Here is a 54995-nt window from a genome sequence, read left to right on the forward strand (position 1 = left end):
TGCGTTACCCCGATTTCACAACCTTGGAGGCGCAGGACATGGGCATCAACAGCGAAAACGAAATGGCCGCCGATCTGCAGATCGGACCAACGACGCTTGGCATGGTGCGCCTTTATGTCGTGGGGGACGGGATCGACCTGCCGATGGATTTCGAGCCGGAAGAGGCCGAAGAGATCGCAGATGAGTTGCGCGCGGCGGCGGCAGCAGCCCGCAAGGCGGGCAAGAAGCGCTAGAGGACAAACAGGGTCCGACGCCCCGAAAGGAAGACGCCGGACCCGATGCCTTGCACAGCGCAAGTTACTTGTTACTCACAACACGCTACACGACACTCGTTAATCAAAAGCGAAACCGGAGGCCGACGTTGACTGAAAGGTCGTCGAAATCGCCAGACACCGTGCCCGTGCTGACGCCGGCGGCGTTGAAACGCTGTGATTCCACGTCAAACAGGCGGCGGTAGCGGACATCCCCGGTCAGAGCGAGTGAGTCGCTCAGGTCATAGGACGCGCCGGCAATCAATTGGGCGGCAAAAACGGTGTCATCTTCGTTCACTTCAACGCCAGGGCCGTAGACGAGGTCCTGTTCGACAAAGGCAACGCCAAGGCCCGCGCCGAGATAGGGCGTGACCGGGCCGCCGGTGTCGAAATCGTAAAGGCCATTGGCAAACAGCGTCGTGGCGCGAATGCCGCCATCGACATTGATTTCAGCCGCATCGCCATTGCCGGAGAAAAAGATCTCATCGGCGTCGGACTCGGTATAGGACAGCTCGACCTCGGCGCGGATCGAGGGGGCGATGGTTGCGCCGATGCCGATGCCGAAGTTGAAGCCGCTGTCATAATCGGTATCGACCGATTGCAGGCCACCGGGCGGGGTGATGGTGCCTTCGTAGTCGGATTGACCTTCGAAGGTGATGCCGCCGAAGACAAAGCCGTAGGGATCTTGCAGGGATTGGGCGGAGGCCGCGCCACCGAGCAGGGTCAGGGCGGCGATCAGAGCGAGGGAGCGTTTCATTGGATTTTCCTGGGTTAGGGGCTGCAGCGCTGTCTTAGGCGATGCAACCGATCACCTGGAAATCACCATCCCGTGTTAAATTTATTGTTTAAATTCATACATTTAAAACGTGCACAGGCGCAGGCACATTGCGCATATCTGCAGAGCGACTAAAGCACCGGCCTGGGGTGTTTATGTCTGTCTAGAGGCCCTGTTGCGGGTCGCGCAGATATTGCAGGCGCAGCGCCGCGTGGCGAGCGAACTTCTGCGTCACCGCCTTGCGCCGCGCCCCGGCAAGCTTGGTTTCCAAGCCGAACCGCAGGATCTCGGCATCATAGGCATCGGCGATGATCAGGCCGGTGTCATCGGGCAGAAGCTCGGTCGGGAAAGCCTCATCCACCGCCCAGAAATATCGATCCCCCCATTCAAGGTAGCCTTCCCATTTCGCATCCGACGTGAAATCGGCGCGCGACGACTTGCATTCGATCACCCAAAGCTCCCCCTTCGGGCCAAGCGCCATCACATCAAGCCGCTTGCCGCGTTCGGGGGTGAATTCTTCGAGTGTAACGAAATCATGCGCGCGCAGATGGCGACACACGCCCCGGGCCAGCAATTGGCCGGGTTTGGCATCGGGAAGCGGGGCAAGTACGGGGTCCATGGGAACAGATTGGAACATTTACGGAACATTTTCAAGCGCGGCGCGCCCTTGCCGTGCGGTCCCATCCCACCTAAGTCCCTAAGCGACGGGTCTGCCCTTCTCGTACCTGTGGCAATATTCCGGTGGCCTTAAGCAAATCCGAGGGAGCTGGCTCTGACCGGGCCGTGGTCCGGCTACCTGGCGCCCACCTGTACATACAGGTCCTCGGGAATGAACGCCTCTACGGTTGTGGTGGTCCCCGTCACCTTATCCCGGCTTACGCGTTGCGGTGATCCGCGCGATCAGGGTGCACGCGCACCGGGATCGTGTCGGGTTCAAACACGGCCTGCGGGGACCGGGTCCCGCCACCCCCATCATCTTCCTCCTTCTCGGCCAGCATCATGATGCGGATGCCCATCTGCACCGATCCGAATGTGATCGTGCACAGCACCCAGAAGATGCCCACCGCAAAGAAGCCCTGCGGCGTATGCGTGACCAGATGCCAGAGGTTGCCGATATTGGCCCACAGCACGAGCCCGACGAAGGCGGCGGCGATCACGGCACCGAAAGCCGCGTGACGTAACAGAAACCGGATGTGGGACGGCATGGTACTCTCCTGTCTTGGATAGCGGGGATATAGCCCGTCACACGCCGCCTGTCGAACCGCACGGCAAACAGACGCCGACATCGGGCGGCCCTTGGGTCACGCGGGCCCGGACCTATATGGGGAGGAGCCTTGCACGAGAGTGACCCATTATGCCCGACCAAGCCCCGCGCAGCCGCGATCCCCATGGCCTGTCCCACGCCCGCGAATTGCAGGGGCACCTGAGTTGGCTCGACAGTTTTTCGGGGGCGGCGCTGGCGGTGCTGGCGACCGCGTCGGGGATCTACACCTATCTCGGGGTCTCCTCGCTTCTCGATGATACGGGCGCGTTGTCGTTCTTCGCGGCGTCGGCCTATTCCATCGCGGTCTCGGTCGGTATCTTCGTCTTCTGGTCCTACCTGATGCGGCTTTTGCCCGCGATGCGCACGGCGGGCGCCAAGCTCAAGCTGATGGGCGCGATGGCGCTGGGGTCCGTGGCGATCATCGCCATGTCTTCATGGCTCAACGCCGCCGCTCTGGCCGGTGCGGCGGCGGTCGAACAACACCTGGCGCGCACCGTTCAGGATTATCAACAGGCCCTCGAACAGGCCCATGACACCGCCGTCAGCGCGCAGGCGCTGCAACGCGACGTGGCCCGCGTGCGCCAAAGCTTCGAGGACCTTTCCGAGCAGGAAGCCGCGGGCGATCTGTCAGGTCTCGCCGGACGCGGCGCGGTGTTTCGCGTGCTGCGCCAGAAAGCCGAGGAACTGGCCGCACTGGAGACGCAAATCGCCACGCAATCCGACCTGATCGAAAGCGCCTTCGATGAGGGCAACGTGATCCTGTCGCGGATGCGGGCCCTGATCGTAGAGCCCGGCGCGGTCGAGGCGCGTTCCGTCGCGTTCTCCGAGGATGCCGTGCGGCTGGCGGGGCTGGTCACCACGCTGCGGCAGCTTTCGGTCGCGCCGCTGGTGGACCGCGCCGCCGAGGATCTGTCGGCCTCGGTGGTGCTGCCGGAACTCGACGCCACCGGCGCGGCCGGACAGGATGCGCAGGCCTCCACCATTTCCAGCGTGCTGCAAGTGCTCGCCCTGCGCGCGGAATCGCTCGAAGACGCCGCCGAGCAGGTGCTTGCCCGCCCGGCCCCGTCTGAGGTCATCTACACGCCAATCTCAAGCGCCGACGCGGTCATTCTCTATGCCCGCAATTTCGTGCCGTCCTGGGCCGGGGCGATCGCCATCGACCTTCTGCCCGGGGTTCTGGTTCTGATCCTGATGGTAACGCAGGGCGCGATCCGCGCAGGCCGCGGCGACCTGCCTGCCGAAGACACGCTGACGCTGGCCGAATTGCGCGCCGCCCTGCATGCCATGCGCGAGATGGAGGCGCTCGACCGCGCCGATCAGGTGCAGATCGAGGCCGCCGGACAACCGCCACGGCCTCGCAACACGGCCGAAAACATCAGCCCCCTGCCCGGTGCGCCCGCGCGGTCCAATGACTGAAACGACGCAGACCGACCCGGTCGCGCGCAAGGGCATGACTGTCCGGCGGGCCGTGCTTGCAATCCTCGGGCTGCAGATCGGCATGGCCGTGGTTCTGGCGGGCTCCGACCTGATCGGCGCGCTGCCGCAGCTTCTGACCGGGCCGCGCGCGCCCGCGCTCGATGCGCCGGTGGCACCGGGTGATCAGGTACGGCGCTTCCGGCCCGGCGATCTGCCCGGCCGCGAGCGTGTGTCGCCCGAGCGGCAGACCCCGGTCCCCGACCCCGGCGACATGCCCACGCGTCTGCGCTTCACCGTTGAGGGCGAGGTTGCGCTTCTGACCGGCGATATCGCCCCCGGCGACGCGGCCCGGTTTGCGGAATGGTTGCCCGACACCACCGATCTGCGCACGATCCGCCTGCATTCCCCCGGCGGCTCGGTCGATGATGCGCTGGCCATCGGGGCCGCAATCCGCGACGCGGCGTTGGACACAACGATGGAGGTTGGCGACATCTGCCTGTCCGCCTGCCCCTACATCCTTGCCGGCGGCGTCGCCCGCACGATCCCCGAGGGTGCGATGGTCGGCGTGCATCAGCATTACTTCGGCGAAAACACCGCCCTGCCGGCCTTCCTTGCGGTTGAGGATATCCAGCGCGGACAGGCCGACGTAATGGCCCATCTCGACACGATGGGTATCGATGTCCGCGTCATGCAACACGCACTCAGCACGCCGCCCGAAGCGATCTACGTGCTCTTGCCCGAAGAGCTGACCGAATACGATTTCATCACCTCGCCCAGCGCAGCCGACTAAGCTCCCGCGCCCGGTCTTCCATTGGTCACCAATACCTTCGGGGGGAATGACCGCTTTTCCCCTGGAAAAGAGGTCATTAGGGGGCAGACAGCCCCCCTGTCGTCAAACAATATCGCGCCGCGAAATCCAGGTCAGAACGCCTCGGGCTTGGCCTCGCGGGCCATATGGTCGAGCACGGCGTTGACGAATTTCGCCTCCTTGCCTTCCGGAAAAAACGCGCGCGCCACGTCGACATATTCGGTGATCACAACCTTGGGCGGCGCCTTGCCGTCGACCAATTCGGCGCCCGCCGCGCGGAACAGGCCGCGCAGGGTGGGGTCGATCCGGTTGATCGGCCATTTCTCCACCAACGCGCGGTCCGTCATCTGGTCAATCCTGGCCTGCAATTCCACCGCATCTTCCAGCGTCTTGCGGAACAGATCAACGTCGCCTTCGACCATCTCTTCGCCATCATATGTGGCGCCGAAGCGATGTGTCTCGAATTCCGCGCGCACGGCATCAAGGCCCTGATTGGAATGCTCCATCTGGAACAGCGCCTGAACGGCGTAAAGCCGCGCGGCGGAGCGCATTTGTTTCTGCGCCTCGCGGTTGGGTTTCGCGTCACTCATGCCTGGGCCGATCCGTCATCTGCAATCTCGATGGTGCCGCGCGGTTTGAAGCCGAGGTTGCCCTTGGGCTGGCCGTATTTACGGGTCAGCGCGATCAGGTGCAGCGCCGCCTCCGCCGCACCACCCGCGGTGTTGAGCCGCGTGCCATCGGCGCGTTCTTCGGCCTGTTCGCGGGTCTCCACGGTGATGATCCCGTTGCCGATGCACACCCCCTGCAAGCCAAGCATGGTCAGGGCACGCGCGGATTCGTTTACCACCACATCGTAATGCGACGTCGCCCCCCGGATCACGCAGCCAAGGGCGACAAAACCGTCAAAATTGCTCATCCGATGCGCAATGGAAATCGCCGTCGGCACTTCCAGAGATCCCGGCACTTCGATCACCTCGTGGCCCACCCCCGCATTGTCCAGCACCGCCGTGACCGCCGCGACCTGCGCCTGTGCAATCGCGGTGTAATAGGGCGCGATCACGATGCCGATTTTCACCGGGCGGTCGAACGTGGGCAGCCCCAGGTCATTGTCGGAATGTCCGGCCATTATCCAAGCTCCGAGATTTTGCGCGTGTCCACGATCTGCAGGCCATAGGCATCAAGGCCCACGACTTTGGGTTTGGGCGAGTTGGTCAGAAGGATCATATCGCTCAGGCCGAGCGAGCTGAGGATCTGCGCGCCCAGACCGTATTGGCGCAGCGTCTGGGGCGAGACCTCGTCATCGAGCACCAGTTTCATCGTCAAATCCCGCAACAACACCAAAACCCCGCGCCCTTCCTCGGCGATCAGGCGCATCGCGTCGTGGAATTCATCGGCCCGGCCCGAGGGGCCGACCCCGACCACATCCAAAAGCGGGTCCATCGCATGCATCCGCACCAGGACCGGGTCGTCACCGCTGATATCGCCCTTGATCAGAACGATATGCTCGGCGCCCTGCGTCTCGTCGGTATAGATCCGCATGGTCCACTCGCCGCCGAATTCCGAGGTGATGACCTCTTCCTGGCGGGCTTTCACAAGGTTGTCGTGGCGGCGGCGATAGGCGATCAGATCGCTGATCGTGCCGATCTTCAGCCCGTGATGCTGCGCAAAGGCAATCAGATCCGGCAGCCGCGCCATGGACCCGTCGTCGTTCATGATCTCGCAGATCACGCCCGCCGCCGTCAGCCCCGCCAGCCGCGCGATATCAACCGCCGCCTCGGTATGGCCCGCGCGCACCAGCACGCCACCATCCTTGGCGCGCAACGGAAAGATATGGCCGGGGGTCGCAATGTCCTGCGCCCCCTTGGAGGCGTCGATCGCAACCTGAATGGTCCGCGCGCGGTCGGCGGCGGAAATGCCGGTCGTCACCCCCTCGCGCGCCTCGATCGACGTGGTGAACGCGGTCTCGTGGCGCGAGGAATTGTTGGTGCTCATCAGGCCGAGGCCCAACTGGTCAATCCGGTCCGACGTCATCGACAAGCAGATCAAGCCGCGCCCATGGGTCGCCATGAAATTCACCACATCCGGCGTTGCCCATTGCGCGGGGATCACCAGATCGCCTTCGTTTTCGCGATCCTCGTGATCCACAAGGATGAACATTCGGCCATTGGCGGCATCTTCAAGGATCTCTTCGACGGACGAAATCGCATCCGACCAATCCTGTTCGACGGGGCCGGGATCTTCAAAGGTTTGGCTCATGGATACATCCTCTCGCGGGTCCTGCAGGGGCAGATAATCCAACACCCCCCGAATGGCCAGAGATCGGTTGCGTCACGCCGCGTCGGGACGGATCAGATCCGGGGCGATGGTGCCCCCAAGGCCCGCCGTCGCGGACCAGTCACGCTCCAACGCAGTGGCCGCAACAACAACAAGCCCATCAAGCGGAACCTCCGCCTCCCGTGCAAGCTCGCGCAGGGCCTCGCGTGCCGCGCGCCAGGGCACCGAAAGGCCCGGCGCGCGGCCCACGGCCTCGACCCCGCCCCGCGCCATCACGGCGGCTGGATCCTTTGGAAGATGCACCGCGATCAGGCGCGCAGCAGCCCCGTCCAGCGCGTTCAACCGAACCCGGGCCGGCGGCGGCACAATCGTCGAACGCCCCATGCCCAGCGCGTTGTCGGAAAACAGAAACCCCACGATATCGCGGCCCGAGACCGCCCGGATCGTGGCATAGGCCTTGTACGGCAGACCCAGCCGTTCGGCCCGCTTGACCCGCAGGCGCACCACCTCCAGCGGCAAACTCGGCAGCAACGCGGCGCGCGCCTTGCGCCAGGCGACACGCCGAAACCCTGTGCCCGCGTCCATCGAAGGGCCCTTGTTATGTCCCATCATTCTTATGTCCGATCATTGCGCGCGCTCCATCCAGTCCACCTTGGCCGTCGCATCGGCCACTGCGGCATCTTCCGATGCAAAGCCCTCCGCGCCAAGCCCCAGGTAACGCCATCCATGGCTGTCCTCGGGATCGCGACGACATTCCGCCCAGGAAAACAGCCCCTCCGCGTGGCGGCGCACATCCACGCAGCGCTGGCCGGACCAATCCTCGATCGACTGCACGACAACCGGTTTTCTCGCGCGCCCTTCTTCCACTGGTTTCAAATACCTGTCTTCTGACCGTGCCCCGATGCCGAACACCTGCCGATCAGGCGCCCCGCGGGACGGCGGGAGGGGCGATGTGCCGTGGCACGAGCGTCTCCCACCGGCCTCATTGCCACTCCTGCAGGCGCGCAACGTAGCGGGCCAGGGTGTCGATCTCCAGGTTCACGGGATCGCCCACCTTTGCCCGCCCCCAGGACGTCACGGCCTTGGTGTGCGGGATGATGTTCACCCCGAAGGTCGCACCGTCGACCTCGTTGACCGTCAACGACGTCCCGTCCAGCGCCACCGAGCCTTTCGGCGCAATGAACCGCGCCAGCGCATCGGGCGCGCGAAACGTGAATCGCGTGCTGTCGCCCTCGTCCTGCATCGCCACGATCTCGGCCACGCCATCGACATGGCCCGACACAAGATGCCCGCCCAATTCGTCGCCCACCTTCAACGCCCGCTCCAGGTTCAGGCGGCTGCCCTCGGCCCAGGTTCCGATGTTGGTTTTCGACACGCTTTCCGCCGATATATCCACATCGAACCAATCCGCGCCCATCGACACCACCGTCAGGCACACGCCATTGCACGCGATGGAAGCGCCCAGATCGACGCTTGCCATATCATACGCCGTGCCGATCCGCGCCCTCAGATCGCCGCGGTCCTCAAGGCTGCGGACGGTGCCAAGGTCGGTGATGATGCCGGTGAACATAGGCTTTCTCCTTCGTGTGGCCCCTCTATCGCGCGGACCGCCCCCATGGTCCAGAGCGCAGGCGTTCAGGGCTGCACGACACGCGCTCGGCTTTTTCGATCCAATCCTTTTGATTTTGTTAACCAAACCTCGCTAAATAGCGCCAATCAAAAGAGCGATCTTTCCATGGTCCACAGCCACAGCCACCGCACGTTTCTGTTTCTTCAAGGCCCGCACGGGCCGTTCTTTCACGGGTTGGCGCAGATGTTGCGGGCGGCGGGCGGCACGGTTTGGCGTGTCGGCTTCAACCGTGGCGATCAGGCGTTCTGGCCCGACCGCGCCAGCTATATCCCGTTTCGCGACCGGGCCGAGGCATGGGACGCGTGCATCGCGCGATTGCTCGACGAGAAAGCCATCACCGATCTGGTGCTCTACGGCGACACGCGCCCGGTCCATGCCCGGGCAATCGCACAAGCCAAGGCCCGCGGCCTCACCGTCCATGTGTTCGAGGAAGGCTACCTGCGCCCCTATTGGGTGAGCTATGAACGCGGCGGCGCCAACGGCCATTCGCGCCTGATGCAGACCTCCGTGGATCAGATGCGCGTGGCGCTGGCCGACCATGACCGCGACCTGCCCGATGCGCCCGCGCGCTGGGGCGACATGCGCCAGCACGTCTTCTACGGCGCGGTCTACCATGGCTTCGTGCTTCTGGCGAACCGGGCTTATGCACATTTCCGACCGCATCGCGCATTGAGCGTGCGCGACGAATTCCTCCTTTATCTGCGCCGCCTTGCCCTGATGCCGCTGTTCTGGCTCGACCGGGTGCTGGCGACATACCGGATCAAGACCGGCGGCTTTCCCTATCACCTGGCGCTGCTGCAACTGGCCCATGACGCGAGCTTTCGCGACCACGGCCCCTTTGACAGCATGGCGGAGTTCCTCGACGCCGTGATCGCGGGCTTTGCCGATGGCGCGCCGCCGCATCATCACCTCGTGTTCAAGGCGCATCCGTTGGAAGATGGCCGCACGCCGATGCGCGCCGACATCCGCCGCATTGCGCGCGCCCACGCGGTGGAGGAGCGCGTGCATTACCTGCGCGGTGGCAAACTGGCGCGCCTGCTTGATGACGCGCGCTCGGCGGTGACGGTAAACTCCACCGCAGCCCAACAGGCGCTGTGGCGCGGACTGCCGCTCAAGGCCGTCGGGCAGGCCGTCTACCTCAAGCCCGAGTTTGTCTCGGATCAGCCGATGGCCGCATTTTTCCAAGACCCGACCCGTCCCGACAGCCGCGCTTACCGTGATTACCGCCGTTACCTGTTGGAGACCTCGCAGATCGCCGGCAGCTTCTATTCGTTGAAAGGGCGGCGGCAATTGCTGCGCCAAGTGGTCGATATCATGCTTTCGGCGGACGATCCGTATGACGCGCTCGATGCGGGCAGACCGGCACCAAGGCAACACTTGTCCGTGGTAAGATGATCGGGGGCTTTTCCGGCGGATCGGTTTTCGTTAACGTCATGCGCAATGCACGGCAAAAAGCACGTGCAATAACAAGATACTGAGGCAGTTTCAGGCTAAAGGAGCCATCCCGTGACCATTTCGGCTTCCCGGATCGCGCGCATCGGCGCGCTTGTCACCTGTGTGGCATTGGTAGGGGCGTGTGACGTTCTGTCCCGCGTTCTTCCTTCCGCAGGTCCCACCCGCAATCAACTCTACGCTGGCTCCGTCCAACGCGATGGCGACGCTTTCGTTGTCGAAGTGAACCAGCGTGTGACCGTCGCGACCTCGGTCGTGCCCGCACTTGGCTTTCCCGCGGAACTGATCAACGCCGGGGTGTCCAACACGGATATCATTCAGACCGGCGATATGATCACGCTGACGGTGTATGAAAACGTCTCCGACGGTCTTCTGGCCGGGGAAGGGCGCAACGTCAGCCAGCTGACCACGCTTCAGGTCGACAATTCCGGCATGATCTTCATCCCCTATGCGGGCAGCATCCGCGCCGCCGGCAACACGCCCGAGCAATTGCGCGAGATCATCACCCGTAACCTCGACGAACAAACCCCCGATCCGCAGGTCATCGTGACCCGCGAAGAAGGCGACGGTTCGACCGTTGTGGTCACCGGTGATGTGGCCGCGACCGGCATCTTCCCCCTCGAACAGCCCACCCGCACCCTGTCGGGCATGCTGGCGGCGGCGGGTGGCACCACGGCGCCCACCGATATCTCCCGCGTCACCGTTGTACGCGGCGGGCACAGCGGCACCGTCTGGTATGACGACATCTTCCGCGATCCACGTGTCGACATTGCCCTGCGCGGGAATGATCGCATTCTGGTCGAGAACGACAGCCGTCGGTTCACCGCCCTTGGCGCGACGGGGGCCCAAACCATCGTGCCTTTCGATGAGCAGGTGATTTCGGCCATCGACGCCATCGCTTCGGTCGGCGGGCTCAACCCCGCACTCGCCGATCCCACCGGTGTCTTCGTTCTGCGCAACGAGCCCGAGGAACTCGCCCGGCTGGTGCTGGGTCGCGACGATCTGATCGGCGCGCAGCGCATGATCTATGTGCTCGACCTGACGGCGCCCACGGGCATGTTCGAAGCCCGCGATTTCATCATTCGTGATGGCGACACGGTCTATGTCACATCGGCCCCGATCACGCAGTTCAACAGCGCGATTTCGGCTCTGACCGGCACGCTCAGCTCGGCCGCGGCCATTGCGGACATCGCCGACGGCTCGACCGACTGACCCAATGGAAACGCCCGGGCGAGATAACCCGCGCCGGGCGTTTCACTTCAACACCGGCTTTCTGACCAACACCCGCGTGCGGCGCATCCTGTCGCTTGCGGGCTACGATCTGCGTCTTGGCAAACCGACGCCCGGCGACGACGTGATCGTCTGGGGCCACTCGCCCTATGCCCCGCGCGGCGCGGCCATGGCCGCGGCCACCGGTGCCGCGCTGGTCCGTGTCGAAGATGCCTTTCTCCGATCGCTGTTTCCGGGCCGCTCGGGCGAGCCGCCGCTTGGCCTCGTGATCGACCGGAGCGGGATGTATTTCGATGCCTCCCGCCCGTCCGATCTGGAAAGCCTGCTGGCGACGCATCCGCTCGATGACACCGCGTTGCTCAACCGCGCCCGCGATGTAAGCGCGCGCATGACCCACGGGCACATCTCGAAATACGCCGCCAGTGATCCCGCCCTGCCCGGCCCGGACCCTGCCGGTTACGTGCTCGTGATCGACCAGACGCGCGACGACGCCTCCATCGCTCTGGGCCAAGCCACGCCCGACAGTTTCGCCGAGGCGCTGACCTGGGCGCGCGAGGATCATCCCGATGCGAAAATCGTCATCAAGACCCATCCCGAAACTCGCGATGGCCACCGCGCCGGCCATTTCGACGCGGACGGATTACCGCCGAATGTGGTGCTCGATGATCGCCCCGCCTCGCTCTGGACGTTGTTTGAAGGCGCGCGCGCAGTCTATTGCGTGACCTCCGGCGCGGGGTTCGAGGCCATTCTCGCCGGTCACAAGCCGGTCGTTTTTGGCGTGCCTTTCTACGCCGGATGGGGTCTGACCGATGATCGCCGCCCCGTGCCCGCGCGCCGCCAACGGATCCTGACGCGCGCGCAACTGGTCGCCGCCGCCCTGATCCTCTACCCCACCTGGTATGATCCCTACCGCGACCGGTTGGGCACGGTCGAAGACGTGCTCGGCGCGCTTGAGGCCCAAGTGTGTGCCTGGCGGCAAGACCACAACGGACAAATCGCACTCGGCATGCGCAGCTGGAAAAAGGGCCATCTGCGGCGATTTTTCGGCCAATACGGCAAGCTGGAGTTCGAAGATCAACCGTTCCGCGCCGCCCGAGACGGACGCAGCGTCATGGTCTGGGCCGGGCGCGAGACGCCCGAGCTGCGCGAGACCTGTCACGCGGCGGGGCGTGCATTGCGGCGCGTCGAGGACGGTTTCCTGCGCTCATGCGGCCTTGGCGCAGAGCTTGTGCCGCCCCTCTCGCTGGTGACGGACAGCCGCGGCATCTACTACGATCCAACCCGCGAAAGTGACCTTGAACACCTGATCGCTGCGGCGGCCAATCTGCCCACCGCGCGGCTCGACCGGGCCGAGCGTCTGATCGAGGCGCTGCGGCGTTCCGGCGTGACCAAATACAATCTTGAACGTGCCGGTCTCCCCGATGATCTACCCAGTGGGATCGACGTCATTCTGGTGCCTGGGCAGGTCGAAGACGACGCCTCCATCCGCCTCGGCGCGGGCGACGTCGCCACCAACGAAGCGCTCCTGCAAACGGCCCGGCAGCTCTTCCCGAAGGCTCATCTGATCTACAAGCCCCACCCCGATGTGGAGGCCGGTCTGCGCCCCGGCGTCTTGCCCGACCCGGCGCGCGCGATGGCCGATCATATCGCCGATAGAACCAATGCCGAGGCGCTCCTGTCCGTCGCCGACCATGTGGTGACCATGACCTCCACCATGGGGTTCGAGGCCCTGATCCGCGGCCTGCCGGTGACAACCCTCGGCGCGCCGTTCTACGCCGGCTGGGGCCTCACAACCGACCTCGGCAGCCCCCCATCGCGACGCATCGCGCGGCCATCCCTTGCCGCGTTGGTCCATGCCGCCCTGATCGCCTATCCGCGCTACGTCGACCCCGTGACGGGGCTTGCCTGCCCGGTCGAAATCGCCGTGGAGCGGCTTGCACAAGGCGAAGACCTGCCCCGCAAACCAACCCTGCGCGCCTTGGCGAAGGTACAGGGCTGGCTGTCGGGGCAAAGTTGGATTTGGCGCAGGTAACTTATACTTTCGCGACACGACAAGACGCTATCAACAGACTTATCCACAGGATAGCCGCGTTAATCGAACCTACTCGTCGATACGCCTCCAAAGAGCCAACCCGTCTTCCCCAACCCGCTCGACGCTGCGAAGCGCGAATTTCGGCGCCTCGGACAAGCGCGCGATCCCCATGGCACCGACCGCTGGCACACCCTCCGCGCCCAGGGCCAGACCGCCGTTGAAGACCGCAAGATCATCCACCACATCCGCCGACAAAAGCGCCGCCGCCAGCGTCCCGCCGCCTTCGCAGAACACCCGCGTCAGGCCCGCGTCTCCAAGCCGCGCCATGGCCGCGGCAAGGTCGATCTGCCCGCCCGGCCCGGTCGCCACTTCGATCAGACGCGCACCGCGCTCGATCCACGCCGCCCGCGCGGCCTTCGGCGCATCCGGCCCGTGCAATAACCACACCGGCACCTCTCGCGCCGTGCGCCCCAACTGGCCGCCCAAAGGCAGGTCCAGCCGCCGCGACAGCACCACGCGCACCGGCTGATGCGCCACCCCCATGCCCCGCACCGTAAGCCCCGGATCATCGGCCCGCGCCGTGCCCGCACCAACCATCACCGCGTCGTGGCGCATCCGCATCGCATGGACCCGTCGCCGCGCCTGCGGCCCGGTGATCCACTGGCTCTCGCCGCTGGCCGTCGCGATGCGCCCATCGACCGATGTTGCCAGCTTCAGCGTCAGCATCGGTCGCCCGGCACGCAGCGTGGTCAAAAATCCTTGATGATCCGCCTCAGCCGCCGCGCGCAGCACGCCTTCGACCACCTCGATCCCGGCGGCCCGCAACCGCGCGGCCCCGCCGCCGGCAACCGGGTTCGGATCGTGCGCCGCAATCACAACCCGCGCCACGCCCGCGGCGATCAACGCCTCGGTGCATGGCCCACTCTGCCCCTGGTGACTGCACGGCTCCAACGTGACATAGGCCGTCGCTCCGTGTGCCAACCCCCCGGCTTGGCGCAGCGCGACCACCTCCGCGTGGGGCCGCCCGCCCGGCGCGGTCGATCCGCGCCCGACAACCCGGCCCTCGCGCACGAGAACACAGCCCACCGCCGGGTTGGGCCAGGTCCGGCCCAATCCCCGCGCGCCGAGGGAAAGCGCCAGACGCATCCAGCGCGTGTCCTCCATGTCAGCTATCGGTCACGGAACTCGGCGGGCGCAATTCGGACAGGAAGTCCTCAAAATCGCCAGTCGCCTGAAAGTTCTTGTAAACACTCGCAAATCGCACGTATGCGACGGTGTCGATCGCGGCCAGACGCTCCATCACAATCTCGCCGATCACCTTGGAGTTGATGTCGGTCTCGCCCATGCTTTCCAGTCGCCGCACGATGCCCGAGATCATCTGATCGACGCGCTCTGGCTCCACCGGGCGCTTCTGCAGCGCAATCCGGATCGAGCGTTCCAACTTGTCGCGATCGAAATCCTCGCGCTTGCCGTTGGTCTTGATCACCACGAGATCGCGCAATTGCACGCGCTCATAGGTGGTGAAGCGTCCCGCGCAGGCCGGGCAAAACCGCCGCCGCCGGATCGCGACGTGATCCTCGGCGGGCCGCGAATCCTTCACCTGGGTGTCTACATTTCCGCAAAATGGGCAGCGCATGGCCGCGCCCTCCTGTCTCTATCGCGCGAAGGGAGCCTTTGCGCCTGCCTCTGACCTTGGGGCTCATGCCCTCTTATCCACAGGTACTATACGCAGGCCCCAGCGCCTTGGGTAGGGGCCTTGTCGCGCCACAGCATCTAGGTGTTGCAAGGACGCCCCGCCGCCCCTCAAAGCCCAGAAAATGCAGCCGCCACGCGCCTTTGATGCGGCGCATCCCGGTGCTCAAACAGGTAAATCCCCTGCCACATACCAAGACGCATCCGCCCGCCCGCGACCGGGATCTGCAACGACACCGGCAACACGGCCGCCTTGATATGGGCCGGCATGTCATCGGGCCCTTCGGCCACATGGGTCAGCCACGCCATCGCCGGATCATCGCCGCGCGGCACGAACCGCTCGAAGAACCGACGCAAATCCACCTGCACATCGGGATCCGCGTTTTCCTGGATCAACAAAGACGCGGAGGTATGCCGGACCATCAACGTCAAAACCCCGTCGCCGCCCCCGGACAGCCACCGCGCCACGTCGTCGGTGAACGCGTACAAGCCCGCACCCCGGGTTGAGATCTCGAACTCCGTTTGCATTACGGCTTCCTTGTTTCAAAAATACTCAAAAATCCGCCCTCACACCCCGCGCGCGCCGCCCGCGATGCCGTGCGCCTGACCAGACGCCCCGCCCGAGCGCCCCCGGCGCGAGACAAACGCACACGCGCCAGCGTTCCTTTAGCCCGAAGGTGCCACATCGCGCCCCGCGTCACTCAACCGATAGACCCCGACTGCAACCTTTTCGAACCAGCCGTAATGATTGTCGCGCATGATCGTCGTGGCCCGCGCCACACCGGTCGATTTCGCAACCTCTGCCCCGCGCGCCTCGCCGGCCAGCGCCAGAAACTCCGCACAAAGCGTTGCCTCCTGCCGGTAGGCCGTCACGCGCGCCCCGGCCAGGCCGCCCAAATTCGGGTCGCCGTCGCGCCGCTCGAATTCGCTCAGGATCGCGCGCGTTTTTCGGGCCACCTTGCGCGGCGCGTAAGGCCCCGGGTCGCAATGCACCTCCACCGCGCCAGTCTCCATCCGCACACTCAACAGCCCCAGCCCCAACCGGCGGGCCAGTTTCACATTCTCACGGACCGCCTTCATCCATGGCCGCCCCTTGCCCCGCGCCACGCAGACATAGACGCAATCGCAGACCGCCAGCCGCGCAATCCCCTGATGAAACAACGCCAGCGAAAACCGCGTCTTCAACTCCACCACCACCATCTCCCCCGCGGCCTGCTCTCCCCCGCGCAGGCCCACGACATCCGCCGGGCCGATCTCGCCCTTCACCTCATAGCCCTGCGCTTCGAGGAACGCCTTGACCGGCGGATATAGATCGCTCTCTTTCATCACCGACCAACCTACGCGGCAAAACCCCGTCCGTGAATCCCCCCAATATCCCCCGCGCCGCGCCGATTCCGCGGTTGACAGCCCCCCTCCCCCTTCGTATTGCACCGCTCATATTTCCGGGCGTCGGGCCTTCCCGCCGCCCTTTTGGTTTCCGGTCCGGCAGGCACGCCATCCAACGCACGCCCGCCAGCGCCGTCGATGAACGAGAGGATGAACCCATGTCGCGCGTTTGCGAACTGACCGGCAAAGGCCCGATGACGGGCAACAACGTGAGCCACGCCAACAACAAGACCAAGCGTCGCTTTCTGCCAAACCTGTCCGAAGTGACCCTCGGGTCCGACATCCTGGAGCGGCGCTTCAAGCTGCGCATCTCCAACGCCGCCTTGCGCACCGTCGATCATCGCGGTGGCCTCGACGCGTTCATGGCCAAAGCCAAGGATGTTGAGCTGTCGCCCAAGGCGCTGAAAATCAAGAAAGAGATCGCAAAGGCCCAGGCCGCACAGGCCTAAGCCCCGCTCTCAACGCATCTGACGCCCCGCCGGTGACAATACCGCGCGGGGTGTCTTCGTCTTTGTGACTTGGATGCACCCGGCCCGCCCGGTAAACCTGCATCCCATGATCCGCCGCGTTCTCCCCTCCGGCCTTCTGGCCCTGTGCCTGGCGCTGACCAGCCTCGCCGCCATCGTGGCCGAAACGCGCATGGCAGCCGCGGGGGGCTATTGCGGAACCGGCGCGCCGCAGATCCTGCTCGATGACGCGGGCCTGCCGGTGCTTGACGGCGCGGGCGACGCGGTCGCCCTGGCGGATTGCCCGGTCTGCCACCTCGCCTTTGCGCTTTCGCATCCCGCGCCGCACAGCGCGCCTGACATCGCCCTCCTGCGCGAGTCCGCCCCTGCGAACGCGCCCCTGTCCGTCTCTGTCCTGCTCCGGCTCGACCATCACGCCCGTGCGCCCCCGCGCCCGGCCTGAGCCCATCCGGATCCCTTCAAATCAAAGAGACAGACCATGACCTTCAAGAGCTTCCTTCTGGGCGCGACCCTCGCCGCCCTGCCGACCTTCGCCTCCGCCCATATGGTGATCGAAGACGCCTATGCCCGCGCCGCAAGTCCGCTGGCCCAATCCGGCGCGGCCTTCATGACCATCTTCAACCATTCCGACATGGACGACCGCCTGATCGGTGTCACCTCCGAGGCCGCCGAACGGCTTGAATTGCACACCCATATCCAGACCGACGAAGGGGTGATGCGCATGGTCGAGGTCGAAGAAGGCTTCGCCATCGCCGCCGGGCAAACCATCGCGCTCGAACGCGGGGGGATGCATGTCATGATGCTTGGCCTGACCAACCCGCTGGAACAGGGCGCGGAAATCGAGGTGACGTTCACCTTCGAACATGCCGACCCGGTCGTGCACACCATCACCATCGACAATGAACGCCAGCCCTCAAGCGGCGGGCATGGTGAAGGGCACGGCGACCATTCCGGGCACAGCGACGGCTGATCCGACCCACACCCAAACGCCCCCCTGCGTCGCAAATAGCGCGGGGGCGCACAATCACCTCATCCCGGACAGGAGGCCTCGGCCCTGCGGCTGTCACACACCGTCACGCCCGACAGATACCGCGTCCATTGCGTGACCTCCGCCTCGCTCAGTGGCCCGCGCCACGCCCCCTGCACAATGTATAGCGCATCCTGCCCCCCCATTGCTTTCGACAGGAAATTCTCCGGCCCGCCGGTCACGGGCGAATTCGGACAGGTCGCGATCATCAGGTGAAACGGCGTGCCAAGCTCCACCCCTTCGGTGACGCTGAATTGCTCTCCACCGGGGCAGCTTTCCGTCATCGCCGCTGCCATCTGCCCATGAAACGCCGCCGGATCGGCCCCGTCATGTTGCCGGAAAATCCGGATCGTCAGCATCTGCGACCAATCCGTGACGCTTTCGCCCCGGGGCACCCATTCCTGCAACGCCGATGCATTGTTGCCCTGATCCGCCTCATGCCCAAGGGTGAAGCCGGGCGGGATCGGGGCCAGCAATTGCTCTGCCTGGGCCAAGGCAACGCTTGGCAGCACGGCAAAAAGTCCGCAAAGAAGAAACCGCATGTCCAAATCCTCACAAAGGAACCATCGTGCCCCACTCTATCCTCGTGGTCTGCCTCGGCAACATCTGCCGCTCCCCCACCGCCGAGGTCGTGCTGCGTGCGCATCTTCCGGGGGCCAGGATCGACAGCGCGGGCACCGGGTCCTGGCACATCGGCAAGCCGCCCTACCCGCCCGCGATCGAAGCCGCCGAGGCCCGTGGATATGACCTCACCCGGTTGCGCGCACGCCGCGTGACGCCCGCCGATTTCGACGCGTTCGATCTGGTGCTGGCGATGGATTCCGACAACCTCGCCGACCTGCGTGACATGGCACCCGAAGCCGACAACATCGCGCTGTTTCTCGAGCCGGTCGGCGGCGGCGCGGTGCCCGACCCCTATTTCACTGGTGATTTCGACCAAGCGCTTGACCTCATCGAAGAGGCGGCGGCCGCCTGGGCCAAACGGCTTGGCTAAGCCGCGCTTCGCGGCCTAGGCGCCGCTACAAAGCTGCTCCGCCGCCGTCGAAAACGCCCGCCACGCCTGCCACATCTCTTCGTCGCGGGCCCGGTCGGATTGGCGCACGTCCTGCGCCCGCTGCGGATCGTCGAACCAGCGCGCGCCTTCGCGCATCTGCCCACGGGTCAGCATATCGCCCGCCACCATCCCGATACACGCACACAAACTGCGCGACGCGGCCCGGTCCGAGCTCAGGCAAGCCCGTTCAATGGGGTTGGCGGAAACGGCGGTCGGAAGGGCCAGAAAGGTGGCCACAATGGCGGCCAGTCGGATGGCTTGAACCGAGGCCTGCGCGATCCCGGCGGCGCGGGTTTTCAAATACAACATCGTAAAGCCTCGTTCAAAATGCCGGGTCTTGCGCCCGGTTCCGCTCTGCCGGAGCTATGCCAGAAACAGAGTGTTCCTTCAAATCACGGATGCGCGGGCCGCGCGCTATCTGCTACTGCGGCAACATGCGGCGCTGGTTCTTGTTTTCAACCGTCTCGCACGGTTGCGCGGGCTTGTGCCTCGGCGTGCTTGGCGTGGCGATCTTTCAGGGCGTCACCACCGCGGCCGAGGCGTTGGCGCTTTTTGCCGTGGCCATGGCCGTGTGTGTCGGCGCGGGTCAGGCCGCCGCACTGCGCGGCCGGTCCCCCGGTGCGCTGCGCTGGGGTCTGGTGACCACCGCCGCCATCCTCGCGGGCCTGGCTCTTCCCGAATGGCTCGGATCCGATGCGCCAAGCCCGGTCGCCCCGTCGTGGCGCGGCATGGTCGAGGTTGCTCTGGCGGCGGCACTTCTGGGGCTTCTGGTCGGCGCGGTGCAATGGGCCTTCGCGCTGCACCGGCCCGATGCGCTGCGCTGGATCGGGCTCACGGTGCTTGGCTGGACGCTGTCGCTCAGTTGCAGTCTGGCGGGCGTCAATCTGGTCACCCGGCTCTGCCTTCTGCCCGCCGACGGCTGGCAACAGCCCTGGCCGCTCTGGGCCGGGCTCGCCATGGCCACCGCCTGCGGTGCGCTCGGCGGGGCCGCCTATGGCGCGCTGACCGCCCCCGCCCTGCGCCCGGCCGCCGCCTAGCCCCCCGGTGCCACCCGTAGCCCCCGGTACCCCCCGTAGCCCCCCGTGCCGCCATACTGGCCGAAAGCAGCCTTCCCTTGGCGCGCCCGCTCTGCCACAACGTCCAAATGACGGATCTTGCGTCACTTCCCCGCCGCATCGCCGCGCGTGCCGTGGGCCATGCCTTGGCGTTCGTGGCGCGTTTCATCACCGCCGTGCGGGCCGATTGGCGCGGGATCGAGCCCGTCGCCAAGCAACGCGTCTACTACGCCAATCATGTCTCCAACGGTGATATGCCAATGATCTGGACGGTCCTGCCGGGCCATATGCGCCGCCAAACCCGTCCCGTCGCCGCGGCCGATTACTGGCTCAAGACCCGCGCGCGCGCCTTCATCGGGCCCGAGGTGTTCAACTGCGTCCTGATCGACCGCCGACCCGAGGTTGATGACAAACCCCTCGACAAGATCCTCGCCGCGCTCGACGAGGGCGCGTCGCTGATCATCTTTCCCGAGGGCAATCGCAACATGACCGACGCGCCGCTCCTGCCGTTCAAATCCGGGCTCTACAACATGGGCGTCGCGCGGCCGCACGTTGATCTGGTGCCCACATGGATCGCCAACCTCAACGAGATCATGCCCAAGGGCGAAATCATCCCCCTGCCGCTGATCTGCACCGTCACCTTCGGCGCGCCGGTCCATGTCCACGAAGGCGAGGACAAGGACACCTTCCTCCAACGCGCCGCTGACGCGCTCAAGGCCCTGTCGCCAGACGCCAACCGCGACGCCACCCCAACCGAGCCCGCCCCCGAGCCTGCGCCATGACCCCCATGACGCCCGAGACCACCACCGATGTCGCCATCCTCGGGCTCGCCGTCGTGGGCCTGCTGATCCTGTTCACCCTCATCGGCGAGGCACTGCGCCTGCGCTGCCCGCCCGACCAGTCCGACCCCGTGGTCGAGGCCTTCAACATGCGCGTGCACACCTGGTGGGGTCTCGCGATCCTGCTGGCACTGGCCGTGCTCGCGGGGCGCATCGGCATCATCGCGCTCTTCGCCTTCGCCTCCTTCGCCGCCTTGCGCGAATTCCTCACCTTCGCGCGCAAACGCCGCGCCGATCACCTGTCGCTGGCGCTGGCCTGCTTCGTGATCCTGCCGCTGCAATACCTCTTCGTCGCCCTCGACTGGACCGCGCTTTTCACCGTGTTCATCCCGGTCTACGCCTTCCTGCTGCTGCCGATCATCTCCGCGCTGCGCGGCGACGCCACCAACTTCATGGGCCGCGTGGCCGAGACGCAATGGGGCCTGATGATCTGCGTCTTCTGCATCTCCCACGTCCCCGCGCTGCTCACCTACGACATGCCCGACGGGTCGGACCGCTCGATCCTGCTGATCGTGTTCTTCGCCATGGTCGTGCAATTGGGCGACCTCGCCGAGTATTACGCCGGCCGCCGCTTCGGCCGTCGCCGCATCGCCGCGTCGCTCTCCCCCAAAACCCTCGAAGGCATGGCCACTGGCGTCCTCGCCGCAGCCCTCATCGGCGCCACGCTCAGCTGGGTCACCCCCTTCGGCCTTGTCGGCGCCGCCGCCATGGCCGCAATGGCCTCGCTCGTGGGGATGTGCGGCACCCTCGTCTTCGCCGCGATCAAACGCGACAAGGGGGTCAAGGACTGGTCCCACCTGATCCCCGGCCAGGGCGGGCTGCTGGACCAACTCGACAGCGTCATCTTCGCCGCGCCGATCTTCTACCACGTCACGCAATTGGTCTGGGGGTAGGCCACCTCAATGCAATCGCGCCTGCGTCACGCCCCTAATGCAACCGAGCCTGCGTCACGAACACCGTGACCCGCTCCTCCCCCAACGCGCGCAGAGCCTCCAGCCGGTGATACCCCTCCAACAACACATACCGCCCCTTCCCTTCCCGCACCCGGATCGGCGTCGTCTGCCCGTTCTCCAGAATGTCATTGGCCAACGCATCCACCTTCTCGGCCTCCAGCGTCTTCTTCCGCTTGGCCGGCACGTAAATGTCTTCAATACGCAGAGGGATCGGGTTCGGCATGGGCGGTCGCTCCTTGGGTTTGGAGGGCGAGCGTAGCACGGGTTCCGAAGGAAACGGTGCGAATTCGAACGTCACCGAGCCGCGCCATCGTCGGGCCGTGGACTGACGATCCAACGGGTTCTTCTAAAGCACTTTATGGCAGCCAGGTCATCGTACAGAACGAACGACGCACCTAGCCCAACCAAATCACGATACAACAACACCGCCGAAAGCGGCGCCATCGACGGGCCTGGGTTCGGCGATCCGCCAGTGGTTCTAAGGCACTTTATGGCTGCAAGGTCATCGTCCAGATTGAGCGAATCCCCAAGCTCAACCAAATCGCCGGGCCCCGGGCAGGCCCGTCGATGGCGCGGCGGCCTGAAGGGCCGCTGTTAACGCGCCGTGGCGCAGGACTAAGGCCCCAAAAACGGAAGCCACGCCTGCGCTGCTTTCAAAACAGCATGTGCCTTTTCAGGATTCAAAACTAAGAAACCGCCACCAGCCGGAATACCCCATTTGATCGCCGTATCGACCGCCAAATCAGCCTTACGACCGATCCATGCAACCACTGCTTTCAGAGCATGGGAAAGCCGCTCGATCAGCGCAGCAACCCGCCCCGAGTCCGGCTCGTCAGCTTCAACTTCTTCCTTGAGGCCTGCGATGCTCTCCCACATCACGGAGACCTGCGCCCCGACGACTGCATCGTCGATTTCTTCTGGTGGGTTGTTTCCACCTATCCCGTGGCGGCCTTGTTCGGCAACGGCCTGCCCTGCCTCCAAATCGGCGATGCGCCGACGCAACTCGAACGCTGCCTCAATCAGCGCAATCTGCTCAGCCACCGCCTCCGGCCCGGCCTCCCAAATCTCATTCGGGATCAGCGCAATCTTCTCCTGCAAATCCCAGGGCAGCGGATCACCTGCCATGGCGCGCTGGTACCACTTGGCCCAGAAGGTCCAGACACCATCGTTCCCGAAAAGATCAGTCCGCTCAGCTGTCCATTCGCTGAAGTAACGGTCAAGCCACTGATGCAGCGTTATCGGTGCCCGTAAAATGGCCGCACCACTCGATACGCCTGCGAAAAAAGCGATATCATCATCGATACACGACGCCAGTCCCTCTCGCGCATTTACTACTAGGTCCGGAGTTAGGCCACTTGGCCTCACTGAAAGCGCCTCAGAAGCCCTCGATATTATCTCGAAGACACCTATCGGGCCTAGCGTAGGAACTAGTACCGCATCTGCCGCGCTTTGCAGCGCGTATCCGGGCCCGGTTGCAAACAACTTGCCATCGGCAAACGTCTTTCCAGAAGAGAAAGTTGCACCCTCAGCGAACTCCCGAACTGACTCAACATTTGATGCACTAGTAAGCACGTGGTTCGGCAGCTTTCTTTGTCCAATAATGACAACCGCTTGAGCCAAAAGAGCACGCATACCCAATAGAGCAAATTGCTCCACATACTCGCTTGGCCGCCGAACAAACCTGAACAACGGAACAACACGCATGGCGCACCGGTATGCCAATATGGCGCGAAAATCACGTGGAGCCTTTTGCAGCCAGACAAGAAATTCTTCGTCACTACGAGCCATGATCGCTTCCTGTTCTGCCCCCCCACCATACCCGCTCGCACCCCTCTCACAATCCCAAACCCTAGACCCGCCGCGCCGCCGCCCTACCTCTTCTGAACAGCCGGAGGAGAACCCCCATGACCGAACGCAGCAGCACCGAGCAAACCGCACAGATCATTGCCTTCGCGGCCCACATCGGGCGTCGCGACACCCGCTCGCCCGAGGCCATCGCGCAGCGGCGCAATTGGCTCGACGCCTCCGGCAACCCCACCCAGGACGGTCAGCATCTGCTCGAAGCGCTCGGGGATCAGGACGCGACACGTACCGTCTTTCGCGGGAATTTCTGACCCGCGACGCGGCGACCCTTTCCCGGCGCCGTCCGACACGCTACATGCCCTTGAACCACACGCGCCAAGGGCCTCCCATGACCGACCTCAACCGCATCCGCAATTTCTCCATCGTCGCCCATATCGACCACGGGAAATCCACGCTCGCTGACCGGCTGATCCAGCTCACCGGGACCGTGGCCGAACGCGATATGCAGGAACAGCTCCTCGATAGCATGGATATCGAGCGCGAGCGTGGCATCACCATCAAGGCCAACACCGTCCGCATCGAATACCCCGCCAAGGACGGCCACACCTATATCCTCAACCTCATCGACACCCCCGGCCACGTCGATTTCGCCTATGAGGTCTCCCGCTCGATGCAGGCCGTCGAAGGCTCGCTTCTGGTGGTCGATGCCTCCCAGGGGGTCGAGGCGCAGACGCTGGCCAATGTCTATCAGGCCATCGACGCCGACCACGAGATCGTGCCGGTCCTCAACAAGGTCGACCTGCCCGCGGCCGAGCCCGACCGCGTCCGCGAACAGATCGAGGATGTCATCGGCATCGAAGCCCACGACGCCGTGGAGATTTCCGCCAAGACCGGCATCGGCATCCCCGACGTGCTCGAGGCCATCGTCACCCGCCTGCCGGCCCCCAGGGGCGATGCGGACGCGCCGCTCAAGGCCATGCTCGTCGACAGCTATTACGACCCCTACCTCGGCGTTGTCGTCCTGATCCGCGTGATCGACGGCAAGATCCGCAAGGGCGACAAGATCCAGATGATGCGCACCGGCGGCGCCTACGGCATCGACAAACTCGGCGTCTTCACCCCCAAGATGAAGGACATCGACGAACTTGGCCCCGGCGAAATGGGCTTCCTCACCGCGTCGATCAAACAGGTCCGCGATACCCGCGTCGGCGACACGATCACGCACGAAAAGAAACCCACCGCGACCCCGCTTCCGGGCTTCAAACCGTCTCAACCCGTGGTCTTCTGTGGCCTCTTCCCCGTCGATGCCAACGACTTCGAAGACATGCGCGACGCCATCGAAAAGCTCGCCCTCAACGACGCCTCCTTCACCTCCGAAATGGAGACCTCCGCCGCCCTCGGCTTCGGCTTCCGCTGCGGCTTTCTGGGCCTTCTGCACCTCGAAGTGATCCGCGACCGGCTGGAACGCGAATACGACATCGACCTCATCACCACCGCGCCCTCGGTGATCTACCACATCCACATGCGCGACGGCTCCATGACCGAGCTGCACAACCCCGCCGACATGCCCGACATGACCCATGTCGAGCACATCGAAGAGCCGCGCATCAAGGCGACGATCCTCGTGCCCGACGAATACCTCGGCGACGTGCTCAAGCTTTGCCAGGACCGCCGCGGCATTCAGCTTGACCTGACCTACGCCGGCACCCGCGCCATGGTCGTCTATGACCTGCCGCTCAACGAAGTCGTGTTCGATTTCTACGATAGGCTCAAATCCGTTACCAAAGGGTATGCGAGTTTCGATTACCAAATGATCGGCTACCGCGAGGATGCGCTGGTCAAGATGCAGGTGCTGGTCAACGACGAACCCGTCGACGCGCTCTCCATGATGGTCCACCGCGACCGCGCCGAGGGCCGGGGCCGCGCCATGTGCGAAAAACTCAAGGAACTCATCCCCCGCCACATGTTCAAAATCCCGATCCAGGCCGCGATTGGCGGCCGCGTCATCGCCCGCGAGACCCTATCGGCCATGCGCAAGGACGTCACCGCAAAATGCTACGGCGGCGATGCGACCCGGAAGCGGAAGTTGCTGGACAAGCAGAAGGCGGGCAAGAAGAAGATGCGGCAGTTTGGGAAAGTCGAAATCCCGCAATCCGCATTCATCTCAGCGCTTAAAATGGACGGCTGACCTCTCCTGCGGATTGGGGGATTTCGACCAGTGAGGGAAAGCGACTTTTGCTTGCAAAAGTCTGCGGCCCCACCGCGTTTCAATTTTGGTCGCCCCCCGCCATCGACGGGCCGGGGACTGTCGAACCAACGGTTTTTCTGCACACTTTATGGCTGCAAAATCTGAACTCCGCCCGAGCGACGCACCCAACTTCACAAAATCGACAGGCCGCCGGACGGCCCGTCGATGGCGGGGCGGGCGCTGCCCGCTGTTAACCCGCTCAAGCAGTAGAGCCTCAACTAATGCGACCAAACCCCAGTCCAGCTCACTGACGCGAGAAAGCTAGCTCGGATCTCCTGAGAGATTCTTCCTATTTACTCAGAACAAAACTAAAACACTTGAAGCTGTCGCTTAGTGGAGATAGATTTCCAAAACTCTCACAAAGGAGGATTGACACTATGGCCGACGGTGCGTTTCCACAAATCCCCGCGACAGTTTGGTGGGGCATACGCGATCTGTTACAGCGGTCCCCATCCGCAAAGTACGACGACAGCATGTTGGCCGCAAAACTTGGTGTGCAGGCTGTTGCGGCAAGGCAATATATCGCGGAACTCACAAGAGTAGGCATCTTAGACGAGGAAGGAAAAGCCACAGAACTTGGGAACCGCTGGAGGCTGGACGAAAAGTACTCAGATGCAGTGGACGAGATCCTCAGTGGAGCCTACCCTGAGTCCCTTACCACTATCGCGTCCGCGGGTGAAGCCGACCGCCAAACAGTAGTGAATTGGTTCATGAATCAAGGCCTTGGGCAAGGGTCGGCAAAAAACAAGGCTGCAACCTATCTCTTGATCTCTTCGCGCGAACCGAACTCTGGCGGAGCGCCGACGAAACGAGCTGCAACTAAAAATGAGAAGTCCTCAACCGATCCTGCAAAGGAAGGTAAGCCCCCAAAAACTCGTACGAGAGCACAAGTAAACCCTCCAGTACCACCAGCCTCGAAACAAGCGCCGGACGCTATGCCGCTCAATGTTAATGTGCAAATTCACATTAGCGCCGATGCTTCTTCGGACCAGATTGAGAGCATCTTCAAATCAATGCGGCAATATCTATACACGGAATAGCATGTTCGAGAACATTCGGCGTTTTCAGAGATTCCTGGTCGAAAGCGGGATGGCGCGCAACGTGCTAGCCCTCCCCGCGCCCAAGACGCTGCTGATAGAGGATCACACATCGAAAGACGAAACCGGTACTGCCGTCTTCTCGCAGACGGTAGTAGAAGAAGAAATTGTGCTTGTTTCCAGAGACCTTTTTGCTTCCGGCCATTACAACGTTGCCGTCGCAGAAGCATTCAAGGCGGTCGACAATTACGTTCGCGACAAAACAGGTCTTTCTTCGTTCTCTGGAAGTACTCTGATGGAAAACGTCTTTTCAAGTAAGAAGCCAAAACTCGTCTGGTCAGAACGGAAATCGATATCTGAAAAAAATGAGCAAGATGGCTACATGCGTTTGTATGCAGGAGCCATGCTCGGCATCCGCAACCCGACGACCCATGAATTTAATTGGGTTGAGAGCGCTGAAGTTGCTCTCGAACTCCTCGTATTCGCTCAACACCTTTTGAGAAAGGCAAAGTGCGCTCGCCCATCAGAAGGCCAAGGCATCTAAATTCCCCACACACCCCATGCGCCCCCTCCTCACCCTCCCGCTCCTCCTCCTCCCCGCCTGCGACGCGGGTCGTCTCGGCAATCCGCTCTAGCGCGATCGTCACCGATCCCGCGTTCATCCCTCCAAACCGTCCCCGCACGCCCCAATCCGACCCGCCGCCGGAACACCCCTCACCCCTTCCCCCCCTTCTCCACCGCAGCACGCTGCTCCGCCGCCTGCTCCTGCCGGAACACCAAATCCGCCCCCTTCTCGCGCACGTTGCGCTTCATTTCTTCGATCATGCCCCAATAGGGCCGCGCCTCGCCCGCGCTGTCGCCCTCCCGGAACGCATCAATCGTCTCTTGCCCATGCAGGAACCCGCCCAGTTTCAGGTGCATGAACGCGCGCAGCACGTCGTTCATCCGGCCGATATGCCCCGGCCCCGCCGATTTGAAGAACTTCACCACGTCCTCGTCGAACCGGACCGTTAACTGCTTTTTCGGGCTGGTCTTGCGCGTCGCGATCTCGTGCCACGCCTCCGGGATGCGCCGCTCGTCCATCAGGTGGTTTTGCAGATCCCATTCCAGCCGCTTCATCGCCTCGGCCATGTAGAAGTGATGCGCGCGGGCGCTTTTGTTGAGTGGTTTGGGGTCGGTCATGGGACGGGCCTCGATCATCGGAAGAGGGCCGTGTTTGTCCTGTGGGGCCGTTAAGAAAGCGTGAACATCCGGCGCGCGCAGGATGCACGACGGAAAAACTACAAAAAAACTACAGAAAAATTCACCCCAGAAACGCCGCGCAGGCCGCCTCGAATTCCCGAGGTTTTTCCGCGTGGAGCCAGTGCCCCGCGCCCGGAATTTTCGCAAACCGCGCCGCCGGGAAAAGCGCCTTCACCGCCGCGCGATGCTCCGGCAAAACATAGTCCGAAGCCCCCCCCGACAGCATCAGGACCGGCCCCTCGAACGTGCCGGAAATCTCCGGAAATCCAAGCACTTGCGCCATATCCGCTTCCAACTGATCCAGGTTCAGGCGCCACGCGCGCGCCTTCACGTCCAGCGATTGCAGAAGGAACGCACGCACGCCCGCATCGTCCACAAATTCCGCCAATTGCCGATCCGCGTCCCCCCGCGTCTCGACCCGGCTCAAATCCAGCGCCCGCATCGCATCAATCATCCCCTGCTGCGTATGCGAATACCCCACCGGCGCAATGTCCCCGACCACCACCCGCCGCACCAGATCGGGCCGCGTAAGTGCCAGAACCATAACGGCTTTTCCGCCCATCGAATGACCGATCACGTCCACCTGTGCGCCGAGGTTTTCGATGACTTCCGCCAAATCTCCCGCCATCGCCGGGTAATCATGCGGCGCGCCCCGGAACGAGTGCCCGTGGTTGCGCATGTCGACCGTCACGACGCGCCCCCGCTCCGACATCCGCTTGGCGATCACGCCCCAATTGCGGGCCGATCCGAACAGGCCGTGCGCGATCAGGACAGGCGGCCGCTCCGTCGGCGCGCCGATATTGTAGGTCTCCAGCATGGCCCATCGTTAATCCGTCGCGTCCGGCAACACCACCCTCGCGCCCACTTGAGCGCCAAAGGCCTGTTTCCTATAGTGAAATCGGTACAGCGAGAGGGGGGCCGATTCGATGGACCATAGGACCTATGCGACAATCACAGACGACCTGCGTCAGCAGATGGCAGAGCGTCTTTCGATCCGTGCGCGGAGCTTCCCGCGCGCCGTGCGCAAAGCCGGTCGCCTGATGCCCGCAAACGCCCGAGCCGCCGCGCAAGACTTGATCGCGGCTGAGGCGCGCTTGTCCCACCCCAAATTAGCCACCCGCACGGACCCCGCCGCCATCCGGGCCGCGGCCGATACCGTTGACGCTGCGCTAAGGCGCTACAAGCCCGGCACGCGCGCCGCCCGGCGGCGAAGCCTTCTGGCCGCCGAGCTTGGGTTCCGCGCCTTGGCGGTCATCGTGGCCGGGCTGTTGTTCGTACAATGGCAAATGCCGGTCTGATCCGCCTAGTGCGCGGGCTGAATGAAGGTCCCGTTCCGCAGATCGCGCATCGCCTGTTGTAACTGCTCCTGGGTGTTCATCACGATCGGGCCATGCCAGGCGACCGGCTCTTCGATCGGCGCACCCGAGATCAGCAGGAACCGCACCCCGTCAGGGCCCGCTTGCACCGTCACTTCATCGCCTGTTCCAAACCGGATCAACGTACGGTCACCGGACAGGTCGCGGATGTTGACCTCTTGGCCCATGACCTCCTTTTCCAGCAACACACCGGACGGCGCCGAGGCATCGGCGAACGCCGCAGAGCCTTGAAACACATAGGCAAACGCGCGGCGATAGGTGTCGATGCGGAAGGTTTTCCTCACCCCGGCTGGAACCCTCACGTCCAGGTATTGCGGATCTGCGGCAATCCCGTCGACCGGGCCGCGCTGGCCCCAGAACTCACCCGTAATGACCCGCACCACCGTGCCGTCGTCATCCGTGATCTCGGGAATATCCTCGCCCTGAATGTCCTGATACCGCGGCGCGGTCATCTTCTGCGCGCCGGGCAGATTGCCCCAAAGCTGGAAACCATGCATCTGCCCGGCAGCGTTGCCCAGAGGCATTTCCTGATGCAAAATGCCCGATCCCGCAGTCATCCATTGCACCGATCCCGCGCCGAGGCGGCCGGAGTTGCCGAGGCTGTCGGAATGCTCGACCGTGCCTTCCAACACATAGGTGATGGTTTCGATCCCGCGGTGCGGATGCCAGGGAAAGCCCTTGGCGTAGAAGGCCGGATCGTCGTTGCGGAAGTCATCGAACAAAAGGAACGGATCCAGCTCGGACGGGTCCTGGAACCCGAAGGCGCGGTGCAGGTGCACGCCCGCCCCCTCCATCGTGGGCTGTGCTGAGCGGGCTTCAAGGATCGGGCGAATGGACATTGGATCTGGCCTCCTTGCGGGATGATGGGGTTCCACGTATGCCGGCACGGCCCGCGCGTCCATTCTGCGCGGAGGCACGGAAGGTGTGCGATGGCGCGGAAGAAGACGAACGAAGACCCCAACGAAGTGCTGGCCGAGATCACGCCGAAAGGCCCGCGCCGCGTGGCTGCCGTTGGGCTGGCCGGGACACTTGGCGTGCTGTTGCTGTTGATTGCGGGAACGCGCCCGCCCGCAGATCTGGAATGGCTGGCGTTTCTTTTGGTGTTCGGGCTGGGGTGTCTCTGGCTGGCGTGGAGCGTCTGGCAGGCGTCGTCGCGGGTGATCGAATTGACGCGCGTGGAATTGCGCGAGGCCGACGGTCGGGTCCTGTGCAGCATCGACAATGTCGCACGGGTCGACCGGGGCGTCTTCGCCTTCAAACCGGCGGGTGGATTTCTTGTGAAACTCAAGGAACCGATGGGCCGGGTCTATGCGCCCGGCCTCTGGTGGCGGGCCGGACGCACATTGGCCGTTGGCGGCGTGACCGCGCGGAGCCAGGCGAAGGACGTGGCCGACGTCATGACCGTGCTTCTGGTCAAGCGCGATCAGGGTCTCTGACCGCGCCGGAGTGTTTGCTCAGATCCCTTTCGCCTGATAGCTCGACGCGACGCGCCCGATCGACACAAGGAAACCAGCGGTGCGCAGGTCCGTGACATCGTCGCGCGTGTGCCAGACCTCGCGCATCGCGGCATAGGCTCCGCGCATCGTGTCATCGAGGCCGGAGCGGACAAGCTCCAGCTCGCCTGCCCCGCGCAGGTATCTCTGTTTGAAATCCGGCGTCATCGACCACGCCCCGCCCAGATGCGCATCCAGACGCTCCAGCTCATCCACGATCAGCTGATGGCGCGCCTCTTCCTGACGGCGCTGCATGCGGCCAAAGCGGATATGGCTCAGGTTCTTCACCCATTCGAAATAGGACACCGTGACCCCGCCGGCATTGGCGTAAAGGTCGGGAATGATGACCGTGCCCTTCTCCATCAGGATATCATTTGCCCCCGCCGTCACCGGCCCGTTGGCCGCCTCGATAATCAGCGGCGCCTTGATCCTTGCGGCATTCGAGAGGTTGATCACCCCTTCCAATGCGGCAGGGATCAGGATGTCGGATTCGGCTTCGAGGCACGCGGTCCCGTCTTCGATATAGTGGCCGTTCGGGTAGCCCTTCACGCCGCCATGGTCGGCGATCCAGTGGCGCAACGCGTCAACATCGACCCCCTCGGCGTCGTGGATCGCCCCGTCACGCTCGATCACGTGGGTGATCACGCTGCCGTCCTCCTCTGACAGGAACTTCGCGGCATGGTAGCCGACGTTGCCGAGGCCCTGCACGATCACGCGCTTGCCGTCGAGCGAGCCGCTCAGCCGCGCCTTCGCTATGTCCTCGGGATGGCGGAAAAACTCCTGCAGCGCGTATTGCACACCGCGGCCCGTGGCCTCCACCCGGCCCTGGATGCCGCCGGCATGGGGCGGTTTGCCGGTCACGCAGGCGCGCGCGTTGATGTCGGTGGTGTTCATCCGGGCATATTGATCGGCCATGATCGCCATCTCGCGCTCACCGGTGCCCATATCGGGGGCGGGCACGTTCTGCGCGGGATCGATCAGGTCACGCTTGATCAGCTCATAGGCGAAGCGGCGCGTGATCTTCTCGATCTCGTCGGCATCGTATTCACGCGGATCAATACACAACCCACCCTTGGAGCCGCCAAACGGCGCTTCGACCAGCGCGCATTTGTAAGTCATCAACGCGGCCAGCGCCTCGACCTCATCCTGACTGACACCCAGCGAATAGCGGATACCGCCCTTCACGGGTTCAGTATGTTCCGAATGGACCGATCGGTAGCCCGTGAAGGTCTGCACCCTGCCACGCAACTTGACGCCGAACCGAACCGTATAGGTGGAGTTGCAGACGCGGATCTTCTCCTCCAACCCCGGCGGCAGATCCAGAAGCGCCGCAGCGCGGTTGAACATCAGATCTACGGATTCCCGGAAACTGGGCTCTGCCCGGTTGGTCGTCATGGCGCGTCTCCCTTCGCGTTCGTCCCGGCCCGGGTTGCTCTTGGGCGCGGATCGGCGCGCACAGGTCCAGACAAAGGGCCGCGTGCGCCCACCCGCAGAAGGGCACACCACTGGGCCGCATGCAACCAAACGTTGTCTAAGAATTGGTTAATCGGCCCGGGGTCTCCGTCCAAAACGACCCCAATCCTCCACGTCCTCGCCCAATTTTCGCCTTTGTTTCAGGTGAAATCAGAGGGTGGCGTGGTCTGAAAAGTTGCTCACGTCATTGGGTACATCATTGTGGAGGGCAGGCCATGGAAGGCCTTGTCGGTAAAATGGCGACTTCGGCGCGGGCTTGGGCTGCGCGCCTGTCGCCGGTGCAATTCGCGAAGAAGCAGGACGGGACCGTCACCGCCTTCGCCGTGTTGATCTTCGTCCTTATGGTCGGCGCAAGCGGCATCGCAATCGACGTGATGCGCTACGAGACACAGCGCACGCAACTGCAATACACTCTGGACCGCGCGATCCTCGCCGCGGCCTCTCTGACGCAGCCCTACGACCCCGAGGGCGTTGTCCGCAACTATTTCGATATTTCCGGCATCGAGAATTACCGCCTCGATGTCCGGGTCGATGAAGGCCTCAACTTCCGCCGCGTGCATGCCTATGCCGAGCTTGAAGTGCGCTCGATGTTCATGTCGCTGTTTGGTGTGCACGTGATGACCTCTCCCGCCATCGGGGCGGCCGAGGAACGCGTGCGCAACATCGAAGTGTCCATGGTCCTCGATATCTCGGGCTCGATGGGCAGCAACAACCGGATGACGAACATGCGCCCTGCCGCGCGTGAATTTGTGACCGAAGTCCTGAGCGCAAACGCGACGCTGAATGCCGAGAACCTCGTGACTGTGTCGATCGTTCCCTACAACGGGCGCGTCAACAGCGGTGCGATGATCGACAGCGTGTTCACCTTCGACGGCACGCAGGCTGCGTCGAATTGTGCCCGCTTCGATGCCGCGCCGAACAACTATTCCTTCGACCCTTCCAACGGCTGGTCGAGCTGGACCGCAAGTTCCTGGGCGGCGTCAGATTTCACGAACACCGCAATCGATCCGGCGGTGCCCATCGCACGCATCGCCCATTGGGACAGGAACAACGAGTCCTCTGACCAATTCTTTCAGTCGCCGCATTGTCAGACCGACGGATACGCCGAGATCCTCCCGTGGCAACACGAGGAAACGGTGCTCCACACTCATATCAACAGCCTCAACACCGGTGGCTGGACCGCCATTGACCTGGGTATGAACTGGGCTGTTGGCCTTCTGGATCCAACCGCGAATACCGCGGTTCAGGCGCTCATCGCCTCCGGGGATGTCCATCCGGATTTCGACGATCGCCCGGCTCCGTTCGTGGACGGTGACGATTCCACATTGCTCGATGATGAAACCATCAAGGTCGTCGTGATGATGACCGATGGGGCCAATACCAACCAATACGACATCCGCGATGAATATTATCGCCTCAACGGCGGTCCGCGCCCTTCGGTCATCTTCACCTACGACTCTGATGACGATGACCTGTTCGAACCGTGGCCCGGCCCGGATCGCGTGTCAATCTGGTTGGAGGACCGCCGCCAGTTCTGGATCCCGCAGGGTGATCCACGTTCAGGTGCCGGCTACTGGGCGGACGCCCCATTCGCCGGCTATACCGAATACCCCGTGACCAATCGGCAATGGCGCGACCCTGACGAAAATGGCACTGAAAATGACGGGCTGGACGCACGCGTCATCGCCTATGCTGAAGCCACCGCTCAAGCGATTGCGAACGGCGATGAGTACCTCGGCTGGTCCGTCAGCTGGCCCTATCTGTGGGACAATTACACCCGCGAATGGATTGCGGAAGAATGGTTGGAACGCGCCGCACGCGCAGATGGGCGGTGGGCTTATCATGACGCGTTCATCGCCAATTCCAGCCATCTCTATGTGAGCCAGAACGACACGCCCATTCCGGCGGACCGTAACCTGCGCGCCATTTGTGACGCGGCCAATTCGGCAGGGATCATCATCTACGCCATCGCCTTTGAGGCCCCCGATCGCGGTCAGGACGTGATGCAATATTGCGCCACGACCGATGCCACCTATTACGACGTCGAAGGTCTGGAGATCAGTGAGGCGTTTGAGAACATCGCCCGGTCGATCAACCAGCTTCGCCTCATCCAGTGACGGAGCGCGACATGCAGATCACACGTCACATCAAGGGCTTCTGGCGCGACGAAGGCGGAACGGCCACGATCGAGATGGTCATCATGTTCCCGCTCATGATGCTGATGTTCATGGCCGCCTTCGAGACGGCCCTGATCCTGACCCGTCAGATCATGCTGGAACGCACGCTCGACATGTCGGTGCGCGTGTTGCGGCTGGCGCAGGGCGTGGTGACCGATGCCGATGCGGTGCGCGACACGATTTGTTCCAACACCAGCATGCTGCCCAATTGCGACACGTTGCTGACCATCGACCTGCAAGTCATCGACACCACGTACGAGCCGCCGGCGAACGACCAGATTTGCGCCGAACGGGACACCGTCAACAACGTCGTCATCCGTCCCGACAACACCTTCAACCAGGGCGGCAACAACGAATTCGTGCTGATCCGAACCTGCCTTGTCGTCGATCCGATCCTGCCGTTCTCGGGCTTCGGCCTGAGCCTCGCGCGCGACGACTCCGGTGGCATGCACATGTCCGCAAGCAGCATTTTCGTTAACGAACCAAGCTGAGGAGCAGATCAAATGAACCGACTTCTCAACCATTTCTGGCGTGAAGAACGCGCCGCGGTCGCCTTTGAAAGCGTTATCATCTTCCCGATCCTGGTCTGGGCCTGGGTGGGAACGTTCACCTTCTTCGACGCCTACCGGGTTTACAACACCTCGATCAAGGCGACCTTCACGGTCGCCGACCTGATCTCGCGTCAGGAACAATCCATCGATCCGACCGAGATGGATGGATACGCCAACATGCTGGCCTCGATGATCCGCGACCACGACGGTGTCAGCATGCGCGCGACCGAAATTCATCGCGCCAACGACGGCAACTTCCGCATCGTATGGAGCCATGCCACCGGCACCCTTGCGCGGCTTTGTGGCAACAGCCTTGCGTCGATCCAGGATCGGTTGCCCAACGTGGCGATCGGCGAGCGTTTCGTAATCGTGGAAAGCTTCATCGACTTTGACCCGGCCTTCAACATGGGCGTCAACGACCTCGATTTCGAGAACTTCACCATCACCCGCCCGCGCTATGCCGGTCGCGTCCCGTATGGCGGTGAGCAATGCCCGCCACCCACGGCGCCCGCGACAACCTAGACGTCGCGCTCGGGCGCGCCGGTGTCGCGTGCAAGACTTCCACGCACCCGGCCCTGCCGCTAAGTTGCCCTGAACGACGGCGTCGCGCCGCGTGATCTTGAGGGGCGATGATGCGCTATTCCGGCCTGAATGTGCTGTGGCAAGGCTTGACCGGCAACCGGGGCTGGCGGCCCGCATGGCGCACCCCCGATCCCAAACCCGAATACGACATCGTCCTCATCGGCGGTGGCGGGCACGGCCTGTCGACGGCGCATTACCTGGCGGCGGAACACGGGCTGAACAATGTAGCCGTGCTGGAAAAGGGCTACCTCGGCGGCGGCAATGTCGGGCGCAACACAACCATCGTGCGCGCCAATTACATCCTGGACGGAAATTCGCAGTTCTACAGCCATTCCATGAAGCTCTGGGAAGGTTTGGAAGGCGCGCTCAACTACAACGTGATGCACAGCCAGCGCGGCATCATCAACCTGTTCCACTCCGACGGGCAGCGTGATGCCTTTGCCCGGCGCGGCAATGCGATGATCAATCAGGGCGATGATGCCATCTTGCTGGACCGCGAGGGCGTGCGCGCGATGCTGCCGTATCTTGATTACGAGCAGACACGGTTTCCGATCTATGGTGGGCTTTACCATCCGCGCGGCGGTACGGCGCGCCATGACGCGGTCGCCTGGGGCTATGCGCGGGGCGCCGACAGCCGCGGCGTTGACCTGATCCAGAACTGCGAAGTCACTGGTATTGATATAGAAAACGGCGCTGTGCGCGGCGTGCAGACCTCACGCGGAGCGATCCGAGCGAAGAAAATCGGTATCGTCGTCGCGGGACGGTCGAGCCAGGTCGCAGCCATGGCGGGCCTGCGCCTGCCCATCGAATCCCACGTGCTGCAAGCCTTCGTCACCGAAGGGCTGAAACCCGTCATCGACCACGTCATCAGCTATGGCATGGGCCATTTCTACATCAGCCAATCCGACAAGGGCGGGCTGGTCTTTGGCGGCGATCTGGACTTCTACCCGAGCTACGCCGCACGCGGGAACCTGCCCATGGCCGAACACGTGGTGGAAGCCGGGATGACCCTTATGCCGATGATCGGAAAGGCAAAAATGCTCCGCTCGTGGGGCGGGATCATGGATATGTCGCCCGATGGCTCGCCGATCATCGACCGCACCCATATCGACGGGCTCTACCTCAATTGCGGCTGGTGCTACGGCGGGTTCAAGGCCGTGCCGGCCTCGGGCCATTGCTTTGCACATCTGCTGGCGACCGACCGGCCCCATGCGGCGGCGGAAAAATTCCGCCTCGACCGGTTCAACACCGGCCACGGCCTTCTGGATGAGGAGGCGACCGGTGCGCAACATAACCTCCACTGAACCCCGTTCGATGGAACGCATGCGCACACATCTGAACGCGCTTTCGGCAAAAAGGGCGTTCCTCTGCACGGGGTTTGCCAGCGTCGCGGGGGAGGGTCTCTGATGCGCATCCCCTGCCCGCTTTGCGGCGACCGAGACCAGCGCGAATTCACCGTCCGCGGCCATGCCGTGGGATTGGACCGACCCGAGGGCGAGACATGGTCCGCCGCGTGGAATGCCTTCATCCACCTGCGCGAAAATCCCGCCGGGCGCACGCGAGAGCTTTGGCATCATTCCGGCGGCTGCGGCGCGTGGATCGTGGTCGAGCGCGACACAATCACCCATGAGATCTATGCCACCACGCTGGCCTCGGAGGGGCAACCATGAGGCTCCATGGCAAAGGCCTGATCGACCGCGACGCGCCGGTGCGGTTCCATTTCAACGGGAAGGCGATTGAGGGCTTCAAGGGCGATACGGTCGCCTCCGCCCTGATTGCCAATGGTGTGAAACTGGTTGGGCGCTCATTCAAATACCACCGCCCACGCGGCATCCTGACGGCAGGCTCAGAAGAACCCAACGCCCTGATCCAAGTCGGGGCGGGCGACGCGATGTTGCCCAACGTGCGGGCGACCGTGCAGGAGATTTACACCGGGCTTGAGACCCACAGTCAAAACCATATCGGGCCGTTGGCCTATGACCTTCTGAGTGTGAACGACCTGTTTGCGCCGTGGCTCAGCGCGGGGTTCTATTACAAGACGTTCATGTGGCCACGCGCGTTCTGGGAAAAGGTCTACGAGCCTGCCATTCGCCGCGCCGCCGGTCTGGGCCGCATGACGCGGGACGCCAGCCCGGAGGAAAGCGAGCGGGCGTTTGCGTTTTGTGACTTGCTGGTGATCGGCGGCGGGCCTGCGGGATTGATGGCGGCCCTGACGGCGGCGCGGTCGGGGGCGGATGTGATCCTGGCCGAGGAGATGCCCGATCTGGGTGGTCGGTTGGTGGCCGATAATGAGGTGATCGACGGGGTCCCCGCGCAGATCTGGATCGATGAGACACACACGGCGCTGCGCGAGACGGGGCGGGTGCGGATCATGTCGCGCACCACGGTGACCGGGGTTTACGACGGGCTGACCTTTGCTGCGGTGGAGCGGGTGAGCCAGCATTTGCCCCATCATCCGGCGCTGCCGCGCGAGTGTTTCTGGCGCATCCGGGCGGGTCAGGCGGTGCTGGCGGCGGGCGCGTTGGAGCGGCCCATCGCCTTTCCCGACAACGACCGCCCCGGCATCATGATGGCCTCGGCCATTCGCACCTATGTGAACCGCTATGGCGTCAGCCCCGGCGAAAAGGTGAGCCTTTTTACCAACAACCCCGATGCCCATGCCACCGCATGCGACCTGATCGACGCGGGCGTGGATTGCACCGTGATCGATACCCGCCCGGACGCCGAGGCAACAGGGGCCTATCGCCTGATCGCGGGGGCGGAGGTTGTCGGCACCAAGGGGCGGCAGGCCCTGCGCGCGATCAGCTATCGCACCGCGTCCGGCACCTATCAGCTTCAGTCCGATTGTCTTGGTGTGTCGGGCGGCTGGAACCCGACGGTTCACCTGACCTGCCATATGGGCGCGAAGCCTGTCTGGGAGGACCAGATCAACGCTTTCGTCCCCGCAGAGAACGCCATTCCCGGCCTGCATGTTGCGGGCGCGTGCGATGGGCGCTTATCGATCTGGGACGCGATTGTGAGTGGTGCGGACGCGGCAGAGGCCGCTCTCACCGCCTTGGGTCGTAAAGTCGATCGCACGCACCACATGCTTCCCAAGGTGCATATGGAGGGTGGCAATGGCGCAGGGTTGCATTTCGTTGAGGCGAAGGGGCGCGCGTGGTTGGATTTCGCCAATGACGTGACCACGAAAGACGTGGCGCAATCGGCGAAGGAAGGCTTCGCGTCGGTCGAGCATATGAAGCGCTACACGACGCAGGGCATGGCACCGGATCAGGGCAAATCGTCGAACATCGCGGCACTGGCGATCCTGGCCGATGCGACGGGGCGCAGCATCCCCGAGACCGGGACCACGACCTATCGCCCGCCTTACACGCCGGTGGCGATCGGGACGATGGGGGCGGGCGCGCAGGGCCGCGGCTTTGCGCCGGAGCGGTTTACGACATCGCACAAGGCGGTGGTGGCGCGGGGCGCACCGATGATCGAAGCGGGATTGTGGTATCGGCCATCCTACGTGCCCGCGCCCGGTGAGACGCATTGGCGGCAAAGCTGCGACCGGGAGGTTGGTCTGGTCCGCGATGCGGTGGGCGTGGTCGATGTCTCCACCCTCGGCAAGATCGAAATCATCGGGCCGGATGCCGGAGCGTTCCTCGATTTCTTATACACGAATATGTTCTCCACCCTGAAGCCCGGGCGCGTGCGCTATGGCTTGATGCTGCGCGAAGATGGGCATGTGATGGACGATGGCACCACCGCGTGCCTGGCCGAGGGCCATTACGTGATGACCACCACAACCGCCGCCGCCGGGCAGGTCATGGCGCATATGGAATTTGTCGCGCAGGGGTTGCGCCCCGATCTTGACGTGCGGTTCACCTCCGTCACCGAGCAATGGGCGCAGTTCTCCGTCGCGGGTCCGCGCGCGCGCGATCTTCTCAACGGGATCCTCGACGCGCCGATTGACGACGCCAGCTTTCCGTTCATGCAATGTGGCGTGGTGCGCGCCCACGGCATCGACGGGCGGCTGTTCCGGATCTCGTTCTCGGGCGAACATGCCTATGAGGTGGCCGTGCCCGCGGCCTTTGGCGATGCGCTTTACCGCGACCTGGTGGCGCGGGCCGAGGCGCTTGGCGGCGGGGCCTACGGGATGGAGGCGCTCAACGTGTTGCGGCTTGAGAAGGGCTTCATCACCCATGCCGAAATCCACGGACGCGTCACCGCATTCGATGTCGGCCTGCAGGGCCTTCTGTCCGGAAAGAAGGATTTCATCGGCAAGGCAGCCGCCACGCGCCCCGGCCTTCTTATGGAAAATCGCGAACGCCTTGTGGGCCTCAAACCCGTCGGCGCGGTGCAGGAATTGACCGCGGGCGCGCATCTTTTTGCGCCCGAGGCCGAGGTCACGCGCGAAAACGATCTGGGCTATGTGACATCGGTCGGTTTTTCGCCGACGTTGGGCCATTTCATTGGTCTTGGGTTTCTCAAGAATGGCCCCGACCGCGTTGGCCACCACATGAAAATGGTCGACCACCTGCGCGGTGTCACCGCCGAGGTTGAGATTTGCGACCCGGTCTTCTTCGATGCGGATGGAGGGCGCGCCCGTGGCTAATCTGATCGCCAAATCGCCGTTCGACGGGCTTTTGCCGCTGACCGTGGGGCGGGTGCAAGTGACCGAGATCACCTGTGACGCGATCACCTGGGTCGCGCCGCACAAGGGCCAGATGGCCAAGGTGTCCCGCGCGCTCGACGGCCAGGTTGGCGCGGATTTCCCCGCGCCCAACACGCATGCCAACGGCGTCGTGTGGTTCGGGCCCGAACAGGCGCTGGTGCTGGGGGCGCCGCTCAAACCCATCGCGGGCGCCGCCCTTGTCGACCACGGCAGCGCCTGGGCGATCTGCGCGCTTGACGGCGCGGATGCGGCAGAGGTCCTGGCGCGGCTGGTTCCGATCGACCTGCGCGACGGCGTGTTCGGTCCGGGCGCTGCGGCGCGGACGCTTCTGGGGCATATGAACTGTGTTCTGATGCGGACCGGACCGGACCGGTTTCAGGTCATGGTCTTCCGCTCGATGGCGGCCAGCTGCGCGCATGAAATCTCGCGCGCCATGGCCATGGTCGCCGCCCGGCCGGTTTCTTAGGCGGGCGGCGTCACACCGCGATTGACCAAGACCACGTCCAGCGCGGCAACGACTTCGCTGGCCTGCGGAAAGGCGGCATTGCCGACGCGCGCGGCCCAGATCTCGCGTTGAGCAAGGACTTCCTGCGCCACGACCGCGTCATCGAGCGCCTCTTCCACCAGGGCTTCGATCACCTCTTCAACCACCAATGCGGCGTCGACGATCAAGACTTCCGGGTCACTTTCGACGACCGGCAGCTCGGCCACCTCGATCTCTTCGCCCTCGGGGTCGATCTCGCCCGATCCGTCGGAGCCCGCACCACCGCCGGTGCCGGTCCCGAAACCGCCGCCCAGATCGCGCCAATCGCTATTGCCGACACCGCCCGCACTGCCCGATCCGCCAAAGCCGGACCCGCCTTCGCCGGGGCGCACACCACCGGGCAAGCCATTGGGAACCGTACCGATTTCGAATTGCGCCAATTGGCCAGTCACATTGCCGACCAAACCATTCGTGCCATCCGACACAACCGTCAACATGGCCATGACACCGGCCACGACACCCGCGCCCATCATCACCCAATCGACACCGACGGCACCGGATTCACTTCTAAGGAAAAAAAGCGCACTGAACGTCATGCACGGGTACTCCAAACACACTACTAAACTACAGAAAACACTGCGCAGTTTTGTAGAAACTACGTGACAAACCTTCTCCAGTCTATGCTCAAGTCGTAAACAATCCGTATCCAAGACCGGCATCGGGTGGACACTTTTTTCGCCGCGATGGATACTCCGACCATGTCCCTTCCACCCGGATTCCTTGATGAGCTTCGCAACCGAACCTCCATCGCGCAGGTGGTGGGCCGCAAGGTCATATGGGACAACAGAAAATCCAATCAGGCCAAGGGCGACATGTGGGCGCCCTGCCCGTTCCATCAGGAAAAGACCGCCTCGTTCCACGTCGAAGACCGCAAGGGATTCTACTATTGCTTCGGCTGTCACGCCAAGGGTGACATGTTCAAATTCGTCCAGGAGACCGAGAACATTGGCTTCATGGAGGCCGTCGAATTGCTCGCCCGCGAAGCCGGAATGACCATGCCCGCGCGCGATCCCAAGGCGCAGGAAAAGGCCGATCACAACACAGAACTGGCCAAGGCGACGGAGGCGGCGGTGTCTTGGTTCCGCCTGCAACTCAAGACCGGGGCGGCGGCGGATGCCCGCGCCTATCTCGAACGACGCGGCATGGACGCGGCCACGCTCGACCGGTTCGAGATCGGCTTTGCGCCCGACAGTTGGCAGGGCCTGTGGGACGCGCTCAAGGGCAAGGGGTTCAGCGATGCGCAATTGCTGGAAACCGGTCTCGCCAAGCCCAGTCAGAAGGGCGGCAAGCCCTATGACACGTTTCGCGGGCGCATCATCTTTCCGATCCGCGATCCGCGCGGGCGTTGCGTCGGCTTTGGCGGGCGCGCGATGGATCCCAATGACAATGCCAAGTACCTGAATTCGCCGGAAACCGCGCTTTTCGACAAGGGTCGGAGCCTCTATCACCACGGCCCTGCGCGCGAGGCGGCGGGCAAGGGGCAGCCGCTTATCGTGGCCGAGGGGTACATGGATGTCATCGCACTGGTGAAGGCCGGGTTTGGCGCCGCCGTGGCCCCACTTGGGACCGCGATCACGGAAGATCAGCTGCGCCTGATGTGGCGTATCACCGACGAGCCGATCATCACGCTGGATGGCGACAAGGCCGGTCAACGTGCCGCGATGCGCCTGATCGACCTGGCGCTTCCGATGTTGGAGGGCGGCAAGGGCCTGCGGTTTGTGGTGATGCCCGAGGGGATGGATCCCGACGATCTGATCAAAGCGCAGGGTGCCGGCGCGATGCAGGCGCTGCTCGACCGGGCCGAGCCGATGGTCAAATTGCTCTGGCGGCGCGAGACCGAGGGGCATGTTTTCGATAGTCCCGAGCGGCGTTCGGCATTGGATTTGCGGTTGCGCGAGGCGCTCAAGCGGATCGGGGATCCGGGGCTGCGCCGCCATTATGGCGATGCGATTGCCGAGCTGCGCCGCGCGCTTTTCCGGCCCGCCTGGACGCCACGGGGCGCGGGCCGGGGGCCGGGCGCGGGCCGGGGGCCATGGAAAGGCCGCGGTTTTGCCGAGGCACAGGCCCCGCTGGCGACCACCCGCGTGAAAGCCACCGCGCTCAACGGCGAGACCCTGCGCACCGGCTTGATCGTGGCCAGTTGCATCCGGTTTCCCGATCTGATCGACGATTTCGAGGATCAACTCGACCGCCTCAACCCGCGCGATGCCGACCACGCCGCCCTTGCAACCTTGCTTCTCGGTACGACAACCCGCGACCCCGCGACGCTTTTGGACGAGATAAATGCATCGCCGCTCGCCGGGGCTCTTGAAAGCCTGTTGTCGCTTTCCCATTTGGCTATCACTCCGTTCCTGATCGGCGACGGCGACCAAACCCGTGCGGCCGAATGCCTGGCCGAAGAGTTCGCCAAACAATCCGCCGCCCGCGCGATCGAGGACGAAATGGCCGAGGCCACACAGGACCTGGGCGAGATCACCGAGACACAGGACGCGACCCTTGCGTATCGCCTGAACGAAGCGGTGCGCGGCAAACACGCCGCCCTCTCGCCGAAAGGTGAGGACGACGCCGAGCAATTCGGCGAAACCTCCGAGGCGCGGGCAGAGTTCCACAGGTTGCTCTCGACCGCGGGACAAGGCAAGAAAACAAGGAATTAGGGCTTTCCGAATCACTGATTCGCGTTAGATTTGATTTCACTAGCAAGGGTCCGAATCGACCTTAGCCCAAGGGGTAGACACGCATGGCCAAAGACACCGACGATCGTAAGCAGGACGGCGAAGATCAGGAACTTGGCCTCGATATGAGCCAAACCGCCGTCAAGAAGATGATCGCCGACGCGCGGACGAAGGGCTACATCACTTACGATCAGCTCAACACCGTGCTGCCGCCCGAACAGGTGTCCTCCGAACAGATCGAGGATGTGATGTCGATGCTCTCGGAGATGGGCATCAACATCATCGAAGACGAAGAGACCGAAGAGGGCGACGACAAGCAGGAGGGTTCGACCGACGTCGTGGAAACCTCCGGTTCCCGCGAAGTGGCCGTTTCCGCATCCGAGACCGAGAAGCTCGACCGCACCGACGACCCCGTGCGCATGTACCTGCGGGAGATGGGCAGCGTCGAATTGCTGTCACGCGAAGGCGAGATCGCCATCGCCAAGCGCATCGAGGCCGGGCGCAACACCATGATCGCGGGCCTGTGCGAAAGCCCGCTGACGTTCCAGGCCATCACCATCTGGCGCGACGAACTTCTGCAGGAAGACATCCTTCTGCGCGACGTGATCGACCTTGATGCCACCTTCGGCACACAGATGGGCGACGAGGACGACACCCCGGTCGTGGCGCCGACCGCCACCGGATCGACCCCGCCCGGCACGGAGGCCCCGAAGCCGAAACCCGAGCCTGAGCCCGAGCTCGACGCGGACGGCAACCCAATCCAGAAGGACGAGGACGAGGACGAAGACGATCAGGCCAACATGTCGCTCGCCGCGATGGAGGCCACCCTCAAACCGCAGGTCCTCGCCACGCTCGACCGCATCGCCGGCGACTACATGCAGCTCTCCGAAATGCAGGACAGCCGCATCTCCGCGACCCTGAACGAAGACGGCAGCTTCTCCGCCAAGCAGGAGACCGACTACCAGAAACTGCGCGCCGAGATCGTCCTGCTTGTCAACGAATTGCACCTTCACAACAACCGTATCGAAGCCCTCGTCGATCAGCTTTACGGCATCAACCGCCGCATCATGTCCATCGACAGCGCCATGGTGAAACTCGCCGATCAGGCCCGCATCAACCGCCGCGAATTCATCGAGGAATATCGCGGGCAGGAACTCGACCCGACCTGGATGGAACGCATGCAGGGCAAGTCCGGGCGCGGTTGGCAGGCACTGTTTGAACGCTCCACCGGCAAGATCGACGAATTGCGCGGCGACATGGCCCAGGTCGGCCAATATGTCGGCCTCGACATCCCCGAATTCCGCCGCATCGTGAACCAGGTGCAGAAGGGCGAAAAAGAAGCCCGTCAGGCCAAGAAGGAAATGGTCGAAGCCAACCTGCGCCTCGTGATTTCCATCGCCAAGAAATACACCAACCGCGGCCTGCAATTCCTCGACCTGATCCAGGAAGGCAACATCGGCCTGATGAAGGCCGTCGACAAATTCGAATATCGCCGTGGCTACAAATTCTCCACCTACGCGACGTGGTGGATCCGGCAGGCGATCACCCGCTCCATCGCCGACCAGGCGCGCACGATCCGTATCCCCGTGCATATGATCGAGACGATCAACAAGCTGGTCCGCACCGGTCGCCAGATGCTCCACGAAATCGGCCGGGAGCCGACGCCGGAAGAGCTCGCCGAAAAGCTGCAAATGCCGCTCGAAAAAGTCCGCAAGGTGATGAAAATCGCCAAGGAGCCGATTTCGCTGGAGACACCGATCGGTGACGAGGAAGACAGCCAGCTTGGCGATTTCATCGAGGACAAGAACGCCGTCCTACCGTTGGACAGCGCCATTCAGGAGAACCTGAAAGAGACGACGACGCGGGTTCTGGCCTCCCTGACGCCGCGCGAGGAGCGGGTTCTGCGGATGCGCTTCGGCATCGGGATGAACACCGACCACACGCTTGAGGAAGTGGGCCAGCAGTTCTCCGTCACCCGCGAACGGATCCGCCAGATCGAAGCGAAGGCGCTGCGGAAGCTGAAGCATCCGAGCCGGTCACGGAAGCTGCGGAGTTTCCTGGATCAGTGAGGGGCCAGGGGCTTTAACTGGTGCCGATTCTGAAGCATAGCCACAAGCGCGACGTCCTGCTGACTTTGCGGTATGGAAGTCCAGCGCGTTACCCACTGCTTTCCAGCATTCCACGGCAGTATCACAACGCCGTCTTGATGCGTTTCGTTTACAGCAAGCCAGCCAATTTTTTCTACGCGCGTGTTCCCAAATGTGCGAATTCGACGGTTATGGCGACGCTCGGCACACATCTGGGCGTTAAGGACGACGGCACAATAAATGCCAATGGGTTGAAGAAGCGCCTCAATAGCTTCCCAACCGTCCGGCAGTTCAACAATGCTTTTAGATTTACAATAGTACGTGATCCAACCACGCGGATCATCTCGGGGTACCTGGACAAGATCGCACCCAATAAAGGAGAAGACGGCGAAGGTAGACTTCCCTACGTCGGGTTCATGGAATTTCTGCAGGAATTGGAGGCAATGGACTTCAAGCGCAATGCTCATTTTTTACCGCAGACATCCATCATTCCCGGCGGGACCGGCGGGATGGACTACGTTGGGCGGGTCGAAACTCTTCAATCCGATCTCGAGGAAATCTGTAAGCGTGTCTTTGGCTCTTACAACGGCATCAGTAACGAAACCTCGCACCAAACGAACGCGGCAAACCAAAAGCAGCAATTTCTCGTACCCGATACTGTCAAACTAATCCGTCGCCTCTATGAAGCGGATTTCGAGGTGCTCAAATACGCGCCACCCGTAGCAAGTTGATTGGAGTGTCGGACGCGCGCTTGTCTTGATCGCCGTATACACTATTGTATATCCATGATTGAAACCAAAATCCGCAAAGTCGGCAACTCCGCCGTTGTCACCCTCTCGGCTGACATGCTTGCCGTGCTCGACGCCAAGCCCGGCGACGCGCTGTTCGTGACGCGCGCCGACGACGGCTCGCTCAAGCTCACCGCCCACAACCCGGAACTGCAAGCCGCGCTGGCCGCCGCCGAGGACGTGATGGATGACAACCGCGACCTTCTCCAAGGTCTCGCGTGAGTTGGGTCTGGGTTCCGATCCAAGCGCTCTACATCGTTCATGACCGCCAGATCGCCCGCCACGGCGGCGCAGCGGGGCTCCGCGACTCCGCCTTGTTGCAGGCCGCCTGCGCCCGTCCCATCAACCTCGCGGCCTATGGCGACCCGGATGTCCACGCCCTCGCGGCCTCCTACGCGTTCGGGATTGCGAAGGCCCACGCGTTCATCGACGGCAACAAACGCACGGCCTTTGTCGCCTGCGCCACCTTTTTGCGTCTGAATGGCGGGCACATCCTGCGACCGGACCCGTCCAAAGGTGTGCGCATGATGGAAGACCTTGCCGCGTCGATCATCCTAGAGGCGGATTTCGCAGATTGGCTGCGCGCGGAATGCTGACCACCTTCGACGCCGTCCTCACCGACCGCGGCTCCAAATACGCCGTCTCGGGTGCGCCCGCCGCGTCCAAGGCCGACGCCCTCGCCGCTGTCAAAGCCCTCAAACGGAACAAGAAATTCGCGCGTGCCACCCACAACACATGGGCGCTGCTGACCCCCGGCGGCCCCATCAAGAACGACGACGGGGAATCTGGCGCGGGCATGGTGATCGTCCGCATGCTCGAACGGGCAGACCTCCAAAACCACGTCATCATCGTCACCCGCTGGTTCGGCGGCACCCATCTGGGCGGCGACCGTTTCCGCCGGGTGCAGGATTGCGTGAACTACTACCTCGACCACATGGGCCCATAGGGCGGCGGACCCCCGAAACCGCGTTCAAATCATGCTTAACCATAGGTTAACGAAAATAGCTTTATATTTTAAAATCAGATACTTAACCTATGGTTGCAACCTTGCAACCCACCGTTACCTTCCCCTCCTCACCCCATCGCGCTACCATCTGTTCCGACCCATGAAACCACCCGGAGACACAGCCCATGTCCTTCCTCTCCAAACTCTTCGGCGGCGGCGGCAGCAGTAAGGCGGCCAGCACTCCGGCCGAGGACTATGAGGGCTTCCGCATCACCGCGCAGCCGCAGGCCGACGCGGGCGGGCACCGGATCTGCGCCGTGATCGAGAAAGAGATCGACGGCGAGACCAAGACCCACACCATGATCCGCGCCGATATGTGCGCCTCACGCGACGAAGCGCTCGCCACCTCCACCCACAAAGCCAAGCGCCTGATCGACGAACAGGGCGAGGCGATCTTCCGCTGAGCGCCCGCATCGACGCCCTGCCGCACGCGCTGCAAGACCGGCTCGCGGGCCGCGACCTGATCGTGTTTGACGGCGAATGCGTGCTGTGCTCCGGCTTTTTCCGGTTCATCACCAAGGTCGACCGGGCCGAACGCTTTTGCTTCGCCCACGCACAATCGGACTTCGGTCACGCGCTCTATACCGCGCTCGGCCTTTCGAGCGATGATTTCGAGACCAACCTGATCCTCGTCGATGGCCGGATTCACACCCATCTCGACAGTTTCGCCGCCGCCATGCGCGCCGTCGGCTGGCCCTGGCGCGCGCTCGGCGCAATCCGTTTCCTGCCCCGCCCGCTGAAATCCTTTCTCTACATGCGGATCGCGCGGAACCGCTATGCAATCTTCGGCCGGTACGACACCTGCATGATGCCCGATCCAAGCCTCAGCGCCCGGTTCATTGACCGCAAAGAAGGTGCTCCGTGACACTCTATCCCACAGCCATGGGCGCCGCGTTCGGCGGCCTACCCGACGCCTTGCAACGGTTCCATACGGTTGAAGGGCGCTACACGGGCCGGGTGCGCGTGTCCCATGGCAATGGCCTCGCCCGGACCATCGCGCGCGCGGGCGGCATGCCCGGAACTGCAGGCGAGATGCCGTTTTCCTTTCGTCTGACCCACACGAAAGACGCAGAGGTTTGGGAGCGCGATTTTGGCGGTCACATCACGCGCTCGACGCAATGGCTCCACGCGCCCGGCATCGTCGCCGAGAGGGTCGGCAGCAGCGTCTTTCTGATGGCGCCGGAGGTCCGCGACGAGGGCTTGTTTATTCCGATCACGGGGGTCCGCGGTTTCGGCCTGCCGGTGCCGCAGGGCCTGGTGGTCAGTTGCGAGGGCATGGAACGGGTCCGCGATGATGGCGCGGTCACGTTCGATGTGCATGCGCGGGTCCGGGCGCTGGGTTTGATCATCCGCTATCAGGGGACGATGACGCGCAGTGACGACGCCTAACGCAACCGGTCCAGGACATCGCGCGCGGCCGCGGTCGCCGTGGCTTGCCCGCGCGCAACGGCCTCTGCCTGTTCGCGCATCAGCGCCTTGACGTCGGCGTCGCGGGTCAAACGCGCCAGAAGGCCTTCACGCACCTCCTGTTCGAACCAATGGGCGGCCTGTGCAGCGCGGGTGCGGTCCCAATGGCTGTGGGCCTTGCGCCATTCCGCCAGCGCCTGCATCTCGGCCCAGGCTTGCCCGAGCCCATCCCCTTCGACCGCCGAGACGGCGAGCGCCTTGGGAAAATCCTCCGGGTCGTAGGGACGCTTGCGCAGGAGCCGCAACGCCCCGGCGTAATCCGCAACGGTTCGGGTCGCGGTGGCCTTCAGATCGCCGTCGGCCTTGTTGACGAGGATGATATCCGCCATTTCCATTATGCCGCGCTTGACGCCCTGCAATTCGTCCCCGCCCGCCGGGGCCAGCAGCAGGACAAAAAGATCGCACATCTGTGCCACCATGGTCTCCGATTGGCCGACGCCAACCGTTTCGATCAGGACGACGTCGAAGCCAGCCGCCTCACACAGGCTGATGGCCTCCCGCGTGCGCCGCGCGACGCCGCCCAAGGCCGCCGAGGAGGGTGAAGGACGGATGAACGCGCCCTTTTCGCGGCTGAGGCGATCCATCCGGGTCTTGTCGCCGAGGATCGAGCCGCCGGAGCGGGCCGAGCTTGGGTCAACCGCCAGCACGGCAACACGCAAACCCGCCTCGACCAGGCGCATGCCGAAGGCCTCGATGAAGGTGGATTTGCCCACACCCGGCGTGCCGGAAAGGCCGATGCGGAGTGCCTGCCGGTCGAGCGCGCGGAGCTGATCAAGCAAGCCAAGCGCCTGCGCCTGGTGATCGGGGCGGGTGCTTTCGACCAATGTGACGGCACGCGCCAGGGCGCGCCTGTTGCCCGCTGCAACCTTTTCCGCCAGTTCGTCCATGCGCATTGCCTCCGTTCTTGCGCCACATGACGCATTCCGGCGGGCCAAGTCCAGCCGTTGACGCCTCTCACCGACCCGCCTAGGCCAGAGGTCATGGACCTGCCCATTGATGCCATTCTGCCTGATCTTGTCACCGCCTTGCACGCAGAGGGGCGCGCGGTTTTGCAGGCGCCGCCGGGCGCGGGCAAGACCACGCGGGTACCGCTTGCGCTTCTGCCCGAGGTCTCAGGCCGTATCCTGATGCTGGAGCCGCGCCGGTTGGCCGCGCGTGCAGCGGCGGAGCGCATGGCGCAGACACTGGGCGAAGAGGTCGGGCAAACGGTGGGCTACCGCGTGCGCGGCGACAGCGCGGTGAGCGGCGCGACACGGATCGAGGTGGTGACCGAGGGCATCCTGACCCGCATGCTGCAAGACAAACCCGACCTGCCCGGCGTGGGCGCGGTCATCTTCGACGAATTCCACGAACGGTCCCTAAACGCGGATCTTGGGCTCGCGTTGACGTGGGAGGTGCGGGGCGCATTGCGCGACGACCTGTGGCTGGTGGTGATGTCCGCAACGCTTGATGCGGGGCCGGTCGCGGCAATGCTGGCGGATGCGCCGATGATCTCGTCCGAGGGGCGCGCCTTCGCGGTGGAAACCCGTTGGCTCGACAAGCCCACGCGCAAAGAGATGCGGTTCGAGGCGGCGGTGGCCGACCTTGTGATGCAGGCCTTGTCCGAGGCCGAGGGCGGCGCTTTGGTGTTCCTGCCCGGCGAGGGCGAGATCCGGCGCGTGGCCGCAGCCCTGGAGGGACGTGTGCCGTGCGACGTGGTGGTCCGGCCGCTTTTCGGGGCGATGAAACTGTCCGAGCAACGCGCGGCGGTGCGGCCGGAAACCGAAGGGCGCAAACTGGTTCTGGCCACGTCGATTGCCGAGACCTCGCTGACGATCGAGGACGTGCGGATCGTCGTGGACGGGGGACGGTCGCGGCGTGCGCGGTTCGACCCAAGCTCTGGCATGGCACGGCTGGTGACGGAACCAGTGAGCCGGGCGGAGGCCGATCAGCGGTGCGGGCGTGCGGGGCGCGTGGCACCGGGGATCTGCTACCGGATGTGGACGAAGGGGGCCGAAGGGGCCCTGCCCGCCTATCCGCCCGCCGAGATCGAGGCGGCGGATTTGACCGGGTTGGCGTTGGAATTGGCACTGTGGGGCGGGTCCGATGGGTTGGCTTTTTTGACGCCACCGCCTGAAGGCGCGATGGCAGAGGCGCAGACATTGCTGCGCGATCTGGGCGCGCTGGATGCGGACGGGGCCATCACGGACCATGGCAAGGCGCTGGCGGGCATGCCTGTCCATCCGCGCCTCGGGCAGATGCTGGCGCGGGGCGGGGCGGGCGCGGCGCGCCTGGCGGCGCTTCTGGCAGAGCGCGACCCGTTGCGCGGGCAAGGGGCGGATATGAAACGGCGGTTGCGGGCTCTGGATGCGCCCAAGGAGATCCGCGCGGATCCCGGCGAGATGGCCCGGATCCGGCAAGAGGCCAAACGTCTGCGCCGGTTCGAGGGCGGACCCGCGCGCAGCCCTGGCGCGCAGGCGGCGCTGGCCTATCCGGATCGGATCGGGCTGCGCCGCGAGGGTGTGCAGCCGCGGTATGTGTTGTCCGGCGGCAAGGGCGCGGCGCTGCCGGAGGGCGATGGGCTGGCGGGCGCGCGGTTGATCGTGGCCACGGACCTCGATGGTAACCCGAGGGAGGCGCGCATCCGTGCGGCGCTTGAGGTGAGCGAGGCGGAGGTCCGCGCGCTTTACGGGGCACGGATCGCGTGGGTGGATGTCTGCGCCTGGTCGAAGCGGGCGCGGCGGGTCGAGGCGCGGCGGCAGGAGCGCTTCGGCGCGCTGATCCTGGACGATCGGGTGTGGCAGGACGCGGCGCCCGAGGCGATGGCGGAGGCGGTCCTGGACGGCATACGCGATCTTGGGCTTGGCGCGTTGGGATGGTCGAAGCGGGCGAAGCTCTTGCGGGCCAGGGTTGCGTTTTCGGGCGTGGCGGAGATGTCGGATGCGGCGTTGATGGAGCGGTTGGAGGACTGGGCGCTGCCATTCATGGATGGCGTGCGGACGGCGGCGGATCTGGGGCGGTTCGATCCGGCGCCCGCGCTGGAGGCATGGCTGGGATGGGAGCGGATGCAGGAGGTGGCACGGCTCGCCCCGGAGCGCTGGACCTCGCCGCTGGGGCGCGGGGTGGCGATTGATTACAGCGGCGACGTACCGGAGGTGTCCTTGCGCCTGCAGGAGGTGTTCGGGACGCGGGAGCATCCGCGTGTGGGGCCCGGGAACCTTCCGCTGAAGATGGTGCTGCTAAGCCCGGCGCAGAGGCCGGTTCAGGTGACAACGGATTTGCCGGGGTTTTGGGACGGCTCCTATGCCGATGTCCGCAAGGAGATGCGGGCGGCTTATCCCAAGCATCCATGGCCGGAGGACCCGCGCGACGCTGATCCGACGGTAAGGGCAAAGCCGCGAAAAGGCGGGCGCTGACGGACCCAGCAGATGCCGTTGGCTTAGCTGGTCACGGGCGCAGGTGCGGGATCGGGCGGCGTGAGATCTTCGACGCCGGGCCGGCCTTTTGCGGTTTCGTGCAGGGCCTCGGACGGATCACGCCCGACAACCCGCCTGCGGCGCGCCCAGAAGAGTTTGCCGAAGCCCCGGAAGCTGCCGACCGAGGGGGCGTCGGGGTCGGTGGGGAAGCGCGCGCGCCATCCCTCGGGCAAAGGCAGGCCCGCCGCGGCGGCTTCTTCCAGCATCCAGACCAGCGAGACATTGGAACGCGGTCGGGCGCTGGCCATGCCGCTCAACTGGCCGCCGATATCGCCATGGCTGCCTTTGAACCAGACCTGGCGAACGTCGCGATTTGCCCGGTCCGGCGCCGTCATGTTCCACAGGATCGGCGCGTAGGCCACCCGGGTTTCATCAAGCGCGAGCGCTTGGCGGGCGACCTCCACATTCGGGCCGAGCGAATGGTTGTGATAGGGGTGTGGCAGGGGCAGAAGCCGCCAGACCACGGGATATCGGATACCGAGCGCGCGCACGGTGTCGTAGGCGCCCAGAAAGCGGATCGGGATGTCGGGGATGCAGTCGCGGCCGCTGAGCGCGCGGGCGGCGGCGCTTCCGGGGGCCTGTCGATAGAGGGTGTAGATCTCCTCGACCAGCTCCGGGGCGACAATGTCGCGCCGCACAAGGCCCATGGTATTGATCAGCCCGACCAGCGAGCGGACCGCGTAGGCCCCGCGCGAGAAGCCCATCAAGATCACCCGATCGCCGGGTTTGTAGCCCTCGGCGAGCCAGGTGTAGGCGCGGCGGATCTGCCGATTGATGCCGATACCTGCCATCACCTCATGGGCGCGGTGCAAACCCCGCCATTGAATGCCCGGCTCGTAGTATAGGCGCACGCTGTTATCGGGCGGCAGGTCCTGCAACAGGCGATAGGTGAGGCCGATGTTGGTCTCTTCGCCCGGGGCCATCGACGACATCGTGCCGTCGAGCAGGATCACATGGGTGCAATTGCGCGGTGCGTCGTCGGGCGCGGCAGGCGCGGCGCTGCGCAGTCCACGCAGCCAGCCGGATATGCGTTCACTCAGCCGCAACTTGGCCTTTCGCCTCCTGCAACATGTGCCAGACGCGCGAGGGCGTGAACGGCATATCCACCTGCCGCAACCCGAGCGGCCAAAGTGCATCCTGCACCGCGTTGGCCACCGCGCCGAGTGCGCCGACCGTTCCGGCCTCGCCACAACCCTTCATGCCGAGGGGGTTGGCGGTGGAGGGGATTTCTTCGGTGTAGAAGGCCACGAAGGGCACATCATCGGCGCGTGGCATGCCATAATCCATGAAGGTGGCGGTCAAAAGCTGCCCGTCGGCATCGTAGACGACGCGTTCCATGATCGCCTGCCCCAGCCCTTGAGCTACGCCACCGTGGACTTGCCCCTCGGCCAGGAGCGGGTTCATCAGGACGCCGAAATCGTCGACCACGGTGTAGCGGTCCACACGGGTTTCGCCGGTGTCGGCGTCAATCTCGACCTCCGCGATGTGGCAGCCGTTGGGGAAAGAGCGGCCCGGCAGCTTGGTGGTTTCCTCGGATGTGGCAAGCTGCCCCTCGCCCGCCGTGATGGCCTTTTCCGCGGCTTCCAGCAGGGTGACGACCACATTCGAGCCGGGGGCGCGGAACACGCCCTCCTCTGCATCGAATGTCATTTCGTCGGCGTCCATGTTCTTGTCCAAGAATTCCGTCAGATTAGAGATTAGCACATCCGCCGTCTTGCGCATCGCCACTCCTTGCGTTGTGACCGAGCGTGATCCGCCGGTCCCGCCGCCATTGGCGATCAGGTCACTATCGCCTTGAATGATTTCGATTTGGTCAAAAGGCAGCCCGGTCTGATCGTGCAGGATCTGGCGATAGACGGTCTCGTGGCCCTGCCCGTTTGATTGGGTGCCGACGTAAAGGCGCGCCCCGCCGGAATGCAGTTCGATCTTGGCGGTCTCGGACGGATCGCCGAGGATCGACTCGATATAATAGGCAACGCCAAGGCCGCGGTATTTGCCGGCCGCCTCGGACTGCGCGCGGCGCGCGGCAAAGCCTGCAACGTCGGCTTCGGACGCGGCGCGGGTCAGAACGCGGTTGAACTCACCGACATCGTAAATCTCGTTCGTGGCGGAGGTGTAGGGAAACGCCGCATCGGAGATGAAATTGGCACGTCGTAGCTCGAGCGGGTCAACGCCCAACTCGCGTGCGGCGAAATCCATCACGCGCTCAAGCGCATAGATCGCCTCGGGCCGTCCGGCCCCGCGATAGGCATCGACTTGTGTAGTGTTGGTGAAGACCCCGCGATTGCGGAAATGCATCGTCTGGATATCGTAGGGGCCGCACAACACGCGAGCGAAGAGGTCGGACTGGATCCCCTGGCCAAACTCGGAATTGTAGGCGCCCATGTTTGACAGGCTGTCGACCTTGTAGGCCACGATCTTGTTGTCGGCGTCGAAGCCAAGAGTGCAGGTCACGTCAAGGTCGCGACCGGCATTGTCGGACAGCATGGATTCCGTCCGCTCCCCGATCCAGCGCACCGGGCGACCGGTTTTGCGCGCAGCAAGCGCGCAGAGGCCGTATTCGGGATAGCCCATCGCCTTCATGCCAAAGCCACCGCCGATATCTGGGTTGGTGACGCGGACAGATTCCTCGGGCAGGCTCAGCCATTTGATCAGGTCGCGCTTGGTGCCCCAGACACCCTGCCCCGTGACGGCGACGTGCAGTTTGTCGCCATCGACCTCGGCAAAAC

Annotated in this window: 61 protein-coding genes (1 of these 61 running past the window's edge); 36 read left to right on the forward strand and 25 right to left on the reverse strand. The window is 63.9% G+C overall.

Annotated elements, in window-relative coordinates; all coding sequences use genetic code 11:
- Positions 1–38: 38 nt before the first annotated feature.
- On the forward strand, positions 39–233 hold the full coding sequence (locus V8J83_RS09000) for a DUF6324 family protein (RefSeq protein ID WP_339986052.1): 195 nt from the start codon (positions 39–41) through the stop codon (positions 231–233).
- A gap of 103 nt (positions 234–336) precedes the next feature.
- Here V8J83_RS09000 and V8J83_RS09005 read toward each other — a convergent pair whose 3' ends face one another.
- The 3 genes from V8J83_RS09005 to V8J83_RS09015 form a co-directional block, all read right to left on the reverse strand.
- A complete protein-coding gene (locus tag V8J83_RS09005; RefSeq protein ID WP_339985596.1) occupies positions 337–1008 on the reverse strand; it encodes an outer membrane protein in 672 nt (223 codons plus the stop codon).
- 181 nt (positions 1009–1189) lie between these two features.
- The gene (locus tag V8J83_RS09010) at positions 1190–1645 is read right to left on the reverse strand and encodes an MmcB family DNA repair protein (RefSeq protein ID WP_339985598.1); all 456 of its coding nucleotides are present in this window, start codon (positions 1643–1645) and stop codon (positions 1190–1192) included.
- 256 nt (positions 1646–1901) lie between these two features.
- A complete protein-coding gene (locus V8J83_RS09015) occupies positions 1902–2231 on the reverse strand; it encodes a hypothetical protein (RefSeq protein WP_339985600.1) in 330 nt (109 codons plus the stop codon).
- Positions 2232–2380: 149 nt separating this feature from the next.
- Here V8J83_RS09015 and V8J83_RS09020 point away from each other — a divergent pair, with 149 nt between their 5' ends.
- Positions 2381–3706, forward strand: coding sequence for a hypothetical protein (locus tag V8J83_RS09020; protein ID WP_339985602.1), 1326 nt, complete (start codon positions 2381–2383; stop codon positions 3704–3706).
- Positions 3699–4496 (forward strand): COG3904 family protein, encoded by a 798-nt coding sequence (locus V8J83_RS09025; protein ID WP_339985604.1) that lies wholly within the window; start codon positions 3699–3701, stop codon positions 4494–4496. The genes V8J83_RS09020 and V8J83_RS09025 overlap by 8 nt, the downstream gene beginning before the upstream one ends.
- Positions 4497–4627: 131 nt before the next feature.
- On the opposite strand, the gene nusB is transcribed toward V8J83_RS09025, so the two are convergent.
- The 6 genes from nusB to V8J83_RS09055 form a co-directional block, all read right to left on the reverse strand.
- Positions 4628–5104, reverse strand: coding sequence for a transcription antitermination factor NusB (gene nusB, locus V8J83_RS09030; protein ID WP_339985606.1), 477 nt, complete (start codon positions 5102–5104; stop codon positions 4628–4630).
- A complete protein-coding gene (locus V8J83_RS09035; RefSeq protein ID WP_339985609.1) occupies positions 5101–5640 on the reverse strand; it encodes a 6,7-dimethyl-8-ribityllumazine synthase in 540 nt (179 codons plus the stop codon). Before V8J83_RS09035 ends, nusB begins: the two co-directional genes overlap by 4 nt.
- On the reverse strand, positions 5640–6770 hold the full coding sequence (gene ribB, locus V8J83_RS09040; RefSeq protein WP_339985611.1) for a 3,4-dihydroxy-2-butanone-4-phosphate synthase: 1131 nt from the start codon (positions 6768–6770) through the stop codon (positions 5640–5642). The genes V8J83_RS09035 and ribB overlap by 1 nt, the downstream gene beginning before the upstream one ends.
- Positions 6771–6842: 72 nt before the next feature.
- A complete protein-coding gene (locus V8J83_RS09045) occupies positions 6843–7397 on the reverse strand; it encodes a hypothetical protein (protein WP_339985613.1) in 555 nt (184 codons plus the stop codon).
- A gap of 15 nt (positions 7398–7412) precedes the next feature.
- Positions 7413–7622, reverse strand: a complete 210-nt coding sequence (locus tag V8J83_RS09050; RefSeq protein WP_339985615.1) for a hypothetical protein — start codon at positions 7620–7622, stop codon at positions 7413–7415.
- Between the two features lie 148 nt (positions 7623–7770).
- Complete coding sequence (locus V8J83_RS09055; RefSeq protein ID WP_339985618.1) at positions 7771–8358, reverse strand: riboflavin synthase; 588 nt, start codon at positions 8356–8358, stop codon at positions 7771–7773.
- A 165-nt stretch (positions 8359–8523) separates the two neighbouring features.
- Here V8J83_RS09055 and V8J83_RS09060 point away from each other — a divergent pair, with 165 nt between their 5' ends.
- The 3 genes from V8J83_RS09060 to V8J83_RS09070 all read left to right on the forward strand — a co-directional run bounded on the left by V8J83_RS09060 (position 8524) and on the right by V8J83_RS09070 (position 13132).
- Complete coding sequence (locus V8J83_RS09060; protein ID WP_339985620.1) at positions 8524–9813, forward strand: capsule polysaccharide biogenesis protein; 1290 nt, start codon at positions 8524–8526, stop codon at positions 9811–9813.
- A 111-nt stretch (positions 9814–9924) separates the two neighbouring features.
- Positions 9925–11082 (forward strand): polysaccharide biosynthesis/export family protein, encoded by a 1158-nt coding sequence (locus tag V8J83_RS09065; protein ID WP_339985622.1) that lies wholly within the window; start codon positions 9925–9927, stop codon positions 11080–11082.
- Between the two features lie 4 nt (positions 11083–11086).
- On the forward strand, positions 11087–13132 hold the full coding sequence (locus V8J83_RS09070) for a capsule polysaccharide biogenesis protein (protein ID WP_339985624.1): 2046 nt from the start codon (positions 11087–11089) through the stop codon (positions 13130–13132).
- Positions 13133–13201: 69 nt separating this feature from the next.
- Here the strand turns inward: V8J83_RS09070 and ribD are convergent, their stop codons facing one another.
- The 4 genes from ribD to V8J83_RS09090 form a co-directional block, all read right to left on the reverse strand.
- On the reverse strand, positions 13202–14296 hold the full coding sequence (gene ribD / locus V8J83_RS09075; RefSeq protein ID WP_339985625.1) for a bifunctional diaminohydroxyphosphoribosylaminopyrimidine deaminase/5-amino-6-(5-phosphoribosylamino)uracil reductase RibD: 1095 nt from the start codon (positions 14294–14296) through the stop codon (positions 13202–13204).
- Position 14297: 1 nt separating this feature from the next.
- Entirely contained in the window at positions 14298–14768 is a 471-nt protein-coding gene (nrdR, locus tag V8J83_RS09080; protein ID WP_339985627.1) for a transcriptional regulator NrdR, read from the reverse strand.
- Between the two features lie 167 nt (positions 14769–14935).
- Entirely contained in the window at positions 14936–15352 is a 417-nt protein-coding gene (locus V8J83_RS09085; RefSeq protein ID WP_339985629.1) for a secondary thiamine-phosphate synthase enzyme YjbQ, read from the reverse strand.
- 138 nt (positions 15353–15490) lie between these two features.
- A complete protein-coding gene (locus V8J83_RS09090; RefSeq protein ID WP_339985631.1) occupies positions 15491–16150 on the reverse strand; it encodes a DUF2161 domain-containing phosphodiesterase in 660 nt (219 codons plus the stop codon).
- Between the two features lie 218 nt (positions 16151–16368).
- Here V8J83_RS09090 and rpmB point away from each other — a divergent pair, with 218 nt between their 5' ends.
- The 3 genes from rpmB (at position 16369) to V8J83_RS09105 (ending at position 17647) form a co-directional block, all read left to right on the forward strand.
- A complete protein-coding gene (gene rpmB / locus V8J83_RS09095) occupies positions 16369–16659 on the forward strand; it encodes a 50S ribosomal protein L28 (RefSeq protein WP_339985633.1) in 291 nt (96 codons plus the stop codon).
- Positions 16660–16765: 106 nt separating this feature from the next.
- Positions 16766–17119 carry a DUF2946 family protein gene (locus V8J83_RS09100; RefSeq protein ID WP_339985635.1) on the forward strand — a complete coding sequence of 118 codons (354 nt, stop codon included), beginning with the start codon at positions 16766–16768 and terminating at the stop codon, positions 17117–17119.
- Between the two features lie 36 nt (positions 17120–17155).
- Positions 17156–17647 carry a copper chaperone PCu(A)C gene (locus tag V8J83_RS09105; protein ID WP_339985637.1) on the forward strand — a complete coding sequence of 164 codons (492 nt, stop codon included), beginning with the start codon at positions 17156–17158 and terminating at the stop codon, positions 17645–17647.
- Positions 17648–17706: 59 nt separating this feature from the next.
- On the opposite strand, the gene V8J83_RS09110 is transcribed toward V8J83_RS09105, so the two are convergent.
- On the reverse strand, positions 17707–18246 hold the full coding sequence (locus V8J83_RS09110) for a hypothetical protein (protein WP_339985639.1): 540 nt from the start codon (positions 18244–18246) through the stop codon (positions 17707–17709).
- A 26-nt stretch (positions 18247–18272) separates the two neighbouring features.
- On the opposite strand from V8J83_RS09110, the gene V8J83_RS09115 reads away from it, so the two are divergent.
- Positions 18273–18698, forward strand: a complete 426-nt coding sequence (locus tag V8J83_RS09115; RefSeq protein WP_339985641.1) for a low molecular weight protein-tyrosine-phosphatase — start codon at positions 18273–18275, stop codon at positions 18696–18698.
- A 15-nt stretch (positions 18699–18713) separates the two neighbouring features.
- On the opposite strand, the gene V8J83_RS09120 is transcribed toward V8J83_RS09115, so the two are convergent.
- Positions 18714–19067, reverse strand: coding sequence for a hypothetical protein (locus V8J83_RS09120; protein WP_339985643.1), 354 nt, complete (start codon positions 19065–19067; stop codon positions 18714–18716).
- Positions 19068–19192: 125 nt separating this feature from the next.
- Here V8J83_RS09120 and V8J83_RS09125 point away from each other — a divergent pair, with 125 nt between their 5' ends.
- From V8J83_RS09125 to V8J83_RS09135, 3 genes are all read left to right on the forward strand, one after another.
- On the forward strand, positions 19193–19795 hold the full coding sequence (locus V8J83_RS09125) for a hypothetical protein (RefSeq protein WP_339985645.1): 603 nt from the start codon (positions 19193–19195) through the stop codon (positions 19793–19795).
- Between the two features lie 107 nt (positions 19796–19902).
- Positions 19903–20595, forward strand: a complete 693-nt coding sequence (locus V8J83_RS09130) for a lysophospholipid acyltransferase family protein (RefSeq protein WP_339985648.1) — start codon at positions 19903–19905, stop codon at positions 20593–20595.
- A complete protein-coding gene (locus V8J83_RS09135) occupies positions 20592–21545 on the forward strand; it encodes a phosphatidate cytidylyltransferase (protein ID WP_439649764.1) in 954 nt (317 codons plus the stop codon). The genes V8J83_RS09130 and V8J83_RS09135 overlap by 4 nt, the downstream gene beginning before the upstream one ends.
- Before the next feature lie 34 nt (positions 21546–21579).
- Here the strand turns inward: V8J83_RS09135 and V8J83_RS09140 are convergent, their stop codons facing one another.
- Together V8J83_RS09140 and V8J83_RS09145 are read right to left on the reverse strand one after the other, a co-directional pair.
- Positions 21580–21828 (reverse strand): ParB/RepB/Spo0J family partition protein, encoded by a 249-nt coding sequence (locus V8J83_RS09140; RefSeq protein WP_339985650.1) that lies wholly within the window; start codon positions 21826–21828, stop codon positions 21580–21582.
- A 392-nt stretch (positions 21829–22220) separates the two neighbouring features.
- Entirely contained in the window at positions 22221–23393 is a 1173-nt protein-coding gene (locus V8J83_RS09145; protein WP_339985652.1) for a hypothetical protein, read from the reverse strand.
- Positions 23394–23509: 116 nt separating this feature from the next.
- On the opposite strand from V8J83_RS09145, the gene V8J83_RS09150 reads away from it, so the two are divergent.
- From V8J83_RS09150 to V8J83_RS09165, 4 genes are all read left to right on the forward strand, one after another.
- Entirely contained in the window at positions 23510–23719 is a 210-nt protein-coding gene (locus V8J83_RS09150; protein WP_339985654.1) for a hypothetical protein, read from the forward strand.
- Positions 23720–23796: 77 nt separating this feature from the next.
- Positions 23797–25596, forward strand: a complete 1800-nt coding sequence (lepA, locus tag V8J83_RS09155) for a translation elongation factor 4 (protein ID WP_339985656.1) — start codon at positions 23797–23799, stop codon at positions 25594–25596.
- A gap of 437 nt (positions 25597–26033) precedes the next feature.
- Complete coding sequence (locus V8J83_RS09160; RefSeq protein WP_339985658.1) at positions 26034–26696, forward strand: DUF5343 domain-containing protein; 663 nt, start codon at positions 26034–26036, stop codon at positions 26694–26696.
- A 1-nt stretch (position 26697) separates the two neighbouring features.
- Complete coding sequence (locus V8J83_RS09165; RefSeq protein WP_339985660.1) at positions 26698–27237, forward strand: TIGR02391 family protein; 540 nt, start codon at positions 26698–26700, stop codon at positions 27235–27237.
- Between the two features lie 170 nt (positions 27238–27407).
- On the opposite strand, the gene V8J83_RS09170 is transcribed toward V8J83_RS09165, so the two are convergent.
- Positions 27408–27875: a BrnA antitoxin family protein gene (locus V8J83_RS09170; RefSeq protein WP_339985663.1), complete on the reverse strand. Its 468-nt coding sequence runs from the start codon at positions 27873–27875 to the stop codon at positions 27408–27410.
- Between the two features lie 121 nt (positions 27876–27996).
- The gene (locus V8J83_RS09175; protein ID WP_339985665.1) at positions 27997–28752 is read right to left on the reverse strand and encodes an alpha/beta fold hydrolase; all 756 of its coding nucleotides are present in this window, start codon (positions 28750–28752) and stop codon (positions 27997–27999) included.
- A gap of 109 nt (positions 28753–28861) precedes the next feature.
- On the opposite strand from V8J83_RS09175, the gene V8J83_RS09180 reads away from it, so the two are divergent.
- Entirely contained in the window at positions 28862–29233 is a 372-nt protein-coding gene (locus tag V8J83_RS09180; RefSeq protein WP_339985667.1) for a hypothetical protein, read from the forward strand.
- Between the two features lie 5 nt (positions 29234–29238).
- Here the strand turns inward: V8J83_RS09180 and V8J83_RS09185 are convergent, their stop codons facing one another.
- Positions 29239–30150, reverse strand: a complete 912-nt coding sequence (locus V8J83_RS09185) for a pirin family protein (protein WP_339985669.1) — start codon at positions 30148–30150, stop codon at positions 29239–29241.
- 90 nt (positions 30151–30240) lie between these two features.
- Between V8J83_RS09185 and V8J83_RS09190 the strand changes: the two genes are divergently transcribed.
- Positions 30241–30747 (forward strand): hypothetical protein, encoded by a 507-nt coding sequence (locus V8J83_RS09190; protein WP_339985671.1) that lies wholly within the window; start codon positions 30241–30243, stop codon positions 30745–30747.
- Positions 30748–30765: 18 nt separating this feature from the next.
- Here the strand turns inward: V8J83_RS09190 and V8J83_RS09195 are convergent, their stop codons facing one another.
- Complete coding sequence (locus V8J83_RS09195; RefSeq protein WP_339985673.1) at positions 30766–32199, reverse strand: Glu/Leu/Phe/Val family dehydrogenase; 1434 nt, start codon at positions 32197–32199, stop codon at positions 30766–30768.
- Positions 32200–32492: 293 nt separating this feature from the next.
- Between V8J83_RS09195 and V8J83_RS09200 the strand changes: the two genes are divergently transcribed.
- The 7 genes from V8J83_RS09200 to V8J83_RS09230 all read left to right on the forward strand — a co-directional run bounded on the left by V8J83_RS09200 (position 32493) and on the right by V8J83_RS09230 (position 40713).
- Positions 32493–34394: a pilus assembly protein TadG-related protein gene (locus tag V8J83_RS09200; RefSeq protein ID WP_339985675.1), complete on the forward strand. Its 1902-nt coding sequence runs from the start codon at positions 32493–32495 to the stop codon at positions 34392–34394.
- An 11-nt stretch (positions 34395–34405) separates the two neighbouring features.
- Entirely contained in the window at positions 34406–34945 is a 540-nt protein-coding gene (locus V8J83_RS09205) for a TadE/TadG family type IV pilus assembly protein (protein ID WP_339985678.1), read from the forward strand.
- A gap of 12 nt (positions 34946–34957) precedes the next feature.
- Positions 34958–35527 carry a TadE/TadG family type IV pilus assembly protein gene (locus V8J83_RS09210; RefSeq protein ID WP_339985680.1) on the forward strand — a complete coding sequence of 190 codons (570 nt, stop codon included), beginning with the start codon at positions 34958–34960 and terminating at the stop codon, positions 35525–35527.
- A 110-nt stretch (positions 35528–35637) separates the two neighbouring features.
- Positions 35638–36891, forward strand: coding sequence for a sarcosine oxidase subunit beta family protein (locus V8J83_RS09215; RefSeq protein ID WP_339986056.1), 1254 nt, complete (start codon positions 35638–35640; stop codon positions 36889–36891).
- A gap of 102 nt (positions 36892–36993) precedes the next feature.
- Entirely contained in the window at positions 36994–37257 is a 264-nt protein-coding gene (locus V8J83_RS09220; protein WP_339985682.1) for a sarcosine oxidase subunit delta, read from the forward strand.
- Positions 37254–40187, forward strand: a complete 2934-nt coding sequence (locus V8J83_RS09225) for a sarcosine oxidase subunit alpha family protein (RefSeq protein WP_339985684.1) — start codon at positions 37254–37256, stop codon at positions 40185–40187. Before V8J83_RS09220 ends, V8J83_RS09225 begins: the two co-directional genes overlap by 4 nt.
- The gene (locus tag V8J83_RS09230) at positions 40180–40713 is read left to right on the forward strand and encodes a sarcosine oxidase subunit gamma (RefSeq protein ID WP_339985686.1); all 534 of its coding nucleotides are present in this window, start codon (positions 40180–40182) and stop codon (positions 40711–40713) included. Before V8J83_RS09225 ends, V8J83_RS09230 begins: the two co-directional genes overlap by 8 nt.
- On the opposite strand, the gene V8J83_RS09235 is transcribed toward V8J83_RS09230, so the two are convergent.
- A complete protein-coding gene (locus tag V8J83_RS09235) occupies positions 40710–41327 on the reverse strand; it encodes a Flp family type IVb pilin (RefSeq protein WP_339985688.1) in 618 nt (205 codons plus the stop codon). The genes V8J83_RS09230 and V8J83_RS09235 overlap by 4 nt on opposite strands.
- Before the next feature lie 162 nt (positions 41328–41489).
- Between V8J83_RS09235 and dnaG the strand changes: the two genes are divergently transcribed.
- The 9 genes from dnaG (at position 41490) to V8J83_RS09280 (ending at position 48733) form a co-directional block, all read left to right on the forward strand.
- Entirely contained in the window at positions 41490–43445 is a 1956-nt protein-coding gene (gene dnaG / locus V8J83_RS09240) for a DNA primase (RefSeq protein WP_339985690.1), read from the forward strand.
- 83 nt (positions 43446–43528) lie between these two features.
- Complete coding sequence (gene rpoD / locus V8J83_RS09245; RefSeq protein ID WP_339985692.1) at positions 43529–45532, forward strand: RNA polymerase sigma factor RpoD; 2004 nt, start codon at positions 43529–43531, stop codon at positions 45530–45532.
- A 20-nt stretch (positions 45533–45552) separates the two neighbouring features.
- Positions 45553–46281 (forward strand): sulfotransferase family protein, encoded by a 729-nt coding sequence (locus tag V8J83_RS09250; RefSeq protein ID WP_339985694.1) that lies wholly within the window; start codon positions 45553–45555, stop codon positions 46279–46281.
- Positions 46282–46335: 54 nt separating this feature from the next.
- A complete protein-coding gene (locus V8J83_RS09255) occupies positions 46336–46560 on the forward strand; it encodes an AbrB/MazE/SpoVT family DNA-binding domain-containing protein (protein ID WP_339985696.1) in 225 nt (74 codons plus the stop codon).
- On the forward strand, positions 46557–46934 hold the full coding sequence (locus tag V8J83_RS09260; protein ID WP_339985699.1) for a type II toxin-antitoxin system death-on-curing family toxin: 378 nt from the start codon (positions 46557–46559) through the stop codon (positions 46932–46934). Before V8J83_RS09255 ends, V8J83_RS09260 begins: the two co-directional genes overlap by 4 nt.
- Positions 46928–47284 (forward strand): YigZ family protein, encoded by a 357-nt coding sequence (locus V8J83_RS09265; protein ID WP_339986058.1) that lies wholly within the window; start codon positions 46928–46930, stop codon positions 47282–47284. The genes V8J83_RS09260 and V8J83_RS09265 overlap by 7 nt, the downstream gene beginning before the upstream one ends.
- Before the next feature lie 185 nt (positions 47285–47469).
- The gene (locus V8J83_RS09270) at positions 47470–47748 is read left to right on the forward strand and encodes an HlyU family transcriptional regulator (RefSeq protein ID WP_339985701.1); all 279 of its coding nucleotides are present in this window, start codon (positions 47470–47472) and stop codon (positions 47746–47748) included.
- Positions 47749–47810: 62 nt separating this feature from the next.
- The gene (locus tag V8J83_RS09275) at positions 47811–48209 is read left to right on the forward strand and encodes a thiol-disulfide oxidoreductase DCC family protein (protein ID WP_339985703.1); all 399 of its coding nucleotides are present in this window, start codon (positions 47811–47813) and stop codon (positions 48207–48209) included.
- Positions 48206–48733 carry a DUF4166 domain-containing protein gene (locus tag V8J83_RS09280; RefSeq protein ID WP_339985705.1) on the forward strand — a complete coding sequence of 176 codons (528 nt, stop codon included), beginning with the start codon at positions 48206–48208 and terminating at the stop codon, positions 48731–48733. The genes V8J83_RS09275 and V8J83_RS09280 overlap by 4 nt, the downstream gene beginning before the upstream one ends.
- Here the strand turns inward: V8J83_RS09280 and meaB are convergent.
- The gene (gene meaB / locus V8J83_RS09285) at positions 48730–49704 is read right to left on the reverse strand and encodes a methylmalonyl Co-A mutase-associated GTPase MeaB (protein ID WP_339985707.1); all 975 of its coding nucleotides are present in this window, start codon (positions 49702–49704) and stop codon (positions 48730–48732) included. The genes V8J83_RS09280 and meaB overlap by 4 nt on opposite strands.
- An 87-nt stretch (positions 49705–49791) precedes the next feature.
- Between meaB and hrpB the strand changes: the two genes are divergently transcribed.
- On the forward strand, positions 49792–52206 hold the full coding sequence (hrpB, locus tag V8J83_RS09290) for an ATP-dependent helicase HrpB (RefSeq protein ID WP_339985709.1): 2415 nt from the start codon (positions 49792–49794) through the stop codon (positions 52204–52206).
- Between the two features lie 23 nt (positions 52207–52229).
- On the opposite strand, the gene V8J83_RS09295 is transcribed toward hrpB, so the two are convergent.
- Complete coding sequence (locus V8J83_RS09295; RefSeq protein WP_339985711.1) at positions 52230–53312, reverse strand: T6SS phospholipase effector Tle1-like catalytic domain-containing protein; 1083 nt, start codon at positions 53310–53312, stop codon at positions 52230–52232.
- Positions 53299–54995, reverse strand: partial view of a xanthine dehydrogenase family protein molybdopterin-binding subunit gene (locus tag V8J83_RS09300; RefSeq protein ID WP_339985713.1) — the 3' portion only. 601 nt of this gene lie beyond the right edge of the window; 1697 of the gene's 2298 nt are visible here — the last part of the coding sequence; the start codon falls outside the window, past its right edge — the gene reads right to left on this strand; its stop codon occupies positions 53299–53301. The genes V8J83_RS09295 and V8J83_RS09300 overlap by 14 nt, the downstream gene beginning before the upstream one ends.

Source organism: Gymnodinialimonas ulvae, assembly GCF_037543845.1.
GTDB lineage: Bacteria > Pseudomonadota > Alphaproteobacteria > Rhodobacterales > Rhodobacteraceae > Gymnodinialimonas > Gymnodinialimonas ulvae.

Excerpts from the sequence above, each read along its gene's own strand:
- V8J83_RS09020 (WP_339985602.1), top strand. The coding sequence starts at position 2,381 with ATGCCCGACCAAGCCCCGCGCAGCCGCGATCCCCATGGCCTGTCCCAC.
- V8J83_RS09190 (WP_339985671.1), top strand. The coding sequence starts at position 30,241 with ATGGCGCGGAAGAAGACGAACGAAGACCCCAACGAAGTGCTGGCCGAG.
- V8J83_RS09170 (WP_339985663.1), bottom strand. The coding sequence starts at position 27,875 with ATGACCGACCCCAAACCACTCAACAAAAGCGCCCGCGCGCATCACTTC.
- ribD (WP_339985625.1), bottom strand. The coding sequence starts at position 14,296 with ATGGAGGACACGCGCTGGATGCGTCTGGCGCTTTCCCTCGGCGCGCGG.
- V8J83_RS09210 (WP_339985680.1), top strand. The coding sequence starts at position 34,958 with ATGAACCGACTTCTCAACCATTTCTGGCGTGAAGAACGCGCCGCGGTC.
- V8J83_RS09045 (WP_339985613.1), bottom strand. The coding sequence starts at position 7,397 with ATGGGACATAACAAGGGCCCTTCGATGGACGCGGGCACAGGGTTTCGG.
- V8J83_RS09025 (WP_339985604.1), top strand. The coding sequence starts at position 3,699 with ATGACTGAAACGACGCAGACCGACCCGGTCGCGCGCAAGGGCATGACT.
- V8J83_RS09010 (WP_339985598.1), bottom strand. The coding sequence starts at position 1,645 with ATGGACCCCGTACTTGCCCCGCTTCCCGATGCCAAACCCGGCCAATTG.
- V8J83_RS09005 (WP_339985596.1), bottom strand. The coding sequence starts at position 1,008 with ATGAAACGCTCCCTCGCTCTGATCGCCGCCCTGACCCTGCTCGGTGGC.
- V8J83_RS09185 (WP_339985669.1), bottom strand. The coding sequence starts at position 30,150 with ATGTCCATTCGCCCGATCCTTGAAGCCCGCTCAGCACAGCCCACGATG.
- V8J83_RS09270 (WP_339985701.1), top strand. The coding sequence starts at position 47,470 with ATGTCCTTCCTCTCCAAACTCTTCGGCGGCGGCGGCAGCAGTAAGGCG.
- V8J83_RS09085 (WP_339985629.1), bottom strand. The coding sequence starts at position 15,352 with ATGCAAACGGAGTTCGAGATCTCAACCCGGGGTGCGGGCTTGTACGCG.
- V8J83_RS09000 (WP_339986052.1), top strand. The coding sequence starts at position 39 with ATGGGCATCAACAGCGAAAACGAAATGGCCGCCGATCTGCAGATCGGA.
- V8J83_RS09195 (WP_339985673.1), bottom strand. The coding sequence starts at position 32,199 with ATGACGACCAACCGGGCAGAGCCCAGTTTCCGGGAATCCGTAGATCTG.
- V8J83_RS09130 (WP_339985648.1), top strand. The coding sequence starts at position 19,903 with ATGACGGATCTTGCGTCACTTCCCCGCCGCATCGCCGCGCGTGCCGTG.
- V8J83_RS09015 (WP_339985600.1), bottom strand. The coding sequence starts at position 2,231 with ATGCCGTCCCACATCCGGTTTCTGTTACGTCACGCGGCTTTCGGTGCC.
- V8J83_RS09100 (WP_339985635.1), top strand. The coding sequence starts at position 16,766 with ATGATCCGCCGCGTTCTCCCCTCCGGCCTTCTGGCCCTGTGCCTGGCG.
- V8J83_RS09060 (WP_339985620.1), top strand. The coding sequence starts at position 8,524 with ATGGTCCACAGCCACAGCCACCGCACGTTTCTGTTTCTTCAAGGCCCG.
- V8J83_RS09255 (WP_339985696.1), top strand. The coding sequence starts at position 46,336 with ATGATTGAAACCAAAATCCGCAAAGTCGGCAACTCCGCCGTTGTCACC.
- V8J83_RS09150 (WP_339985654.1), top strand. The coding sequence starts at position 23,510 with ATGACCGAACGCAGCAGCACCGAGCAAACCGCACAGATCATTGCCTTC.
- V8J83_RS09035 (WP_339985609.1), bottom strand. The coding sequence starts at position 5,640 with ATGGCCGGACATTCCGACAATGACCTGGGGCTGCCCACGTTCGACCGC.
- V8J83_RS09110 (WP_339985639.1), bottom strand. The coding sequence starts at position 18,246 with ATGCGGTTTCTTCTTTGCGGACTTTTTGCCGTGCTGCCAAGCGTTGCC.
- V8J83_RS09175 (WP_339985665.1), bottom strand. The coding sequence starts at position 28,752 with ATGCTGGAGACCTACAATATCGGCGCGCCGACGGAGCGGCCGCCTGTC.
- hrpB (WP_339985709.1), top strand. The coding sequence starts at position 49,792 with ATGGACCTGCCCATTGATGCCATTCTGCCTGATCTTGTCACCGCCTTG.
- V8J83_RS09215 (WP_339986056.1), top strand. The coding sequence starts at position 35,638 with ATGCGCTATTCCGGCCTGAATGTGCTGTGGCAAGGCTTGACCGGCAAC.
- V8J83_RS09145 (WP_339985652.1), bottom strand. The coding sequence starts at position 23,393 with ATGGCTCGTAGTGACGAAGAATTTCTTGTCTGGCTGCAAAAGGCTCCA.
- V8J83_RS09140 (WP_339985650.1), bottom strand. The coding sequence starts at position 21,828 with ATGCCGAACCCGATCCCTCTGCGTATTGAAGACATTTACGTGCCGGCC.
- V8J83_RS09180 (WP_339985667.1), top strand. The coding sequence starts at position 28,862 with ATGGACCATAGGACCTATGCGACAATCACAGACGACCTGCGTCAGCAG.
- V8J83_RS09125 (WP_339985645.1), top strand. The coding sequence starts at position 19,193 with ATGCGGCGCTGGTTCTTGTTTTCAACCGTCTCGCACGGTTGCGCGGGC.
- V8J83_RS09235 (WP_339985688.1), bottom strand. The coding sequence starts at position 41,327 with ATGACGTTCAGTGCGCTTTTTTTCCTTAGAAGTGAATCCGGTGCCGTC.
- V8J83_RS09090 (WP_339985631.1), bottom strand. The coding sequence starts at position 16,150 with ATGAAAGAGAGCGATCTATATCCGCCGGTCAAGGCGTTCCTCGAAGCG.
- rpmB (WP_339985633.1), top strand. The coding sequence starts at position 16,369 with ATGTCGCGCGTTTGCGAACTGACCGGCAAAGGCCCGATGACGGGCAAC.
- V8J83_RS09225 (WP_339985684.1), top strand. The coding sequence starts at position 37,254 with ATGAGGCTCCATGGCAAAGGCCTGATCGACCGCGACGCGCCGGTGCGG.
- V8J83_RS09055 (WP_339985618.1), bottom strand. The coding sequence starts at position 8,358 with ATGTTCACCGGCATCATCACCGACCTTGGCACCGTCCGCAGCCTTGAG.
- dnaG (WP_339985690.1), top strand. The coding sequence starts at position 41,490 with ATGTCCCTTCCACCCGGATTCCTTGATGAGCTTCGCAACCGAACCTCC.
- V8J83_RS09220 (WP_339985682.1), top strand. The coding sequence starts at position 36,994 with ATGCGCATCCCCTGCCCGCTTTGCGGCGACCGAGACCAGCGCGAATTC.
- V8J83_RS09200 (WP_339985675.1), top strand. The coding sequence starts at position 32,493 with ATGGAAGGCCTTGTCGGTAAAATGGCGACTTCGGCGCGGGCTTGGGCT.
- meaB (WP_339985707.1), bottom strand. The coding sequence starts at position 49,704 with ATGCGCATGGACGAACTGGCGGAAAAGGTTGCAGCGGGCAACAGGCGC.
- V8J83_RS09165 (WP_339985660.1), top strand. The coding sequence starts at position 26,698 with ATGTTCGAGAACATTCGGCGTTTTCAGAGATTCCTGGTCGAAAGCGGG.
- V8J83_RS09265 (WP_339986058.1), top strand. The coding sequence starts at position 46,928 with ATGCTGACCACCTTCGACGCCGTCCTCACCGACCGCGGCTCCAAATAC.
- ribB (WP_339985611.1), bottom strand. The coding sequence starts at position 6,770 with ATGAGCCAAACCTTTGAAGATCCCGGCCCCGTCGAACAGGATTGGTCG.
- V8J83_RS09160 (WP_339985658.1), top strand. The coding sequence starts at position 26,034 with ATGGCCGACGGTGCGTTTCCACAAATCCCCGCGACAGTTTGGTGGGGC.
- lepA (WP_339985656.1), top strand. The coding sequence starts at position 23,797 with ATGACCGACCTCAACCGCATCCGCAATTTCTCCATCGTCGCCCATATC.
- nusB (WP_339985606.1), bottom strand. The coding sequence starts at position 5,104 with ATGAGTGACGCGAAACCCAACCGCGAGGCGCAGAAACAAATGCGCTCC.
- nrdR (WP_339985627.1), bottom strand. The coding sequence starts at position 14,768 with ATGCGCTGCCCATTTTGCGGAAATGTAGACACCCAGGTGAAGGATTCG.
- V8J83_RS09205 (WP_339985678.1), top strand. The coding sequence starts at position 34,406 with ATGCAGATCACACGTCACATCAAGGGCTTCTGGCGCGACGAAGGCGGA.
- V8J83_RS09105 (WP_339985637.1), top strand. The coding sequence starts at position 17,156 with ATGACCTTCAAGAGCTTCCTTCTGGGCGCGACCCTCGCCGCCCTGCCG.
- rpoD (WP_339985692.1), top strand. The coding sequence starts at position 43,529 with ATGGCCAAAGACACCGACGATCGTAAGCAGGACGGCGAAGATCAGGAA.
- V8J83_RS09120 (WP_339985643.1), bottom strand. The coding sequence starts at position 19,067 with ATGTTGTATTTGAAAACCCGCGCCGCCGGGATCGCGCAGGCCTCGGTT.
- V8J83_RS09070 (WP_339985624.1), top strand. The coding sequence starts at position 11,087 with ATGGAAACGCCCGGGCGAGATAACCCGCGCCGGGCGTTTCACTTCAAC.
- V8J83_RS09135 (WP_439649764.1), top strand. The coding sequence starts at position 20,592 with ATGACCCCCATGACGCCCGAGACCACCACCGATGTCGCCATCCTCGGG.